Source organism: Streptomyces sp. NPDC048254, from assembly GCF_043201895.1.
Lineage (GTDB): Bacteria > Actinomycetota > Actinomycetes > Streptomycetales > Streptomycetaceae > Streptomyces.
The window spans coordinates 508,979-566,649 of the sequence record NZ_JBICZJ010000001.1 but is presented as its reverse complement, the minus strand read 5'-3'; the positions used below and the strand labels follow the sequence as shown (position 1 = coordinate 566,649).

General features: G+C 71.6%; 49 protein-coding genes (2 of these 49 running past the window's edge). 30 read left to right on the top strand and 19 right to left on the bottom strand.

Annotated elements, in window-relative coordinates; translation table 11 throughout:
* From ACGFZQ_RS02590 to ACGFZQ_RS02580, 3 genes are all read left to right on the top strand, one after another.
* On the top strand, positions 1-579 hold the 3' portion of the coding sequence (locus tag ACGFZQ_RS02590; RefSeq protein ID WP_351735302.1) for a TauD/TfdA family dioxygenase. It extends 315 nt beyond the left edge of the window; only the last 579 of its 894 coding nucleotides appear in the window; the start codon falls outside the window, past its left edge; the stop codon is at positions 577-579.
* Positions 580-692: 113 nt separating this feature from the next.
* Positions 693-2,081, top strand: coding sequence for an amino acid permease (locus tag ACGFZQ_RS02585; protein ID WP_393838830.1), 1,389 nt, complete (start codon positions 693-695; stop codon positions 2,079-2,081).
* A 133-nt stretch (positions 2,082-2,214) separates the two neighbouring features.
* Positions 2,215-2,823, top strand: a complete 609-nt coding sequence (locus ACGFZQ_RS02580) for a superoxide dismutase (RefSeq protein ID WP_393838829.1) — start codon at positions 2,215-2,217, stop codon at positions 2,821-2,823.
* A gap of 120 nt (positions 2,824-2,943) precedes the next feature.
* On the opposite strand, the gene ACGFZQ_RS02575 is transcribed toward ACGFZQ_RS02580, so the two are convergent.
* Positions 2,944-3,606 (bottom strand): DsbA family protein, encoded by a 663-nt coding sequence (locus ACGFZQ_RS02575; RefSeq protein WP_351735298.1) that lies wholly within the window; start codon positions 3,604-3,606, stop codon positions 2,944-2,946.
* Positions 3,607-3,742: 136 nt separating this feature from the next.
* Between ACGFZQ_RS02575 and pepN (ACGFZQ_RS02570) the strand changes: the two genes are divergently transcribed.
* Positions 3,743-6,319 carry an aminopeptidase N gene (gene pepN, locus ACGFZQ_RS02570; protein ID WP_393838828.1) on the top strand — a complete coding sequence of 859 codons (2,577 nt, stop codon included), beginning with the start codon at positions 3,743-3,745 and terminating at the stop codon, positions 6,317-6,319.
* A gap of 207 nt (positions 6,320-6,526) precedes the next feature.
* A complete protein-coding gene (locus ACGFZQ_RS02565; protein ID WP_393838827.1) occupies positions 6,527-7,585 on the top strand; it encodes a hypothetical protein in 1,059 nt (352 codons plus the stop codon).
* Positions 7,586-7,662: 77 nt separating this feature from the next.
* On the opposite strand, the gene ACGFZQ_RS02560 is transcribed toward ACGFZQ_RS02565, so the two are convergent.
* The 7 genes from ACGFZQ_RS02560 to ACGFZQ_RS02530 form a co-directional block, all read right to left on the bottom strand.
* Complete coding sequence (locus tag ACGFZQ_RS02560; protein ID WP_393838826.1) at positions 7,663-8,340, bottom strand: hypothetical protein; 678 nt, start codon at positions 8,338-8,340, stop codon at positions 7,663-7,665.
* Between the two features lie 59 nt (positions 8,341-8,399).
* Positions 8,400-9,557 carry a glycosyltransferase gene (locus ACGFZQ_RS02555; protein ID WP_393838825.1) on the bottom strand — a complete coding sequence of 386 codons (1,158 nt, stop codon included), beginning with the start codon at positions 9,555-9,557 and terminating at the stop codon, positions 8,400-8,402.
* Between the two features lie 356 nt (positions 9,558-9,913).
* Positions 9,914-11,062, bottom strand: coding sequence for an RNA polymerase sigma factor (locus ACGFZQ_RS02550; RefSeq protein ID WP_393839225.1), 1,149 nt, complete (start codon positions 11,060-11,062; stop codon positions 9,914-9,916).
* Between the two features lie 8 nt (positions 11,063-11,070).
* On the bottom strand, positions 11,071-11,478 hold the full coding sequence (locus tag ACGFZQ_RS02545; RefSeq protein ID WP_393838824.1) for a YciI family protein: 408 nt from the start codon (positions 11,476-11,478) through the stop codon (positions 11,071-11,073).
* Positions 11,479-11,595: 117 nt separating this feature from the next.
* Positions 11,596-12,726 (bottom strand): serine hydrolase domain-containing protein, encoded by a 1,131-nt coding sequence (locus ACGFZQ_RS02540; protein WP_393838823.1) that lies wholly within the window; start codon positions 12,724-12,726, stop codon positions 11,596-11,598.
* A gap of 88 nt (positions 12,727-12,814) precedes the next feature.
* Positions 12,815-14,593 carry a TIGR03767 family metallophosphoesterase gene (locus ACGFZQ_RS02535; RefSeq protein ID WP_393838822.1) on the bottom strand — a complete coding sequence of 593 codons (1,779 nt, stop codon included), beginning with the start codon at positions 14,591-14,593 and terminating at the stop codon, positions 12,815-12,817.
* Between the two features lie 282 nt (positions 14,594-14,875).
* Positions 14,876-15,322: an NUDIX hydrolase gene (locus ACGFZQ_RS02530; protein ID WP_351735424.1), complete on the bottom strand. Its 447-nt coding sequence runs from the start codon at positions 15,320-15,322 to the stop codon at positions 14,876-14,878.
* 239 nt (positions 15,323-15,561) lie between these two features.
* On the opposite strand from ACGFZQ_RS02530, the gene ACGFZQ_RS02525 reads away from it, so the two are divergent.
* Positions 15,562-18,864: a S8 family serine peptidase gene (locus ACGFZQ_RS02525; RefSeq protein WP_393838821.1), complete on the top strand. Its 3,303-nt coding sequence runs from the start codon at positions 15,562-15,564 to the stop codon at positions 18,862-18,864.
* An 85-nt stretch (positions 18,865-18,949) separates the two neighbouring features.
* Here the strand turns inward: ACGFZQ_RS02525 and ACGFZQ_RS02520 are convergent, their stop codons facing one another.
* The 5 genes from ACGFZQ_RS02520 to ACGFZQ_RS02500 form a co-directional block, all read right to left on the bottom strand.
* Entirely contained in the window at positions 18,950-19,576 is a 627-nt protein-coding gene (locus ACGFZQ_RS02520) for a hypothetical protein (protein ID WP_393838820.1), read from the bottom strand.
* Between the two features lie 71 nt (positions 19,577-19,647).
* Entirely contained in the window at positions 19,648-20,166 is a 519-nt protein-coding gene (locus ACGFZQ_RS02515; RefSeq protein ID WP_393838819.1) for a matrixin family metalloprotease, read from the bottom strand.
* 139 nt (positions 20,167-20,305) lie between these two features.
* On the bottom strand, positions 20,306-20,848 hold the full coding sequence (locus tag ACGFZQ_RS02510) for a hypothetical protein (protein ID WP_393838818.1): 543 nt from the start codon (positions 20,846-20,848) through the stop codon (positions 20,306-20,308).
* Between the two features lie 153 nt (positions 20,849-21,001).
* On the bottom strand, positions 21,002-21,862 hold the full coding sequence (locus ACGFZQ_RS02505; RefSeq protein WP_393838817.1) for a hypothetical protein: 861 nt from the start codon (positions 21,860-21,862) through the stop codon (positions 21,002-21,004).
* A 1-nt stretch (position 21,863) separates the two neighbouring features.
* Positions 21,864-22,391: an RNA polymerase sigma factor gene (locus tag ACGFZQ_RS02500; RefSeq protein ID WP_393838816.1), complete on the bottom strand. Its 528-nt coding sequence runs from the start codon at positions 22,389-22,391 to the stop codon at positions 21,864-21,866.
* Between the two features lie 297 nt (positions 22,392-22,688).
* On the opposite strand from ACGFZQ_RS02500, the gene ACGFZQ_RS02495 reads away from it, so the two are divergent.
* The 3 genes from ACGFZQ_RS02495 (at position 22,689) to pepN (ACGFZQ_RS02485) (ending at position 27,327) form a co-directional block, all read left to right on the top strand.
* Complete coding sequence (locus ACGFZQ_RS02495) at positions 22,689-23,705, top strand: aspartate-semialdehyde dehydrogenase (protein WP_393838815.1); 1,017 nt, start codon at positions 22,689-22,691, stop codon at positions 23,703-23,705.
* Between the two features lie 159 nt (positions 23,706-23,864).
* Positions 23,865-24,653: a glucose 1-dehydrogenase gene (locus ACGFZQ_RS02490; RefSeq protein WP_393838814.1), complete on the top strand. Its 789-nt coding sequence runs from the start codon at positions 23,865-23,867 to the stop codon at positions 24,651-24,653.
* Between the two features lie 100 nt (positions 24,654-24,753).
* The gene (gene pepN, locus ACGFZQ_RS02485) at positions 24,754-27,327 is read left to right on the top strand and encodes an aminopeptidase N (RefSeq protein ID WP_393838813.1); all 2,574 of its coding nucleotides are present in this window, start codon (positions 24,754-24,756) and stop codon (positions 27,325-27,327) included.
* 80 nt (positions 27,328-27,407) lie between these two features.
* On the opposite strand, the gene ACGFZQ_RS02480 is transcribed toward pepN (ACGFZQ_RS02485), so the two are convergent.
* A complete protein-coding gene (locus ACGFZQ_RS02480; RefSeq protein WP_393838812.1) occupies positions 27,408-28,670 on the bottom strand; it encodes a M14 family zinc carboxypeptidase in 1,263 nt (420 codons plus the stop codon).
* 316 nt (positions 28,671-28,986) lie between these two features.
* On the opposite strand from ACGFZQ_RS02480, the gene ACGFZQ_RS02475 reads away from it, so the two are divergent.
* Entirely contained in the window at positions 28,987-29,439 is a 453-nt protein-coding gene (locus ACGFZQ_RS02475; protein ID WP_393838811.1) for a DUF5707 domain-containing protein, read from the top strand.
* Positions 29,440-29,465: 26 nt separating this feature from the next.
* Here the strand turns inward: ACGFZQ_RS02475 and ACGFZQ_RS02470 are convergent, their stop codons facing one another.
* Entirely contained in the window at positions 29,466-30,908 is a 1,443-nt protein-coding gene (locus ACGFZQ_RS02470; protein ID WP_393838810.1) for an FAD-dependent monooxygenase, read from the bottom strand.
* A 128-nt stretch (positions 30,909-31,036) separates the two neighbouring features.
* On the opposite strand from ACGFZQ_RS02470, the gene ACGFZQ_RS02465 reads away from it, so the two are divergent.
* Positions 31,037-31,636: a TetR family transcriptional regulator gene (locus ACGFZQ_RS02465; RefSeq protein WP_393838809.1), complete on the top strand. Its 600-nt coding sequence runs from the start codon at positions 31,037-31,039 to the stop codon at positions 31,634-31,636.
* A gap of 89 nt (positions 31,637-31,725) precedes the next feature.
* On the opposite strand, the gene ACGFZQ_RS02460 is transcribed toward ACGFZQ_RS02465, so the two are convergent.
* A complete protein-coding gene (locus ACGFZQ_RS02460; protein WP_351690994.1) occupies positions 31,726-31,992 on the bottom strand; it encodes a hypothetical protein in 267 nt (88 codons plus the stop codon).
* Positions 31,993-32,438: 446 nt separating this feature from the next.
* On the opposite strand from ACGFZQ_RS02460, the gene ACGFZQ_RS02455 reads away from it, so the two are divergent.
* Positions 32,439-32,852: a hypothetical protein gene (locus ACGFZQ_RS02455; RefSeq protein WP_393838808.1), complete on the top strand. Its 414-nt coding sequence runs from the start codon at positions 32,439-32,441 to the stop codon at positions 32,850-32,852.
* A 69-nt stretch (positions 32,853-32,921) separates the two neighbouring features.
* Here ACGFZQ_RS02455 and malQ read toward each other — a convergent pair whose 3' ends face one another.
* Complete coding sequence (malQ, locus tag ACGFZQ_RS02450; RefSeq protein ID WP_393838807.1) at positions 32,922-35,012, bottom strand: 4-alpha-glucanotransferase; 2,091 nt, start codon at positions 35,010-35,012, stop codon at positions 32,922-32,924.
* Positions 35,013-35,222: a hypothetical protein gene (locus ACGFZQ_RS02445; RefSeq protein WP_393838806.1), complete on the bottom strand. Its 210-nt coding sequence runs from the start codon at positions 35,220-35,222 to the stop codon at positions 35,013-35,015. It abuts the gene before it with no gap.
* 219 nt (positions 35,223-35,441) lie between these two features.
* Here ACGFZQ_RS02445 and ACGFZQ_RS02440 point away from each other — a divergent pair, with 219 nt between their 5' ends.
* Genes ACGFZQ_RS02440 through ACGFZQ_RS02430 form a run of 3 tightly spaced genes read left to right on the top strand, consistent with a single transcriptional unit; the run spans position 35,442 to position 38,040 of the window.
* Positions 35,442-35,975 carry a PadR family transcriptional regulator gene (locus tag ACGFZQ_RS02440; protein ID WP_351735256.1) on the top strand — a complete coding sequence of 178 codons (534 nt, stop codon included), beginning with the start codon at positions 35,442-35,444 and terminating at the stop codon, positions 35,973-35,975.
* Positions 35,972-36,670: an ABC transporter ATP-binding protein gene (locus tag ACGFZQ_RS02435; RefSeq protein WP_393838805.1), complete on the top strand. Its 699-nt coding sequence runs from the start codon at positions 35,972-35,974 to the stop codon at positions 36,668-36,670. The genes ACGFZQ_RS02440 and ACGFZQ_RS02435 overlap by 4 nt, the downstream gene beginning before the upstream one ends.
* Positions 36,667-38,040 carry an FtsX-like permease family protein gene (locus tag ACGFZQ_RS02430; protein WP_393838804.1) on the top strand — a complete coding sequence of 458 codons (1,374 nt, stop codon included), beginning with the start codon at positions 36,667-36,669 and terminating at the stop codon, positions 38,038-38,040. The genes ACGFZQ_RS02435 and ACGFZQ_RS02430 overlap by 4 nt, the downstream gene beginning before the upstream one ends.
* A gap of 91 nt (positions 38,041-38,131) precedes the next feature.
* Here the strand turns inward: ACGFZQ_RS02430 and ACGFZQ_RS02425 are convergent, their stop codons facing one another.
* A complete protein-coding gene (locus ACGFZQ_RS02425) occupies positions 38,132-38,668 on the bottom strand; it encodes an HNH endonuclease (RefSeq protein WP_393838803.1) in 537 nt (178 codons plus the stop codon).
* A 349-nt stretch (positions 38,669-39,017) separates the two neighbouring features.
* On the opposite strand from ACGFZQ_RS02425, the gene ACGFZQ_RS02420 reads away from it, so the two are divergent.
* From ACGFZQ_RS02420 to ACGFZQ_RS02350, 15 genes are all read left to right on the top strand, one after another.
* Positions 39,018-40,121 carry a mechanosensitive ion channel family protein gene (locus ACGFZQ_RS02420; protein ID WP_393838802.1) on the top strand — a complete coding sequence of 368 codons (1,104 nt, stop codon included), beginning with the start codon at positions 39,018-39,020 and terminating at the stop codon, positions 40,119-40,121.
* Positions 40,122-40,254: 133 nt separating this feature from the next.
* Positions 40,255-40,875, top strand: coding sequence for a Uma2 family endonuclease (locus ACGFZQ_RS02415; protein ID WP_393838801.1), 621 nt, complete (start codon positions 40,255-40,257; stop codon positions 40,873-40,875).
* 186 nt (positions 40,876-41,061) lie between these two features.
* Positions 41,062-41,895, top strand: coding sequence for a hypothetical protein (locus ACGFZQ_RS02410; RefSeq protein ID WP_393838800.1), 834 nt, complete (start codon positions 41,062-41,064; stop codon positions 41,893-41,895).
* Between the two features lie 237 nt (positions 41,896-42,132).
* On the top strand, positions 42,133-43,344 hold the full coding sequence (locus ACGFZQ_RS02405; RefSeq protein ID WP_351735244.1) for an ROK family transcriptional regulator: 1,212 nt from the start codon (positions 42,133-42,135) through the stop codon (positions 43,342-43,344).
* Between the two features lie 105 nt (positions 43,345-43,449).
* Entirely contained in the window at positions 43,450-44,793 is a 1,344-nt protein-coding gene (locus ACGFZQ_RS02400; RefSeq protein ID WP_393838799.1) for an ABC transporter substrate-binding protein, read from the top strand.
* Between the two features lie 2 nt (positions 44,794-44,795).
* A complete protein-coding gene (locus tag ACGFZQ_RS02395) occupies positions 44,796-45,737 on the top strand; it encodes a sugar ABC transporter permease (RefSeq protein WP_351735240.1) in 942 nt (313 codons plus the stop codon).
* A 2-nt stretch (positions 45,738-45,739) separates the two neighbouring features.
* On the top strand, positions 45,740-46,636 hold the full coding sequence (locus tag ACGFZQ_RS02390; protein ID WP_393838798.1) for a carbohydrate ABC transporter permease: 897 nt from the start codon (positions 45,740-45,742) through the stop codon (positions 46,634-46,636).
* A 6-nt stretch (positions 46,637-46,642) separates the two neighbouring features.
* A complete protein-coding gene (locus tag ACGFZQ_RS02385) occupies positions 46,643-47,911 on the top strand; it encodes a 6-phospho-beta-glucosidase (RefSeq protein WP_393838797.1) in 1,269 nt (422 codons plus the stop codon).
* Positions 47,902-48,873: an N-acetylglucosamine kinase gene (locus tag ACGFZQ_RS02380; protein WP_393838796.1), complete on the top strand. Its 972-nt coding sequence runs from the start codon at positions 47,902-47,904 to the stop codon at positions 48,871-48,873. The genes ACGFZQ_RS02385 and ACGFZQ_RS02380 overlap by 10 nt, the downstream gene beginning before the upstream one ends.
* 300 nt (positions 48,874-49,173) lie before the next feature.
* Entirely contained in the window at positions 49,174-50,586 is a 1,413-nt protein-coding gene (locus ACGFZQ_RS02375; protein ID WP_393838795.1) for a hypothetical protein, read from the top strand.
* A gap of 14 nt (positions 50,587-50,600) precedes the next feature.
* Positions 50,601-51,638: a glutamate ABC transporter substrate-binding protein gene (locus ACGFZQ_RS02370; RefSeq protein ID WP_393838794.1), complete on the top strand. Its 1,038-nt coding sequence runs from the start codon at positions 50,601-50,603 to the stop codon at positions 51,636-51,638.
* 46 nt (positions 51,639-51,684) lie between these two features.
* Positions 51,685-53,013, top strand: coding sequence for a hypothetical protein (locus ACGFZQ_RS02365; protein ID WP_351735230.1), 1,329 nt, complete (start codon positions 51,685-51,687; stop codon positions 53,011-53,013).
* Between the two features lie 2 nt (positions 53,014-53,015).
* Complete coding sequence (locus ACGFZQ_RS02360) at positions 53,016-55,583, top strand: tetratricopeptide repeat protein (protein WP_393838793.1); 2,568 nt, start codon at positions 53,016-53,018, stop codon at positions 55,581-55,583.
* 3 nt (positions 55,584-55,586) lie between these two features.
* Positions 55,587-56,960, top strand: a complete 1,374-nt coding sequence (locus tag ACGFZQ_RS02355; protein ID WP_393838792.1) for a PP2C family serine/threonine-protein phosphatase — start codon at positions 55,587-55,589, stop codon at positions 56,958-56,960.
* A gap of 157 nt (positions 56,961-57,117) precedes the next feature.
* Positions 57,118-57,671, top strand: the 5' portion of a protein-coding gene (locus ACGFZQ_RS02350) for a VWA domain-containing protein (protein ID WP_393838791.1). 823 nt of this gene lie beyond the right edge of the window; the window shows 554 of its 1,377 coding nt (coding positions 1-554); it begins with the start codon at positions 57,118-57,120; its stop codon lies off the right edge, out of view.

Here is a 57,671-nt window from a genome sequence, read left to right as displayed (position 1 = left end):
CCGCAGGCCACCACCCTGCGCTCGGTCACCGTCCCGCCGTACGGAGGCGAGACCCTGATCGCCAGTTCGGCCGCCGCCTACCGCCAGCTGCCGGAACCGCTGCGCCAGCTGGCGGACACCCTGTGGGCGGAGCACACCAACGACTACGACTACGCCGTGCCCGACGAGGAGATCGACGAGGAGCAGGCCGCCCAGCGCGCCCAGTTCACCTCGATCACGTACCGCACGGTCCACCCGGTGGTCCGCGTCCACCCGCTGACCGGCGAACGCGGCCTGTTCATCGGCGGGTTCGCCCAGCGGATCGTGGGCCTCTCGCCGTCCGAGTCCCGCAAGATCCTCGACCTGCTCCAGGCGTACGTCACCCGGCCGGAGAACATCCTGCGCCACCGCTGGTCGCCGAACCAGCTGGTGATCTTCGACAACCGGATCACCCAGCACTACGCCATCGACAACTACGACGGCCTGCCCCGCCGGCTGCACCGGGTGACCCTCGCCGGTGACGTCCCGGTGGGCACCGAGGGCAAGGAGAGCTACTCGATCGCGGGCGACGCCTCGCACTACACCTCCGTGGCCGCGTGACCGCGGCGCGTTAGGGGTGTGTCCGGATAATGGGCGGCCTCCCCCTCTGAGCGGGGAGGCCGCCCAGACTGTGGGCGTTTTTGCCCATCTCACGCATTGGACGAGCCGCGCCCATGCCGCACCGCACCACCCAGGTCGAGAAGCCGCCCGCGCAGGGCGCCGACGCCTCGCTCTCCCACGGCCTCAAGCAGCGCCACCTGTCGATGATCGCCCTGGGGGGTGTCATCGGCGCGGGTCTGTTCGTGGGCTCCGGCGCGGCGATCGCCGCCGCCGGCCCGTCGGTCGTCGTCGCCTACGCCCTCTCCGGCCTGCTCGTGATGCTGGTGATGCGGATGCTGGGCGAGATGTCGGCCGCCCACCCGTCGTCGGGCTCCTTCTCGGCGCACGCCGAGCGGGCGATCGGGCCGTGGGCGGGCTTCACGGCAGGCTGGTCCTTCTGGGTCCTCCTCTGCACGGCCGTGGGCCTGGAGGGCATCGGCGCCGCGAAGATCGTGACCGGCTGGCTGCCCGGCACTCCGGAGTGGGCGTGGGTGGCCCTCTTCATGGTCGTCTTCTGTGTCACGAACCTGGCCGCGGTGCGCAACTTCGGCGAGTTCGAGTTCTGGTTCGCGGCGCTGAAGGTCGGCGCGATCAGCCTGTTCCTGGTCCTCGGCGTCCTGGCGATCGCCGGCGTGCTCCCGGGCACGGACTCCCCGGGCACCACCCACCTCACCGACTTCCTGCCGAACGGCGGCGAGGGCCTGATCGTCGGGCTGCTCGCCTCGGTCTTCGCGTACGGCGGCCTGGAGACGGTCACCATCGCGGCGGCCGAGTCGGAGGACCCGGTGCGGGGCGTGGCGAGCGCGGTGCGCACCGCCATGTGGCGCATCGCCCTGTTCTACATCGGCTCGATGGCGGTCATCGTCACCCTGGTCCCCTGGGACTCCAAGGAGGTCGTCGAGAAGGGCCCGTACGTCGCCGCCCTCGACCACCTGGGCATCCCCGGCGCCGGCCAGGTGATGAACGTGGTCGTCCTGGCCGCCCTGCTCTCCGCGATGAACGCCAACATCTACGGCTCCTCGCGCATCGCCTACTCCCTGGTGGAACGCGGCCAGGGCCCCAGGGCGCTGGCCAGGGTCTCGGCAGGCGTGCCGCGCCTCGCGGTCCTCACCTCCTGCGTCTTCGGTTTCGTCTGTGTCGTGCTCAGCCACTGGCGTCCGGACGACGTCTTCCCCTGGCTCCTCAACATGATCGGCGCGGTGATCCTGGTCGTCTGGATCTTCATCGCCGTCTCCCAGCTGCTGCTCCGCCGCCGCCTGGAGCGGGAGACCCCGCAGGGGCCGGTCGTCCGCATGTGGGCTTTCCCGTATCTGACGTGGCTGGCGCTGGCCGGCATGGCCGCGGTCTTCGTCCTGATGGCCCGTGAGGCGGACACCCGGGCGCAGCTGTACTACACGGGCGGGATGACCGCCGTGCTCGCGGCGGCCGGGTACCTCCGGCAGCGGCGGCGCGCCGGCGACTGACCCCGCCCGCTGTCGGCGAGGCCCTCACGTGACGACACGTGGGGGCCTTGTTTCCTGCCCGCGCCAGGCTTCTTGTTGCTAACGTGTAGTTGCAAGCCTTTTGCAATAAGAGGTCCGGAGGGGACTCACGCCCATGCCCGTCTACACGCTCCCTGAACTGCCCTACGACTACTCCGCGCTCGCGCCCGTGATCAGTCCCGAGATCATCGAGCTGCACCACGACAAGCACCACGCGGCCTACGTCAAGGGCGCCAACGACACGCTGGAGCAGCTCGCGGAGGCACGGGACAAGGACAGCTGGGGCTCGGTCACCGGCCTGGAGAAGAACCTCGCCTTCCACCTGTCCGGCCACATCCTGCACAGCATCTACTGGCGGAACATGACCGGTCCGAAGGACGGCGGCGGCGAGCCGCTGGCCGCCGACGGCGTGGGCGACCTGGCCGACGCGATCACCGAGTCCTTCGGCTCCTTCGCCGGCTTCAAGGCCCAGCTCACCAAGGCCGCCGCGACCACCCAGGGCTCCGGCTGGGGCGTCCTCGCCCACGAGGCACTGAGCGGCCGCCTGGTCGTCGAGCAGGTCTACGACCACCAGGGCAACGTCGGCCAGGGCTCCACCCCGATCCTGGTCTTCGACGCCTGGGAGCACGCCTTCTACCTCCAGTACAAGAACCAGAAGGTCGACTTCATCGAGGCCATGTGGGCCGTCGTCGACTGGCAGCTTTCGGAGCGTCCTGCCTCGTGATCGTCTTCTCACCGTTCACCGGGGCAGGCGGAAGAAGGGAGAGCCCCCCGCGAGGACATGACTCGCGGGGGGCTCTCCGGTAAGGGCTCGCGGCCGAGACGGTCGCGGGCACTGTGCGGCCTACAGGTTGCTGAAGTCGGGGCCCTTGGTGCGGGTCCGCTTGATCTCGTAGAAGCCGGGGACGGAGGCCACCGCGAGGGTGCCGTCCCACAGGCGGGCCGCCTCCTCGCCCTTGGGTGCGGGGGTGACGACCGGGCCGAAGAAGGCGATCTGCTCGCCGTCCGCGCCGGGCACCGCGATGACCGGGGTGCCGACGTCCTGGCCGACCTTGTCGATGCCCTCCTTGTGGGAGGCACGCAGCTCGGCGTCGAACTCGAAGTCCTCCTGCTCGGCGTAGTCGATCAGGTCGGCCGGCAGACCGACGTCCGCGAGGGCGCCCGCGACGGCCTCCAGGGTCGGGCCCTCGCCGTTGTTGTGGATACGGGTGCCGAGCGCGGTGTACAGCGGGCCGAGGACGTCGGCACCGTGCTTCTGCCAGGCCGCGGTGACCACGCGGATCGGCTTCCACGCCTTGGTCTCCAGCAGCTCGCGGTACTCCTCGGGCAGCTCGTCCAGCCTGGGCTCGTTGAGCACGGCCAGGCTCATGATGTGCCAGCGGACCTCGATGTCCCGGACCTTCTCCACCTCCAGCACCCACCGGGAGGTCATCCAGGCCCAGGGGCAGAGCGGGTCGAACCAGAAGTCGACAGGGGTCTTGCCGGAACTCGTCACGGTCTCGGACATGGCTCTCCTCGGAATACGGTCCTTTGCCAGCCGCAACACCGGCACCGGTCACCCCATTCCCGGATCCCCCCGGTCAGGGGCGCGTGGGAGGATCGGTGCTGTCCGGCGTGCCGACAACGATGAGGGAGTGCCGCCCGTGCCCGGTGAGAATCTGTCCCGCGACGAGGCTCGGGAGCGGGCCGCCCTGCTGTCGGTGGACGGCTACGACGTGTCGCTGGACGTGCGGTCGGCCGTCGGCGACGGCCAGGGCGAGCCGCGCACCTTCCGCTCGGTGACCACGATCCGCTTCCGCTGCAACGAGCCGGGCGCGTCGAGCTTCGCCGACCTGATCGCGCCGAGCGTGACCGCGGTGACCCTGAACGGCAAGGACCTCGACCCGGGCCAGGTCTTCGACGGCACCCGGATCGCGCTGGACGACCTGGCCGCGGAGAACGAGCTGGTGGTGGACGCCCGGTGCGCCTACTCCCGTACCGGCGAGGGCCTGCACCGCTTCGTCGACCCCGAGGACGGCGAGGTCTACCTCTACACGCAGTACGAGCCGGCCGACGCCCGCCGGGTCTTCGCGAACTTCGAGCAGCCGGACCTCAAGGCACCGTTCCGCTTCGAGGTGCGGGCGCCCGAGGAGTGGACGGCGTGGAGCAACGGGGCGGGCGAACTCGCCGACGGGGTCTGGCGGTTCGCGGAGACGAAGCCGATCTCGACGTACATCACGTGCGTGGTGGCCGGCCCCTACCACTACGTGACGGACACGTACTCCCGCACCCTCCCCGACGGGACGACGCTGGAGATCCCGCTCGGCGCGATGTGCCGCAAGGGCCTGGCGCCCTACTTCGACGCGGACGACGTCTTCCTGATCACCAGGCAGGGCCTGGACTTCTTCCACGAACACTTCGACTACCCGTACCCGTTCGGGAAGTACGACCAGGCGTTCGTGCCCGAATACAACCTCGGCGCGATGGAGAACCCGGGTCTGGTGACGTTCCGGGAGGAGTACATCTTCCGGGGCAAGGTGACGCAGGCGTCGTACGAGGCGCGGGCCAACGTCATCCTGCACGAGATGGCGCACATGTGGTTCGGTGACCTGGTCACCATGGTGTGGTGGGACGACCTGTGGCTGAAGGAGTCCTTCGCGGACTTCATGGGCACCTTCGCGAACGTCAACGCGACCCGTTTCAGCAACGCCTGGACCACCTTCGCCAACCGCCGCAAGGCCTGGGCCTACCGCGCCGACCAGCTGCCGTCGACGCACCCGGTCACCGCCGACATCCGCGACCTCCAGGACGCCAAGCTCAACTTCGACGGCATCACCTACGCCAAGGGCGCCTCCGTCCTCAAGCAGCTGGTGGCGTACGTCGGCCAGGACGCGTTCCTGGAGGGCGCCCGCCGCTACTTCAAGCGCAACGCGTACGGCAACACCCGCCTCGGTGACCTGCTGTCGGTCCTGGCGGAGACCAGCGGCCGGCACATGGGCGCCTGGGCCGGGAAGTGGCTGCAGACGGCGGGGGTGAACTCGCTGACCCCGCAGGTGCTGCTCGACGGCGAGGGCCGGGTGGCCGAACTGGCCGTTTTGCAGGAGGCGCCCGAGTCGCTCCCCGAGCTACGCCCGCACCGGGTCGCGATCGGCCTGTACCGCCTGTCGGACGGCCGTCTGGAGCGGTACGCGCGCGTGGAGGCGGACGTCGACGGCCCGCGCACGGTGATCGCCGACCTGGCGGGCGCCGAGGCCCCGGAGCTGGTCCTGGTCAACGACGACGACCTCACCTACTGCAAGATCCGCTTCGACGACACCTCGCTCGCGACGCTCCGGGACCACCTGGGCGCCCTGACCGACCCGCTGGCCCGCGCCCTGTGCTGGTCGGCGCTGTGGAACCTGACCCGGGACGCGCTGCTGCCGGCCCGGGACTTCGTCGGCCTGGTGCTGCGGTTCGCGAGCCGCGAGTCGGACATCGGGGTGCTGCAGATGCTGCACGCGTGGGCGAACACGGCGCTGGACGGCTATGTGGCGCCCGAGTGGCGGGAGACGGCCGGGCGGCGGCTCGCCGAGGGCGCCCTGCGGGAGCTGCGGCAGGCCGAGCCGGGCAGCGAGCACCAGCTGGCCTGGGCGCGGTTCTTCGCGTGGACGGCGGCGGACGAGGCCGACTTCCGGCTGCTCCAGGAGCTGCTCTCGGGCACGGCCACGATCGACGGCCTGGACGTCGACCAGGAGCTGCGCTGGGCGTTCCTCGAACCCCTCGCCGCGCACGGCGCGGCCGACGAGTCCGCGCTGGCGGCCGAACTGGTCCGCGACGACACCGCGTCCGGCAAGCGCCACCAGGTGCGCTGTCTGGCCGCCCGGCCCTCGGCGGCGGTGAAGGCGCAGGCCTGGGCGCAGGTCGTGGAGTCGGAGGCGCTGTCCAACGCGCTGGTGGAGGCGACGATCGCGGGCTTCGCCCAGCCGTCCCGGCGGGACCTGCTGGCGCCCTACGCGGAGAAGTACTTCGAGGTCATCGCACGGGTCTGGGAGGACCGCTCGATCCAGATCGGCATGGACGTGGTCCGGGGCCTGTACCCCTCGCTGCAGGACCGCCCGGAGACACTGGAGGCGACGGACGCCTGGCTGGCGGCCCACGCCGACGCGCCGCCGGCCCTGCGCCGGCTGGTCCTGGAGGCCCGCGACGACCTGGCCCGGACGCTGCGCGCACAGGAGTACGACGCGAGAGCCGCCGGCGCCTGACCTTTGGCCTTGGGTTTCCCGCCGGGTGACCGTTACGGAATTCAGTCAATCATGGCCGTAACCCCTGGTCCGCACCCGATCGGACCAGGGGTTTTCACCTCCTACTCGGCACTCGAACACCTGACCTTTAGTACCGTGTTGTCCGCATTCTTCAACAGGAACGTAACAGCGGTTAACGGGCAGACCGGACGCGGGAATCTCCGGTCCATGACCCACAACACCCCACTCTCCCCCCGCCCCCTCCGTCACCTCTCCGACGTCCACCGCCGGGTGCTGACGACGGCTCAGCTCCGCTCGCACGGCGTCCCGGCCACCGAGATCGCCGAGCAGTGCCGGGCGAGCGGCCCCTGGCAGCAGCTGCTCCCCGGTGTGATCCTGCTCCACCCCGGCCCGCCGACCAGCGAGGAACGCCTGCACGGAGCGCTGCTGTTCGCCGCCCGCGAGCCGGCCCCCGGTGTCCCCACCCAGCCGGGCGCCGACTCCCCGCACCGTGCGGTCTACCCGGAGGCGATGATCACGGGCCTGGCCGCGCTGACCCTCCACGGCTTCTCCGCCACCCCGCCGCTCCTCTCCCTGGACCACGTGGACGTCCTGGTCCCGCGCCTGCGCCGGATCCGCTCCACCTCCTACGTCCGGGTGCTGCGCACCCCGGCCCTGCCGACCCCCGAGCCGGTGACGGGCCTGCCCGTCGCCCCGGTCCCCCGCGCCCTCGCGGACGCGGTGGCGGACCTGACCGACGCGGATGCGGTACGCCGGCTGCTGACGGAGGCGGTGCGCGGCCATCACTGCGAACCGGCCGCGGTGGTACGGGCGTTGAACGAGGCGAAGCTGCTGTCCCGCCCGCATGTGGTCGACGCCGTCGACTCGCTGGTCGCCGAGGGCCGGGCCATCGCCGAGGACCGCCTCTACCGGATGGTCCGCGAGTACGGACTCCCCGACCCGGTGTGGAACGTGGACCTGCGCCTGCCCGGCGGCCCCCACCTGGGCGGCCTGGACGCCTACTGGCCCGAGCAGGCCGTCGCCGTCGAACTGGACACCCGCGCACCGCGGCAGGGCCAGCAGCAGATCCACCAGCAGGACGACGCCCTGTGGTCCGAATACGCCCGCAAGCGCGAGCACCTGGAGCGGCTGGGCATCACCGTCGTCCACCTCACCCCGAAGAAGCTCCGCGACGCCATGGAGCAGCAGGCGGCGGTGGTCCGTACGGCACTGATGGCGGCCGACGACCGGGACCCGGCCGCGTATGTCGTGGTGCTGCCCCGGTAACGAAGGGGGACCGCGGAGGGGAGCGGAGGGGCCGTCGGTTCGGAGGGGGACCGACGGCCCCTCCGCGACGAGGCGGGCTACGCACGGTGGGCGGGAGCCAGCCCCTGTGCGGCGAGGTGGGCGTCGACCTCTCGTACGCCGCCGGACCACCGGCGGTGCTCGCGCGGGTCGTTCGGGTGCTTCGCGTACATCTGCCGCAGAGCCGGGGCCAGTTCACTGGTGGCGGTGGCGTCGTGCAGGCGGCGCCATTCGGTGAAGGCCCGCTCCAGGCAGAGCCGGGTCCGTGCGGTGTCCTTCCGGGGCGGATCGGCATGGAAGCGGGCCGCGCTCAGCCACCGGCGCACGGCGAGGCGGCCGTCGCCGGTGAGGTGCGCGACGTGGGCCCGTACCTCGATCCAGTGCGTCGCTTCGGCCGACCTGGCGCCGTGCGAGCGGACGGCGTGGTTCTCCGACCGCCGGATGGTGTTCTCCGCCTCGGCGAGTCGGCCCAGCCGGGCGTCGCGCCAGATGCCGTCGTAGACGTCGCCGGCCGGAGCCGCCGCCAGGATCGGGTGCTGCAGCAGCGTGTGGAGGCCGGACCTGCCGCGGCCCGGCAGGTCCGCCGCGGACGGCGCACTCCGGGCGTCTCCGATCACCACGACGACCACTCCGAGCATGATCATGACGAGTCCGGGCCAGGCGGCACCGACGGGCAACTGCCCCAGCCAGAGCCAGGCGACCAGCGCCGCCATCGGTGCCTCCCACAGCAGCAGCACGCTGACCGCGGTCGCCGGCGCCCGGCCGGGACTCCGAGAGCCCCGGCGGTCCCGCCCTCCTACTGCCCGCTGACGCCCGGGCGCAGCTCGTCGCGTACGTCGCCGGCGATACGGGCGAGCAGGTCGGCGTACGCGGCGATCATCCGCGTACGGCTGAACTTCTCGCGGCTCGCGAGCAGCGCCGGCGCGAAGGCGTCCCGTTCGGCCACCGCCGCCGACCACGCGAAGGCGATCGCGTCGGGGTCGAAGGGCGTCACAAGACCGTGCCCCTCGACGATCGACGCGCTGTCGCCGACGTCCGTCGTGACCGGTACGGCGCCGCACATCATGCCCTCGATGAGGCAGAGCGGCGCCGCCTCCCCGGAGACGGAGGTGAGGGCGACGACGTCGGAGCCGGCGTAGACGGCCTCCATGTCGTGCCGTACGCCGAGAAGGTGCACGCGGTCGCCGAGGGCGGCCCGGTCGGCGCCGAAGGCGACCTCCATGTCGGCCCACAGGGCCGGGTTGTCCTCGGTCATCCCGGCACCGCACATGACCACGTGGCCACCGCCCTCGCGGGCCAGCCAGGCGCGGGCCGCCCGCAGGAAGAGCGGCACGTTCTTCATGCCGGCGTACCGGGCGGCGAAGACGACGACGGGGGCGGTGGCCGGGATCCCGGCGGACTCGCGGAACGCGAGGCGCACCGCCGCGTCCGGGCGGAAGCGGAGCAGATCGACCCCGTTCGGGATGACGTGCAGCAGCTCACCCGGGATGCCCGCCGCCTCGTACGCGTCCCGTGTCGACTCGGCGCAGCACACGCACGCCACGACCTTGCCCTCCGCGATGGCGGTCTTCAGCTCGTCCAGCGCCGGGCCCTGGTTCTCCGGGTCGGACCGGTGCAGGCAGACGACGACGGGGCGACGGGGCAGCCCGGCCTGGTTGAGGAGGGCGAGCGGCTGTTCCTTCAGGGAGAGGATGACGTCCGCACCGGCCATGGCCCGCGCGGTATCGGCCAGCTCGGGCCCGCTGAAAACCGACGCCGCGACCGTGCCGTCGACGAGGCCCGCGGTGCGGCCGAGGGAGGTGACGTCGATGCCACCGGCGGTGAGCGCGCGGTAGCAGGCGTCGTCCTCCATCCGTTGTGTGGTGGCTTCCCGGTGGACCTCACCGTGCAGACTCAGCACCCGATGCCACTGCTGGCCGCCTTCTACCAGGCCCAGCAGCACATCACTGTGCACGATCCGGGCTCCCCCGGAGAAAAACCCCTCGTAGACCGAGAGGACACGAAGTCCGAGCCGAGCGTCCACACGACCACCTGCCTTGCACCAGTTCGAGCCATCCCCGGGAACCTCGGGTTAGCCGATATGAGGCGGTACGGACGTTTCATTCGGATGAACGGTATGTCTCGTATCGGAGTCCGATTCATTTACACGGCGAGTACCGGGACCCTCACCCTGGGCATCCTCCGAAGACCCTCGTTGTCACCCCTCTGACCTGCGGTTTTACGGGGCCTTGCCGAGGCGGCGGGAGGTGCGGGACCGACCCGGCCGACGGCAAAAAATCGGCAAGCGCGACACCCGAACGTACGACGGTGTCAGCGACGGCCGCCGCGGGCGTTGAGCCGGGCGGCCTGCCGGTTCAGATGGTCGCGTTCGGCGAGGTCGGTCGCCTTCCGGGCCGCCTCGGCGTACAGCCGTGCCGCGGTCACCGGGTCGCCGTCGCGTTCGCGGAGGTAGGCCTCGGCCGCGGTGTGCCGGGGCAGGGCGGGGTCGAGCGCCGCGAGCGCGGCCAGGCCGGCCCGGGGTCCGTCGGCCTCACCCACGGCGACCGCGCGGTTGAGCCGGACCACCGGGCTGTCGGTCAGGCGGGCGAGCTCGTCGTACCACTCGACGATCTGCACCCAGTCGGTCTCCTCGGCGGCGGGCGCGTCCGCGTGCAGGGCGGCGATCGCCGCCTGGGCCTGGAACTCGCCGAGGCGGTCGCGGGCGAGGGCCGCCTGGAGGATCCCGACGCCCTCCGCGATCAGGCGGGTGTCCCAGCGGCTCCGGTCCTGCTCGGCGAGCGGCACCAGGCTGCCGTCGGGCGCGGTGCGGGCGGCGCGCCGGGCGAGGTGGAGCAGCATGAGGGCGAGCAGCCCGGCCACCTCGGGGTGGTCGACCCGGGCCGCGAGCTGCCGGGTGAGCCGGACGGCCTCGGTGGCGAGGTCGACGTCGCCGGAGTAGCCCTCGTTGAAGACGAGGTAGAGGACGCGCAGCACGGTGGCGACGTCGCCGGCCTGGTCGAACCGCACCCCGGAGACGGTGCGCTTGGCCCGGCTGATGCGCTGCGCCATGGTCGCCTCGGGCACCAGGTAGGCCTGGGCGATCTGCCGGGTGGTGAGTCCGCCGACGGCGCGGAGGGTGAGCGCGACCGCGGAGGACGGGGTGAGGGACGGGTGGGCACACAGGAAGTAGAGCTGGAGCGTGTCGTCCAGCGCGGGCACCGGCCCGGGGGCCGGCTCGTCGTCGACGAGGTCCTCGCGCCGGCGGCGGGCGGTGTCCGCCCGGGTCGCGTCGAGGAACCTGCGCCAGGCCACGGTGACCAGCCAGCCCTTCGCATCGCGCGGCGGGTCGGCGGGCCACCCGCGGACCGCCTCGACGAGCGCGTCCTGGACGGCGTCCTCGGCCGCCGCGAAATCGGCTCCGCGGCGGACGAGGATCCCGAGCACGCTCGGTGTGAGGCTCCGCAGCAGAGCCTCGTTCACCTCCGAGGTCATTCCGTGACCGTGGGCGGCACGCCGTAGAACGGGCGCAGCTCCAGCCACTCGTGGATCGGCCTGCCCCCGGCCCCGGGGGCGGCCGACAACTCCCCCGCCAGCTCGACGGCACGCTCGTGGCTGTCGACGTCGATGATCATCCAGCCGGCGATGAGGTCCTTGGTCTCCGCGAACGGTCCGTCGGTGACCGGCGGACGCCCCTCACCGTCGTAGCGGACCCACATCCCCTCGGGGGCGAGTGCCTGCTCGCCGACGTACTCGCCGGTCTTCTCCAGCCGGGCCGCGAAGTCGTTCATGTACCGGATGTGCGCCGTGATCTCCTCGGGCGCCCACTGGTCCATGGGTACGTCGTTGACCGCGGCCGGGGCGCCCCGGTAGTGCTTGAGCAGCAGGTACTTGGCCATGATGGTTCTCCTCAGTGCTCGTGCGACCCATTGTGGCCGCGCTCACCCCTGGGACGGAGCCGGCCGCGCGTTCTCGACATCGCCGCCGGATTTCTTCCGGGCGCCCGCGGAAGTCGCTCAGCCCCCGCAGAACTCCGCGTCGAGGACCGCGCCCGGGTCGCCCGTCCAGTCGCCGTTGAAGTTCACGGCCAGGGCGTGGCGGCCGTCGGCGGTGGTGACCGCCGTGGAGGCGGAGCCGTGGATACCGCCGTCGTGGCCCCAGACGTGGACGCCGCAGGAGAGGGTGTGGTCGATCAGGCCGAGGCCGTAGGCGCTGTCGGGGGCGCCGGGGACGGGGACCGTGGTCTTCATCTCCTTCAGCTGGTGCGGGGCGAGGAGCTTCCCGCGGAGCAGGGCCTCGTAGAAGCGGGTCAGGTCGGCGCCGGTGGAGATCAGCTCGCCGGCGGAGGAGGCCATGGAGGGGTTGAGGGCGGTGACGTCGTAGGTCGGGCCGGCCGGGTCGGTCAGTTTCGAGTAGGCGCGGCTGCTCGGGTGCGGGAGGGTGGTGCGGGTGCCTGGGAGGGACGTGCCGGTGAGGTGGAGGGGCCGGATCACCCGGTCCGTGATCTCCTCGGCGTACGAGCGTCCCGTCACCGCCTTGATCACCAGGCCGGCCAGGATGTAGTTCGTGTTGGAGTAGGCCCAGCTCGTGCCCGGCGCGAAGGCCGGCTTGTGCTTCATCGCGACCGCGACCAGTCCGGTGGGCGTCAGCGTGTCGTAGCGGTGCTGGAAGAAGCCGTCCTTCGTGAAGTACGTGCGGCCGAAGTCGTCGTCCGCCGTGTAGTTGAAGATGCCGCTGGTGTGGTTGAGGAGCTGGCGGACGGTGACGAGGCGGCCGTCGTTGCCGTGGCCGGTCACCACTCCCGGCAGCCACTTGTCCACCTTGTCGTCCAGGGACAGGCGGCCCTCCGCCTCCAGTTGGAGCAGCACGGTGGAGACGAAGGTCTTCGTGATGCTGCCGACCCGGTAGCGGTCGGCGGCGGAGCGCGGGGCGCCGGTCCGGGTGTCGCCCACCCCGGCCGTCGTCGACCAGGTGCCGTGCGGGTCACGGGCCGTGGCCGTCACCCCGGGTACACCTGCCTCGACCGCGGCCCGCACGGCCTTGCGGGTGGCCTGGTGGCCGGCGGCGGGTGCCGCCACCGCCGGTGCCGCCAGTACCGCGGACAGGGCCGCCGCCGTGGCCGCCATCAGTGTCGTACGTAGGAACATGTCTCTCCCCCAGTCGGGTCACCGGTCGGGGGAAGGGACACCGTCGTGATCGGGGAGGTTGCCCGGCTGTGGGCCGAACGGGTGAGTTTCAGCCCTTCTTCAGGACCAGCTCGGTGTTCCGGTCCACGGCGTTGCCGCCCAGGACCTTGCTGGAACCGGGGGCGTTGAAGGCCAGTTCGCGGTAGAGGGCCGCGAGGCCGGTCTGGGAGAGGTCGGAGAAGTCCGTGCGGTGCGGGGCCGCCGACTCGATCAGCGTGGTGAAGAGCGAGACCGTGCCGTCCTTGTTGTCCGCCAGCTCCACGACCCGGGCGAGCTGGGGGTAGTCGACGTGCGAGGCGGTGGTGATCTCCCAGAAGGAGTTGCCGTTCGAGGCCTTGTGCGGGGTGATGAGGTTGCGGTGGATGTGGCCGTTCACCCAGGCCAGCACATGGGCGTGGCGGTTGAGGAGGGTGACCAGCTCGGCGCCCGAGTGGCGGCGGTCGCCCGGGCGGGCCGGGTCGGGGCGGGTGTTGGTCATCGTCTGGCTGGTGTGGTGGCTGAAGACGACCGCGTAGGAGTCCTTGTTCTCCCGCAGGGTCTTCTCCAGCCAGGCCAGTTGGGCCGTTCCGATCGATCCGTCGTAGTGGCCGCCGGCGTCCGTCGTGTCCAGGCTGATGCCGATGACGTCGTCGGAGATACGGAAGGCGTAGTACTGGGTGCCCGCGGCCACGTTGGCGCTCGAGTAGCCGTGGCCGGCCGGGCCGACGCCCTGGTAGGCCGGGTCCAGGTGGGCCTTGAGGTAGTCCGCGGCCGTGTACGGGGCGCGCTTCTCGTCCGCGGTGACCGAGCGCGCCGAACGGGCGTGGGCCTTGAGGAAGTCGCGGTAGCCGCTGCCCTTGGGGTCCTGGGCCGTGCGGATGGAGTCCTGGAGCTTCCTGGCCTCGGCGTCGGTCACCGTCATCAGCTTCTTGCCGGCGACCGCGGCCGCGGCGAGGTAGGGGTCGGCGTGGGAGCCGAAGCAGCCGAGCGGCAGGGCGTCGTGGTTGCCGACGGTGGAGTACCAGGGGAGGTTGAGGCCGGGGCTGTTCACCTCTCGGATCGCGGCGGCGAGGAAGCCGGCGAGGTGCGGGAAGCCGAGCGCCTTGTCGTTGTCGCGGACCGTGGCGGAGGCCTGCCAGTACAGCTTGAGGCCGCTGTTCTGCACGCCCTCGTAGTGCTTGGGGTCACCGCTGTTGGGGGTGATCCGGCCGCCGCTCATCACCTTCATGAACCACTCCAGCTCGGAGTGGGCGTTGTTGTCGGTGTTGTCGCCGGTCGTCATCACGAAGTGCAGCGGGGAGCCGGTGACCGGGGCGCCGCGCAGCGCGTTCACGCGCTCGACGAGGGAGATGGCGCCGGGCACGGTGAGCGCCTCGTGGGGGCGCCAGGCGTGCGGGTCGTGGGCGCGCAGGTATTCGAGGCGCAGCGGGTGCTGGACGTCCATCAGGTGCAGGTCGGTGAACTGCACGAACGCGGCGAGGGCGGTGCGGCGGCCGGCCCGGCCGGACTTGGCGGCGGCCAGGTCGGAGCGGAGCATGCGTGACCAGCCGGCGCCGTCGCCGAGCCGCCGGTACCCGGAACCGGTGCGGGGCGCGGCGACGGAGGCGAGGGTGGTGCCCTTGGTGTACGGCGCGAGGGGGGCCGCGGCGGCCCTGCGGCCCTCGGCGACCGGTTCCTGCTCCTCGGTCGCGACGGGCGCGGCCTGGCTGTCGGTGGGGCGCAGGGCGTATCCGACGCCCGCGGAGAGCGAGACGGCTCCGGCGGCGGCGAGCACGGTACGGCGGTTGATCTCCAGTGCCTCGCGGCCCTTCCGGGCCGCGGAGGTGGCGACTGAGCGTATGCGCGACATGGCGCGGTCTCCCCGAGTACGAACGCGTCCGACAGTGGTCGCGGGCGATCGCATCAGCGAACTTCCCGCTCACTCTGGATCGTTGGCACCGGGGATGGCCTGCGCGTGAACGCGGCGGCAACGCGCAGCGCCGATCACCGTACGTGGATCAGGTGAGGTGGGGACCGGTCATGGAGCGGATTGCGGGCGGCCGGGGGACGGCTACTCCGCGTTCATCTGCCGGGGTAGGGGAGGGTCTCCGGCGCTTACGACCGCTACGACCGCTACGGCTCCTGCGACCCGCTACGACCGCTCTTCGGCGAACCGCCCCGCCGCCGGCCGCTCCCGCCACAGCCGCAGGGCGATATCGATCAGCGGGACGCGCCGGAGGGCCGGTACGGCGTCCAGGTCCTGCCAGGCGGCCATGTCGGTGGAGCCGCCGATCTCGTTGCGCAGTTCGCCGCCGACGATCTCACCGGTGTAGACGATCCGCACGCTGTGGTGGTCGGTGGGGAGGCGCAGCGGGCCCTCGGCGGCGAAGTGGTGCCGGTAGGAGTCGATGCCCAGCAGTCCGGTCACCTCGATGCGGTAGCCGGTCTCCTCCATGAGCTCGCGGCGGACCGTGTCGTACGGGTCCTCGCCGTGCTCCATGCCGCCGCCGGGCAGGACCCATTCGGGTATGCCGTCGTCGTCGGGTGACCGGGCCAGCAGGATCTGTCCGTCGCGGACGCACACGGCGTAGGCCGCCACCCTCAGCTTCTCGCGCACAGGGGCACGGTAGGGCGCCGGGGCGCGCCAGGCCACCGGGTTTCCGCCACAGGACCACGGGTCGACCAAGGAGTGACCGGGGGTTTTCCCCATACGTTCATATCGATTCGGTCAACGTTCTCAAAAGACCGTTTTCTTGGGGAAAGCTGTGCGCCAATGCGCCGGTACTTGACCAAGTTCCGGGCGTCCCATGCTCGTTCCTTTACCTACAAGGGATGCAGATGACCCTCGCCCCCCAGCACGACCCGATACCGGGCCACAGACGTCTGGGCCGGATAGCCGTCGCCGTCGGTGTGGTGGCCGCGCTCTCGGCCGCCGGGCCGATACCCCTGGCCGCCGCCGCGACCTCGTCCCCGGCCGCCGCCACCGCCACCGCGGAGGCCAAGTCGGCCCACGACAAGCTCGGTTCGGACGACGCCGAACTGCTCGCCGAGGCCAAGGCCGACGGCACCAAGAACGTCACCATGATGATCGCGACCGCGCCGGGGCAGACCGAACAGGTCGCCCAGGAGCTGGACGGCGTCAAGGGCGGCTCGGTGGGCCGTACGTACGACAAGCTCGGCTATGTCCGCGCCACCGTCCCGACCGGCCGGGCGGACTCGGCGATCGCCGCCGCCGCGAAGCTGTCCTCGGTGCACGCGATCGACCTGCGCCAGGAGATCCAGCTCGACGACCCGGTGGTGTCGGACACCGCCAAGTCGCCCAAGGCCGCGAAGACCTACCCGGCGCCGGACAAGAACACCCCCGCCGAGAACCCCTACAACCCCTCCTTCGAGACGGGCGCCGTCGACTTCGTCAAGGAGCACCCGAAGGCGGACGGCCGGGGCATCACCATCGGCATCCTGGACTCCGGCGTCGACCTCGGCCATCCCGCACTGCAGAAGACCACCACGGGCGAGCGGAAGATCGTCGACTGGGTGACCTCGACCGACCCGGTCAACGACGGCGACGGCACCTGGCGGCGGATGACCGCCCCGGCCTCGGGCCCGGCGTTCTCCATCACCACGCCCACCCAGGGCACGGAGACGTTCAAGGCGCCCGAGGGCTCGTACCGGTTCAACTACATGTACGAGTCCGCCACCACCGGTGGCGACATGAAGGGCGACCTGAACCGCGACGGCGACACCACCGACGCCTGGGGTGTGCTGTACGACCCGGCCGCCGGCACCGTGCGCGTCGACACCGACGACGACCTGGACTTCACCGACGACGTGCCGATGAAGCCGTACAAGGACGGCTACCAGATCGGCTACTTCGGCACGGACGACCCGGCCACGGACGTCGTCGAGCGCATCCCGTTCGTCGTCGAGATCCGCAAGGACGTCGTCTACAACGCGTCCGGCGCCAAGGCCGACTACGTCAACATCGGCGTCATCGAGTCCGAGCACGGCACCCACGTCGCCGGCATCACCGCCGCCAACGGCCTGTTCGGCGGGAAGATGAACGGCGCGGCTCCCGGCGCGAAGATCGTCTCCTCCCGGGCCTGCACCTGGAGCGGCGGCTGCACCAACGTCGCCCTCACCGAGGGCATGATCGACCTGGTCGCCAACCGGGGCGTCGACATCGTCAACATGTCGATCGGCGGCCTCCCGGCGCTGAACGACGGCAACAACGCCCGTGCGGAGCTGTACACGCGGCTCATCGACACCTACGGCGTGCAGCTGGTCATCTCCGCCGGCAACGAGGGCCCCGGCGTCAACACCATCGGCGACCCCGGACTCGCCGACAAGGTGATCTCGGTCGGCGCGGCCATCTCCAAGGAGACCTGGGCCGCCAACTACGGCTCCCAGGTGACGACCAAGTACCAGCTGCTCCCCTTCTCCTCGCGCGGCCCGCGCGAGGACGGCGGCTTCACGCCGACCCTGGTCGCTCCGGGCGCCGCGATCAACACCACCCAGACCTGGCTGCCGGGCTCCCCGGTCGCCGAGGCGGGCTACTCGCTGCCGGCCGGCTACTCCATGCTCCAGGGCACCTCGATGGCGTCCCCGCAGGCGGCGGGCGCCTCGGCCCTGCTCCTGTCGGCGGCCAAGGAGAAGGGCATCGCCCTGTCCCCCGCCGACCTGCGCACCGCCCTCACCTCGACCGCCGACCACATCAAGGACGTGCAGGCGTACGAGGAGGGCGCGGGCCGCATCAACATCGTGGACGCCTGGGAGTCCATCCGCGACCACGCCACCGCGCACGACTACTCGGTCAAGGCCCCCGTCGACACCGCGATCGACTACGCGCTGAAGACCCCGGGCTACGGCACCGGGCTGTACGACCGTGAAGGCGGTCTCAAGGCCGGGCAGAAGAAGACGTACGACGTCACGATCGTCCGGACCTCCGGTGCGGACAAGGCGATCCGGCACGAGCTGCACTTCGAGAACAACGCCGGGCACACCTTCAAGATCCTCGGCTCGGACGAGGTCGAGCTGCCACTGAACCAGCCGGTGACGGTCAAGGTGCAGGCGAAGCCGAAGAGCGCGGGCGTCAAGTCCGCGATCCTCGAGGTCGACGACCCGAGGACCGAGGGCGTCGACAAGCAGATCCTGACGACGGTCGTGGTCTCCACCCCGGTCGACTACACCTACTCCACCGCGGGTTCGGTGCAGCGCAACAGCTCCACGTCGTACTTCGTGACCGTGCCCGAGGGCGCCACCTCCCTCGAGGTCGCGATGAGCGGGCTCGCCGACAAGAGCCAGACACGGTTCATCGCCATCCACCCGTACGGCGTCGCGGTCGACGAGTCCGGTACCCCGTACTGCTACAACAACTACCTGAACGGCAACGGCTGCAAGCCGGACGTCCGTTCGTACGCCGACCCGCAGGCCGGGGTCTGGGAGATCGAGGTCGAGTCGCGCCGCACCTCCCCGCTGCTCGACAACCCCTACAAGCTGGGCGTCACCGTGCTCGGCGCGGCCTTCGACCCGGAGACCGTGACCGTGCCCGAGGCCAAGGCCGGCGTCCCGGTCGGCGCCTCCTGGAAGGTGACGAACAAGTTCGCCGCGCTCGACGGCAAGCTGGTCGGCGGTCCGCTCGGCTCCTCGAAGACGGCCCGCCCCTCGATCAAGGAGGGCGAGGTCCAGACCACCACGGTGACCGTGCCGGCGGGTGCGCAGTCGCTGGACGTGGCGATCGGCGGCGTCTCCGACACCGCCGCCGACCTCGACCTGGCGGTGTACGACGCGTCCGGCACGCAGGTCGGCCTGTCCGCCGACGGCGACTCGGAGGAGGCGGTGTCCATCGCCAAGCCGGCCGCCGGCACCTACACCGTCGAGGTCACCGGCTACTCGGTGCCGTCGGGCGCCACCGACTACGACTACCGGGACGTGTTCTTCTCCGCCGCGCTCGGCACGGTCACGGTCGACGAGTCGACCCCGGTCAAGCTCGGCACCGGCGCCTCGGCCACGGTGACCGGCCAGGTCACGGCGGTCACGGCGGCCCCCGAGGGACGCGAGTTCTTCGGCCGGGTCCAGCTGGTCAACGCACGCGGCACGGTCGCGGGCACCGGCAGCGTGAAGATCGAGAAGGTCACGCCGTAACGGGGTGACGCGCATGGGAGGGGCGGGTGTCCTGGTGGACACCCGCCCCTCTTCGTGCGCCGAGCCCCGGATCAGTGGCCGAGGGTCACTCGGCCGGGTCCGTGGGCTCCGGGTCGCCGGTCGGCACGTCGGACGGCTGCTCGGTGGGCTCGTCCGTCGGCTCCGGGCCCTCGCCGACGCCGATGTCGGGCGCGACCTGGTCGCGCACCATCTGCTTCCAGTGGTCGGCGACCGTCGACTGACCGTCGCCGTCCATGTCCTCCGCCGTCGGGAACGGCTGTGTGGTGCTGCCGACGGGCTGCGCGCCGTAGACCGGCACCATCGTGAACCAGGAGCGGTCGCTCATGCTGTGGGTGGAGAAGACATAGCTCTCGCCGATCTCCAGGGGCAGGTCGCCCTCCATCAGCGTGAGGCTGTTGGTGTCGGCGTCGTAGCCGCCTGTCTGGTTCACCACCGTGGTGGAACCGGCCTGCAAGGTGCCCTCGTACACCTCGTTCACCTTGACGGCCCACTGGGTCTCCGGCATGCCGTCGATTTCGGTGGTTCCCTTTTTGGTCACCACCGTGCCGTGGAATACGAAGTCGGCGAAACCGACGAGCTTGTCGTCCTCGCTGAAATCCCCGATGGTGCTGGCATGTGCGTACTGCACACTGAATTCAGGCCGGTCATCGGCGGATGCCTGGAAGCCGCCCCAGGCGGCCACAGTGGCCACCGCCAGGCCGACCGCAGTGATAACAGCACTCTTACGCAATCTGGACGTGGAACCGTTGAATACCATTCTGCTTACCCCCAGAGCGCGTGGTAGTCGGCCTTGTCGTGCGACTGCGGCGTGGTGAGTGAGCCGCGGTCGGGCGTGTTGCTGACCATGATCTGGCCGCGGTAGCTGTGTCCGAGGCCGAGGGCGTGGCCCAGCTCGTGGGTCGCCACGCCGCGGCGCTTCGTCGTCCCGTAGTCCTTGAGGTAGCGGACGTTCAGGTAGATGGCGTCCGCGCCGGTGCGGCCCTTCCACAGTCCGTCCCAGGTGACGTCGGAGCGGTTGGAGTCGCGCCACTCCAGGTCGGCGACGGTGTTCCAGGCGTCCGGCGCGATGTTGATCCGGTTGAGAGAGCTGTTGTCCCAGGCGTTGATGGCGTGCTTCCGCGCGTCGTCGTACCGGGTCTCGTCCTCCCACCGGATTTCCCGGCCGTCGACGGAGTCATTCCCCAGGAAATGCGCGGAAGCCGGCGTGGCGGCCGTAAAGAAAAGGGACAGCACCGCGGCCGGGACGAAAAAGGCGGCGATTTTTCTTCGGACAGATTTCATCGTACCCCCGAGCTGGTTGAACTCTTACCGACGCAGGGATCATGACCGAGACGGATCACGTCACGAAAGTAATTATCCAGTCAAGGGTAAGTAAACATCCAGCCAAACGGAATAAACATATCCGAATGTGCAGAACGCTCTAGCCGACGCCTTCGCTTTCGGCGCATTCCAATCGCTCGGACTGCGGAATCGCCTTTTTCACCCAGGCGCGCGCCCACTCCAGCGCGTCGCCCGCTCCCTCCGGCGGGGCGTCCCCGTGGCGGTAGGCGGACGGCGCCTCGCCCTCCCGGGAAGGCACCAGCACCAGCATCCGGGCACCCACCCGGTAGTACCGCTCGGCATCCGGCTCCGGGGTGACGAAGACCAGCCGACGGGTGTCCGAGCCGGCCGGCTTGTAGGCGCGGTCCACGTTCAGGACGACCCGGGTGGCCGACTCGGACCCGGCGGGGCCCGCCTCGGCCACCCGGCCCTCGGCGACCGCCGAGGCACAGGCCACCAGCCCCTCGGCGCTCAGGCTGCCCGCTTCGCCGGCGTCGACGTCCGCGTGCCCCTGCTCGGACAGCGCGTACTCCGTGCCCGCGACTCCGCCGAGCACCAGCACCGCCGCCAGGGCGACCGGCAGCCACCGGCGCCGCCGCGAGGCGCCCTGCTCCGTGGACTCGTTCTTCTGCCGTAACGTCATGGTGTCCCCTTCGCCGTCCGACTTCCCGGTACACCTGCCTGTGCGCAGGATCGGTCCTGAGACGCAGCGGCACCGCAAAAGGTTCGGTGCGTCCGTGCCCTTTCCGGGCCCTTTCCGGGCCCTTTCCGGCCCGGACGCATCACGTCCCCCGGTTCAGGACCCGTCGCCGGAGGGGCAGGCCGTCTTCCGCGCCCCGGGCAGGGCCTCGGTGATCCACGCGCGCTCGGCGGCCACGCGGCTGTCGCCCACGGCCCACAGGCTCGCGGCCCGCTGCCCCCGGTCGACCCCGACGAGCACGTGCTGTCCCTTGCGCGGGGCCGGGTCGGCGCCGTCGTCGAGGAGGACGGTGACCTCGGCCGGGCCGTGGGCGGGCTTGTAGGAGCGGGTCACGGCCAGCACGATCCGGGTCCGGGGGGACTGCGTCCGCGGATCCACCGCGGCCACCGTGCCCTCGGCGACCAGCTCGTAGCAGGCGAGGGCCAGCGCCGGGTCGGACGGCCGCCCGCCCCCGCCGGAGCCCTCGGCCGAGGAGCTGCTCTGGCTCTTCGCGTCGGCGGCACTGGATCCGCTCGCGGAGTCGTCCGCTCCGGAGTGCACCACCACCCAGCCGAGCCCGGCGACCATGCTGAAGGCCGCCGCGCCGGCGAGCGAGCCGAGCGCGATGCGCAGCGCCCGGTGCCGGCCCGGACGCGGAGGACGGGCGGGATGTGCGGGACCGGCGGGACGCGTGGCGTTTCCGGGACGCTTCCCCGGCTGAGTGGTCCGGGCGGACTCGGCGGTCGGGGCGGGTTCCGCCTCCGCCGGCACCGGCTCCTCCCCGGTCAGTGCCCGGGCAAGCCAGGCCAGCTGCTCCTTGAGTACGGCCACGTCGGCCTCGGCCGACCGGTGTTCGGCCAGGAAGGCGGCGTCCCGGTGGGCCTCGTCCGGCAAGGGTTCGCCGGTGACCGCGGCCATGAGCGCGTCCATGCCTGCGTACTCCCTCGCGCCTGCCGCACCCTCGTGCTCGGCGGTCATGTCACACCACCTCGTCCTCGTGCAGGCGGGCGCGCAGGGCGCGGACCGCCGTGTGCAGCCGGCTCTTGACCGTGCCCTCGGGGATGCCGAGTTCCTCGGCTATCCCGCGCACCGGCAGGTCGGCGTAGAAGCGCAGGACGAGGACCTGGCGCTGGGTGTCCGGCAGTTCGTCCAGGCCGCGGGCGACGGCGACGGAGAGCAGGCTGGTGTCCTCGCCGGAGGTGTGGTCGGGGACGCGGAGGGCGGCCAGCCGTTCGCCGATGCGTTCCTGACGGCGCTTGGCGCGGTGCCAGTCCATGGCGAGGTTGGAGGCGACCACCGCCGCCCACGCCGAGACGTCCCGCGGTGCCTCCTGGCCGCTCGCGGCCCGCTCCAGCAGCCGCAGGCGGACCTGCTGTACCCCGTCCAGCAGGTCCGCCTGCGGTACGCCGCCCAGCGCGAGCACCGCCCGCACCCGGCGCTCCTGGTCCGCGTCCAGCGGATCACCGTGCTGGTCCCCCTGGACCCGGCGGGCCTTTCTGCGCAGCACAACCCACCCCCCTCACCGCGTTTCTCCTACGACGCCGCGGCCCCCGGAAACGTTCGGACGGCTTCGGGAAATCTTTCCGAGGCGTACGTCACACCGGCGCGCCACGCAGCACAGCTTGCGGTACGAGGGCCACCGAGAGGTAATTTCTGCAGCTCAGCGCGGGTGCCAGCGGGAGTTCCACGGGCCGGGAGGTCCGTTCGGCGGGCATGGCGGGCAAAGAAGTGGACAGGCTGACCCGGGTCGGCCGCATGATGGAAAGGCCGCAGACACACGTCAACGTATGCAGAGGGAGTCACCGTGAGGGTCGGAATCGTCGGAGCCACCGGTCAGGTCGGCACGGTCATGCGCGGGATCCTCACGGAGCGCGACTTCCCGGTCACCGAGCTGCGGCTGTTCGCCTCGGCCCGCTCCGCCGGGACCGTGCTGGACGGCGTGACGGTGGAGGACGCGGCGACCGCCGACTACACCGGCCTGGACATCGTGCTGTTCTCGGCGGGCGGGGCCACCTCCAGGGCGCTCGCGGAGAAGGTCGCCGCCCAGGGTGCCGTCGTCATCGACAACTCCTCCGCCTGGCGCAAGGACCCCGAGGTCCCGCTGGTCGTCTCCGAGGTCAACCCGCACGCGATCGCCGACCGCCCCAAGGGCATCATCGCCAACCCGAACTGCACCACGATGGCCGCGATGCCGGTCCTGAAGGTGCTGGACGCGGAGGCGGGGCTCGAGGCGCTGGTCGCCACCACCTACCAGGCGGTGTCCGGCTCCGGTCTGGCGGGCGTCGCGGAGCTGCACGGGCAGGTGCAGAAGGTCGCCGCCGACGCGGACAAGCTCACGCACGACGGCGCGGCGGTCGACTTCCCCGAGCCGCAGGTCTACAGGCGGCCCATCGCCTTCAACGTCCTCCCCTTCGCAGGCAACCTCGTCGAGGACGGTCTCAACGAGACCGACGAGGAGCAGAAGCTGCGCCACGAGTCCCGCAAGATCCTGGAACTCCCCGGGCTGAAGGTCTCCGGCACCTGCGTCCGGGTCCCGGTGTTCTCCGGCCACTCCCTCCAGGTCAACGCCCGGTTCGCCCGCCCGATCAGCCCCGAGCGCGCGACCGAGCTGCTCGCGGACGCGCCGGGTGTCGAGCTCTCCGACATCCCGACGCCGTTGCAGGCGGCCGGCCAGGACCCGTCGTACGTCGGCCGGATCCGGCGTGACGAGACGGTCGAGCACGGTCTGGCCCTGTTCATCTCCAACGACAACCTCCGCAAGGGGGCTGCGCTGAACGCCGTGCAGATCGCGGAGCTGGTGGCGGAAGAGCTGTCTTCTTAGACCGCCGGGCGCCTCAGGGGGTGCCGCGTTCTGCCGTCGGGCGGGTGCGGCGCCGTACTGCTGGTCGCGCCCACGCGACGGAGCCGCATATCGGCACCGCCCCGCGCCCCCTACGGGGCGTCGCAGCGAAGCTCATCACCAAGCGGGAGTTGGCACAACATGACCACCACCCAGCCGTCCTGCGGCACCTCACGCGTTCTCGACGGCAAGGTCGTCATGATCACCGGGGCGTCCAGTGGGATCGGGGCGGCCGCGGCGCGGCTGTTCGCCCGGGAGGGTGCGGCTGTCGTGCTGGCGGCGCGGCGTGCGGAGCGGCTGCGGGCGCTCGCCGAGGAGATCTCCGCAGGCGGCGGCCGGGCCCTGGCCGTGCCGGCGGACGTGGCCTCGGCCGCGGACGTCGAGCGGGTCGTCCGTTCGGCCGTCGCCGCCTTCGGCCGCCTGGACTGCGCCTTCAACAACGCCGGGTTCGGCACCGCCGGCACCGAGCTGCACGAGACCGGCCAGGACGTCTACGAGCAGACCATGGACGTCAACGTGCGCGGGGTCTGGAACTGCCTGCGCTTCCAGATCCCCGAGATGCTCGGGGCCGGCGGCGGCACGATCGTCAACACGTCGAGTGTCGCGGGGCAGCGGGCGACCGGGGCGTCGGCGGCGTACGTGGCCGCCAAGCACGCCGTCCTCGGGCTCACCCGGGCCGCCGCGGCCGAGTACGCGCAGCGCGGCATCCGCGTCAACGCACTGGTGGTGGGCAGCACCCGCACCGAGATGATGGACCGGGCCGTGGAGACCATGCCGGAGCTGCGGGAGCGGTTCGAGGGCGAGACGCTTCAGAAGCGGATGGCCGGCCCCGCCGAGGTCGCCGAGGCCGCGCTGTGGCTGTGCAGCGACCGCTCCTCCTTCGTCACCGGCGCGGCGATGCCGGTCGACGGCGGCACGACGGCCGCCTGACACCTCCCCTCCGGGCGATCTCTGGGGTTTTCCCTCGTCGCCGGGGGCCGGGCTGCCGTGGAAGGATGGCGCAACCCACACATAACGAGGAGATGACCGCGTGCCTGGCACAAACCTGACTCGCGAAGAGGCGCAGCAGCGGGCGAAGCTGCTCACCGTTGACTCGTACGAGATCGATCTCGACCTCTCCGGCGCGCAGGAGGGCGGTACCTACCGGTCCGTGACCACGGTGCGCTTCGACGTCGCCGAAGCAGGCGCCGCTTCCTTCATCGACCTGGTGGCCCCGGCGGTCCACGAGATCGCCCTCAACGGCGACCCGCTCGACGCGGCCGAGGTCTTCGAGGACTCCCGGATCGCACTGCCGGGCCTGCTGGCGGGCCGTAACGTCCTGCGGGTCGTGGCCGACTGCGCGTACACCAACACGGGCGAGGGCCTGCACCGGTTCGTCGACCCGGTCGACGAGCAGGCCTACCTCTACACCCAGTTCGAGGTGCCGGACGCCCGCCGGGTCTTCGCCAGCTTCGAGCAGCCGGACCTCAAGGCGACCTTCCAGTTCACGGTGAAGGCACCGAGCGGCTGGACCGTCATCTCCAACTCGCCGACGCCCGAGCCCAAGGACGACGTCTGGATCTTCGAGCCGACGCCGCGCATCTCGTCGTACATCACCGCGCTGATCGTCGGCCCGTACCACTCCGTGCACAGCGTGTACGAGAAGGACGGGCAGAGCGTGCCGCTCGGCATCTACTGCCGGCCCTCGCTCGCCGAGTTCCTCGACTCGGACGCGATCTTCGAGGTGACCCGGCAGGGCTTCGACTGGTTCCAGGAGAAGTTCGACTACGCGTACCCGTTCAAGAAGTACGACCAGCTGTTCGTGCCGGAGTTCAACGCGGGCGCGATGGAGAACGCGGGCGCGGTGACCATCCGCGACCAGTACGTCTTCCGGTCCAAGGTGACCGACGCGGCGTACGAGACGCGGGCCGAGACCATCCTGCACGAGCTGGCCCACATGTGGTTCGGCGACCTGGTCACCATGGAGTGGTGGAACGACCTGTGGCTGAACGAGTCGTTCGCCACCTACACCTCCATCGCCTGCCAGGCGTACGCGCCCGGCTCGCGCTGGCCGCACTCGTGGACGACGTTCGCCAACTCCATGAAGACCTGGGCGTACCGGCAGGACCAGCTGCCCTCCACGCACCCGATCATGGCCGAGATCCGCGACCTGGACGACGTCCTCGTCAACTTCGACGGCATCACCTACGCCAAGGGCGCGTCCGTCCTGAAGCAGCTCGTCGCCTACGTCGGCATGGACGAGTTCTTCAAGGGCGTGCAGGCGTACTTCAAGCGCCACGCGTACGGCAACACGCGCCTGTCCGACCTGCTGGGCGCCCTGGAGGAGACCTCCGGGCGTGACCTGAGCACCTGGTCGAAGAAGTGGCTCCAGACCGCCGGGATCAACATCCTGCGCCCGGAGGTCGAGACGGACGCGAGCGGTGTCATCACCTCCTTCGCGATCCGCCAGGAGGCCCCGGCGCTGCCGGCCGGCGCCAAGGGCGAGCCCACCCTGCGTCCGCACCGGATCGCGATCGGCCTGTACGACCTGGACGAGACCAGCGGCAAGCTGGTCCGCGCCGACCGGATCGAGCTGGACGTGGACGGCGAGCTGACGGCCGTACCGCAGCTGACGGGCCGCCGCCGTCCGGCGGTGTTCCTGCTCAACGACGACGACCTGTCGTACGCGAAGGTCCGCCTGGACGAGGAGTCCCTCGCCTTCGTGACCGGGCACCTCGGTGACTTCGAGTCCTCGCTGCCCCGTGCCCTGTGCTGGGCGTCGGCCTGGGACATGACCCGGGACGCCGAACTCGCCACCCGCGACTACCTGTCCCTGGTGCTGTCCGGCATCGGCAAGGAGTCGGACATCGGTGTCGTGCAGTCGCTCCAGCGGCAGGTGAAGCTGGCGATCGACGTGTACGCCGACCCGACCGCCCGTGAGGCGCTGCTGACCCGCTGGACCGACGCCACCCTGGCCCACCTGCGCGCCGCCGAGCCCGGCAGCGACCACCAGCTGGCCTGGGCGCGGGCGTTCGCGGCGACCGCGCGCACCCCGGAGCAGGTGGACCTGCTGGACGCCCTGCTGGACGGCGCGACGACGATCGAGGGGCTGGTCGTCGACACCGAGCTGCGCTGGGCGTTCGTCGAGCGGCTCGTGGCGGTCGGGCACTTCGACGAGGAGGACATCGCCTCCGAGTACGAGCGGGACAAGACGGCCGCCGGCGAGCGCCACGCGGCCACCGCCCGTGCCGCCCGTCCGACCGAGGAGGCGAAGGCCGAGGCGTGGGCGTCGGTCATCGAGTCCGACAAGCTGCCGAACGCCGTGCAGGAGGCGGTGATCAACGGCTTCGTCCAGACCGACCAGCGTGAGCTGCTGGCGCCGTACACGGACCGGTACTTCGAGATCCTGAAGCCGGTGTGGGACACCCGCTCCCACGAGATCGCCCAGCAGATCGCGATCGGCCTCTACCCGGCCCTCCAGGTCTCCGAGGAGACCGTCACCAAGACGGACACCTGGCTGGCCGCGGCCCAGCCGAACGCGGCCCTGGCCCGGCTCGTCTCGGAGTCCCGCGCGGGCGTCGAGCGCGCCCTGCGGGCCCAGGCGGCGGACGCGGCGGCCGAGTAGCCGACGGTACGACGAAGGGGGCGCCCGGGGCCGATGCTCCGGGCGCCCCTTCCTCATGCGCGCAGTCGTGCGGCGAGCCCTCACCTGCACAGTCGTACGGCGAGGTCCAGCATCGTGCGCACATGCAGTCCGGTCTGCGCGGACACCGGGATCCAGCGCGGCTCGCAGGCCTTGTCGAGCTCCCGGCACCACTCGCGCACCAGGTCCGCGAGCGCGTCGGCGGTCGCGGGCTCGGTGCGGGCCAGCGCCCGGCCCGCCATGGCCGCCACCCGCAGCGGGATACGGCGGGCGGAGACACCGAGGGTCGCGAAGTGGCCGCGGGAGCCCGCGTGTTCCTCCTCGGCCCAGCCGGCGGCCAGCGACGGCGCGACCCGCAGCAGTTCCCCGGCGGCGGTGTACAGGGGCAGCAGATCGTGCGGTACGGCACCGGCCGGGACCCGCTCCAGCAGCGCGGCGAGCTCCCGGGTCCGGGCCAGCAGCAGGTCGCAGGCCCGGCCGACGGCGCGCTCCGGGTCGGGGGCGGGCCGGGAGTCGCTCACGTCGGGGACGGCCCAGGCCGGTGCCTCGACGAGGGCGGTGAGGGTGCCGTGGCACCGCGGGTGGAGCCAGGTGCTCTCGGCGACGAAGCCGCTCGGGTCGCGTTCGCTGCCGCTGCTCGCGGGCGGCAGCCGCAGGACGCCGGGCGGGTCCGGACGCCAGTCCGGGCCGTCGCAGGGGTGGTCGTCGAGCGGGATCCGCAGCCGGGCGGCGATCTCCCGGAACGCGCGGGCGGCGCCGGGGACCTCACGGGTCTGCATGGTGAAGGCGCCGCCGAACTCGATGCCGTGCAGGGTGAACTGGGCCACCGGACGCAGCTCGTCGAGCAGCCGCACCAGCGCGGCGGACTCGGGCAGCGGTTCCCGTCCGATGCCCGGAGCGGGCGGCGACTCGGGCTGGCAGGCGAACTCGGGCCGGTAGAAGTGCCGGTGGCACTCCTCCAGGGACGGGGCGGGCTCCTCGGGCTGCCAGCCGTGCGCGAGGCGGGCGCCGTCCGGGTCGAGACAGAGCAGCAGATGCCAGGTGCAGTCGAGCCGCCGGAGCAGCTCGGGCCGGTGGGCGAGGAGGCGGGCGAGCCGGAGCGCGGAGGCACCCCCCACGGGTTCGTTGGCGTGCGCGCCCGCGACGGTCAGGAGCTGCCGCTCCCCGTGCCCGGCGGACAGCAGCCAGAGCGGCCGGCCGGCCCGGCTCTCCCCGGCCGCCCGCAACCGCAGCACCCCGGGCGCGAAGGCGACCAGCGTGCGGGCCCCCCGCTCCAGTTCGCCGACGCCCGGGTAGAGCGCGCGCCGGGACAGCGATGTCCGCACGCGGGCCCCTCCGGTCAAGCGCCCTGAGAGTTGCTGTCCCCGGTGGTCTCCTTCTTGTCCAACGGGCGGATCTCGATCTTGGTCGCCATTTCAACTCTCCTTGCTCGTAAGGATGTTGAGCGCCCCCCATGGGAACTCCCGGCGCAGCGACTGTCAAGGGTGCCACCCGGGTCCCCTGCTCCCCGTCACCCAGGCGGAGTTGAGTATTCGTGCTCACGCCCGGGGTGCCCGTGGGTTGCGAGCATCGGCGCAACGGCGCGGCACAGAGCGCCGGTTCGTCCAGTCGAGGCACTCAGACAGTCACGGAGAACCCGTCATGTCCCGTCGTATCGCTCTGTCCATCGCCGCCGGTGTCGTCGTCCTCGGCGGCGCCGGGGCCTTCGCCCTCGCCTACGCGGGGGACCAGCCGCCCGCCTTCGCGCACAGCACCGCCCGCTACACCGCGCCCGCCGCCGGCCGGGACGGTTCGCTCGCCTTCTCCACCGAGGTCACCGCGTCCTCCGGGCTGAAGAGCCTGAAGGTGCTGGCGTGGCCGGAGAAGTCCCGGTTCGCGGAGAAGCCGCCGACCGCCAAGGACATGGCCGAGGTGGAGTCGGCGACCTGCGAGCCGGCCACGTCGGACACCGCCCGGTGCGCGTACAAGGCCGTGGTGTCCACCGCCGACGCCGCGTCGACCCCGCACGGCGCCTGGCACATCGCCGTACTCGCCACCGCCGAGGACGGCCGCACCACCCTGGACACCGAGGTCACCGACTTCACCGTCGGCTGAGCCGGTCCGCCGCCGGTGGGATCCGCTCAGCCGACGTGCGCGGCCAGCGCCGACTCGATGTCCGCGCCCCGGGCGCCCTCCGCCGCCCAGGCCGCGTATCCGTCGGGGCGCACCAGCAGTGTCGTACCGCGGTCGCTCGCCCAGCGCGCCACGGCCAGCCGGTCCGCGCGCCCCTCGCCCGCGTCGTACGGACCCGGGGTGACCAGGACGAACCGGCCGCCGCGCAGGGCCTCGTAGAGACGGCCGCCACCGGCCAGGGCGAGGTCGGGGACCCGGGCGCCGGTGAAGGGGTGGGCACCCCTCGGGGCCGGGTACCGGTAGCCGACGCCGGTGATCTGGCCCATGACCCTGCGGCGGACGGGGGCGAGCCGGCCGACGGCCGTGATGAGCGCGGCCCGCACCGGCAGCTGCCAGCCCTTGGCCATCGCGAGCCGGACGATCGCGCCGCTGCTGCGCAGGACCGACCTGCCGACGGGGTGGCGTTCGGCCTGGTAGGTGTCGAGCAGATCGGGGGTGGCGTGGCCGTGCAGGACGGCGGTGAGCTTCCAGCTCAGGTTGGCCGCGTCCTGCAGACCGGTGTTCATTCCCTGGCCGCCGGCCGGGGTGTGCACATGCGCCGCGTCGCCGGCCAGGAAGACCCGGCCCACCCGGTAGGCGGGCGCCTGCCGCTCGTCGCTGTGGAAGCGGGACATCCAGCGGGCCTCGTGCATCCCGAAGTCCCGGCCCAGGGCCAGCCGGGTGACCTCCCTGACCTCGTCGAGGTCGACCGGCTCGTCGTCGGGGACGTCGCGGCCGCGGTGCCAGCAGATGACCCGGTAGTAGCCGTCGCCGAAGGGCGCGAGGAACGCGAACGCGTCGCCGACCGCGGCGGCCGTGATCAGCGTCCCGGGCTTCTCGTCGAGCAGCACGTCGGCGAGGACGACGGACCGGATGGCCGACCGTCCCGGGAACGGCAGCCCGACCGCCTCCCGCACGGCACTGCGCATGCCGTCGGTGCCGACGACGTACGCGGCGCTCAGGTCCTCGGCGCCCTTGACGTGCACGGTGACCCCGTCGGCGTCCTGCGCCAGTCCCGTCACCTCGGACTCGTAGCGGAAGTCGACGCCCGCCTCGACCGCGCGGCGCTCCAGCACCTTCTCCACCTCGTACTGCGGGAGCACCAGCACATGCGGGAAACGGGAGGGGAGGCCGCCGAGGTCGAGGGTGAGCCCGCCGAAGAGGTTGAGCCGGGTGAGCGGCCGGCCGACGGCCTCCAGGTCGTCGGCGACGGCACGGGCGTCGAGCTGCTCCAGGGCACGGGCGTGCAGGACGAAGGCGCGGGAGAGATTGCTGGTCTGGTGGGGCCGCTTCTCCAGGAGGGTAACCGGGACTCCTGCGACGGCGAGGTCACCGGCCAGGAGCAGGCCGGTGGGACCGGAGCCGACGACGATCACGCGGGAGGTTTCGGGGGCGGCGGTCGGGCCGTTCATGGGGGCCTCCTGAATGCCTACACTTGTTGGCCTACAGATGTTGGCCAACGCTCGTTGACTAAACTAAGGCTCGCCGGTCCAATAGTCAACGCTTGTTGGCCCACAGATGTTGGCCTACGCTCGTTGGCATGACCGGCACCCCCAGTAGAAACACAGAGCCCACGAACGGCTCGGCGGCACGCCGCTCCGACGCCAGCCGCTCCGCCATCCTGGCCGCGGCTCGCGAGCGCTTCGCCACCGACGGCTACGAGCGGGCCACCATCCGCGCCATCGCCAGGGACGCGCATATCGACCCGTCCATGGTCATGCGCTACTTCGGCAACAAGGACGGCCTGTTCGCGGCGGCCGTCGCGCTCGATCTGCGGATGCCCGACGTGTCCCACCTGCCGCGCACCGAGGTCGGGCGGGCGCTGGTGGCCCACTTCCTGACCGTCTGGGAGACGAACGAGGAGCTCACCGCGGTGCTGCGGGTCGGCATCACCAACAAGGCGGGGGCCGAGCGGCTGCAGGGCATCTTCCGGGAGCAGGTGGTACCGGTGGCCCAGCGGGTGTGCCCCGACCCCGAGCAGGTGCAGACACGGGCGGGGCTGTGCGCCGCGCAGCTGATGGGGCTCGCCCTCACCCGTTATGTGCTGCGGCTGCCGCCGGTGGTGGCGCTGGCGCCGGAGGAGATCCTGGCGTGGCTCGGGCCGACCCTGCAGCGGTATCTGACCGCGCCGAGCCCCTGAGCGACGCGCCGAGGGCGCCGGTCAGCTCCCGTACGTCCTGTCGTGGCACGTAGGGAGGGCGGCCGGCGCCCTCGGTGGAGAAGCGGAGGTCAGGCCTTCGCCTTGGCCTTCGTCGTGCCCGGCTTGGTGACCCGGATCTTGGACTTGTCCAGCACCATGACCAGGCCCGCGATGACCGCGAACAGCACGAGCGGGATCAGGACGTAGAGAGCCAGCGTCTCGATGACGCTCAGGCCCTTGCCGGGGTCGTCGCCGTCGTCACGCGTGAGCGCGAGGGCAGGGGACGACATGAGCAGCATCATCAGCGTCGTACCGGCAGCCAGGGCGCCGGCGCGCAGGGCGTTCTTCTTGTCCACGTTGCCAAAGTTAGCGGGCCGACTTGAGGGGCGCGCGTCCGGGGTACCTGTACGCGACGCCGCACGCTGCGGTGACCCTCCCGGGAGGAGCTGCCGCCTGGTTCGTCTTTGCCGAGTGCCGGTTGGCGGGCATGTCCTCCGCACGCTGCCAGTTGAGGTCTGGGCACTGAAACACACGGGCCTGAATCCGACGCATCGCCAGTTCAAGGCTACGGCGGAAACCCTCTGGCGCGTTACCCCGGCAGAAGGCAACCCGTACCGCGAGAGCAACGCCCAGACGTCCCCGTAGACGTGCCCATGCGTCACTGCTCGACTCCCGTCCCTCCTCCCCAGACGGAACGGGCCTACGCCTCTGGCTGTGCGAGCAAGGCGCGCAGTCGGGGGCGCACTCGTGCCTGCGCGCGGTTCAATATGCGTGGAGCCTGGCGGGAGAGGACGGCGGCACGATGCGGGAATGGCTGTATCCGATCGACCCGAGGACGGCAGACAGGGATGGGGTGCCGCCCACGCCGGACCGCTACCTGAGACTCGCCGAGGCAGGGCGCACGTCGTTCTGGGGACTCAGAGCAAAGCGTCACATCGAGCCCGGTGACCGCCTCTGGGTGTACTTCAAGCTCCCCCTTGGCCAGGTCTGCGCCATGGCCGAAGTGGAGCGCGAACCGTACGAGATCGACAATGACCCCGACGGGTTCCGGTGGGAGTTCCCCGCCGTGCTGAACCTCGACGCGACGCGTGCCCTGAACCGTGATCCCGTCCTTCTCTCGGCTCTGAGCAATCGGCGGCCCCAAGGGGTCGGCGGAGTCTCCGACACAGACCTGGTGACCTTTCTCGGGCATGCGGGCATGCGCCGAACGGGCTGAGGTCGCGGCTGAGCAGCATCGTCACCGAACGGCCGGCGAACCAAAGGCGCACCGGCCAGGCCGCCGGTCTCACGCCCCCGACGGGCTGGGCAGAGGCACCGCGCGGCCGTCCTCCTCCTGGTCGGGCGGGTTGTCCGACCGGAGTACCTCCAGGAGTGCCCGGACCCTTCCTGATTCCATCAGCTCCTCCAGGGTCACCGGGCGGCCCGTGGCGTCGGCGATCGGGAGGCGCCAGTTCGGGTACTGGTCCCAGGTGCCGGGGAGGTTCTGCGGGCGGCGGTCGCCGACCGTGTCGGGGAGCCAGACGCCGATCATGCGGGCCGGAGTGCGGAGCAGGAAGCGGTGGACGGCCTGGATCTCGGCCTCCTCGTCACCGGCGTCGGACACGGCCAGCAGCCCCAGCCTGGTCAGCAGGGCCAGCCACTCCGCCGTGTCGGCCGCCGCGTCGGCCCGCTCCTCGGCCACCGGGCGGGTCAACAGGCCCAGCCGGTCGCGGAGTTCGGCGTGCTCGCCGGTGAGGCGGGCGGCGGTGGACGGCAGGTCGTGGGTGGTGGCGGTGGCGAGGCAGTCGGCGCGCCAGCGCTCCGGGGGGAGCGGGCGGCCGTCGCCGTCCCAGTCCCGTTCGAACCAGAGCACCGACGTACCGAGCACCCCGTGCCGCTGGAGCGTCTCGCGTACCCCCGGCTCCACGGTGCCCAGGTCCTCCCCGATCACCACCGCTCCCGCCCGGGTCGCCTCCAGGGCCAGCAGGGCCAGCATGGCCTCGGCGTCGTAGCGGACGTAGGTGCCCTCCGTGGGCGGCCGGCCCTCCGGCACCCACCACAGCCGGAACAGGCCCATCACGTGGTCGATGCGCAGGGCGCCGGCGTAGCGGAAGAGGGCGCGCAGCAGCTGGCGGTAGGGGGCGTGGCCGGAGGCGGCGAGGCGGTCGGGGCGCCAGGGTGGCAGGCCCCAGTCCTGGCCACGGGCGTTGAAGGCGTCGGGCGGGGCGCCGACGGACATCCCGGCGGCGAAGAACGCTCGCTGCGCCCAGGCGTCCGCGCCCGCGGGGTGCACGCCGACGGCGAGGTCGTGCACGATCCCGACCGGCATCCCGGCGTCGCGGGCGGTGTGCTGGGCGGCGGTGAGCTGGGTGTCGGTGAGCCAGGCGAGCCGGGAGTGGAAGGCGACCCGGTCGCGCAGTCCGGCGCGGGCCCGGGCGGTCTCCGGTGAGCGGGGGCCGCGCAGGGCCTCGGGCCACCGGTGCCAGTCGGAGCCGTGCCGCTCGGCGAGCGCGTACCAGGTGGCGTGGTCCTCCAGGGCCTGCCCCTGTTCGGCGCGGAAGGCGTCGTAGGCGGCCTGCCGGGCGGGGGCGAGCGGTACGGCGGCGAGCGCCTCCAGCGCCTCCCGCTTCAGCTCCCAGACCGCGTCCCGGTCGATGTGGGCGTCCTGGTCGAGGACGGCGGCGCGCAGGTGTCCGGCGCGTTCGGCGAGCGCGGGGTCCGGGACGTACTCGGGGACGGACTCCAGCCGCAGATGCACCGGGTCGGGGAAACGGCGGGAGGAGGGGCGGTACGGGGAGGGGTCGGTCGGGGGGCCGGGCACGGCCGCGTGCAACGGGTTGACCTGGATGAATCCGGCCCCGGCGGTGCGTCCGGCCCAGTCGGCCAGTTCGGCGAGGTCACCGAGGTCGCCCATGCCCCAGGAGCGGCGGGACAGGAGCGAGTACAGCTGGACGAGGAGTCCGTACGAGCGGCCGGCGGGGGTGGGCAGCCGGTCGGGGGCGACGATCAGGTGGGCGCGGGCGGTACGGCCGTCGGGCGCGGCGGCGGTCAGCAGGTGGACGCCCGTCGGCAGGCCCCGTACGCCGTCCCGGGTCTCCCCGTCCTCCGTCCTTACCTCCAGCCGGGTGCCGGCGGGCAGGTCGAGGGCGGGGTCGCCGGAGCCGGCCCAGTGGACGAGCGTCGGCGGCAGCAGCCGTTCGGCGAGGTCCCGCTCCCGGTCGGCGAGGGCGGTGCGGACGGCCTCCGGGCCGCTCGCGTCGACGCCCAGGGCGGCCAGCGCGGCGATCACGGCGCCGGCGGAGGCCGCGACCGTACGGTCCGGGGACGGGCTGTAGGAGGTGGCGACGCCGTGCAGCTCGGCCAGCCGGCACAGTCCCCGGTCCAGGGCTTCGCTCATCTACAACCCCGGCTCACTGGTCAGCGGGGCCGCGTCCGCGAGCGGCGGTTCGCTGGTGAGGGGCTCGGCGTCGGGCAGCGGCGGCTCACTGGTCAGCGGCGCCTCCGCGCAGACGGCCTCGGCGCTGAACACACACAGACGGGACTCCTCCTCGGTCTCCACCGGGGGTTTGAACTGGGCCGGGCTCGGATGGTGAACCGTTGCGGCCACGGTGGCCTCCTCGTCATGACGTCGGGTACGGCGGCGGTTGCCGGGTGAGAGGAGCCCTACCCCATCGTCGCGAGGGCACGCGTGACGGCCGGGTCCCGGCCCGCGAGCCGACCGCGTCCGGGTGATCGAGGGACGCGATGAACCCCGCCCAGGCCTTCGGGACGGATTTTCAGTGATCACTATTCACTCAGTACATGTATCCAGTGCATACTGGTCCCCATGAGCACCCGGCACATCCTTCTGGGGCTGCTGGAGGCAGGGCCGAGTCATGGCTACGACCTCAAGCGGCGCCACGACGAACGCTTTCCGCAGGCCCGTCCGCTGGCCTACGGGCAGGTGTACACGACCCTGCAACGCCTGGTCCGTGACGGTCTCGCCGAGCTCGAAGGGACGGACGCCGACGGGGGGCCGGAGCGGACGCTGTACCGGTCGACGGACGACGGGGCACGTGAACTGGCCCGCTGGGCCGGGGAGATCGCGCCGCCCGCGCCCTTCGTGGCGAACGAGATCTTCGCCAAGGTCGTCGTCTCGATCCTGGCCGGTGGCGATCCGGCCGCCTATCTGAGCGCCCAGCGCGCCGCGCACATGGAGCGGATGCGGGAGCTCACGGCCGTGAAGACGGCCCGGGGCGCCGATCTGGCGACCGTACTCTCGGCGGACTACGCCCTCAACCACCTCGATGCCGACCTCCGCTGGATGAACACCACGGCGGCCCGGCTGACCACTCTGACCGCGGAGGTCGACGCAGCATGAGCAACAAGGGGGACTCCTCGGTGCCGCTTCTGGCGGCCCGGGACCTCGTCAAGGCGCACGGCAGGACAGAGGCACTGCGCGGCGCCTCCGTCGAGCTGCGCGCCGGCGAGGTCCTCGCCGTGACGGGGGCCAGCGGCAGCGGCAAGTCCACGCTGCTGCACTGTCTGGCGGGGATCGTGCGACCGGACGCGGGCTCGGTGGCCTACGACGGGCTGCGGCTGGACCAGCTGCCGGAGAAGCGGCTGAGCGAGCTGCGGCGCTCCGACTTCGGCGTGGTCTTCCAGTTCGGGCAGCTGATCCCGGAACTGACCGCCCTCGACAACGTGGCGCTGCCGCTGATGCTGGCCGGAGCGGCCCGCACCGAGGCCCGGGCGCGGGCCGGCGAGTGGCTGGAGCGGTTCGGGGTGCGCGGACAGGAGGAGCTGCGGCCGGGCGAGATGAGCGGCGGCCAGGCGCAGCGGACCGCCCTGGCACGAGCGCTGGTGACCGGCCCGAAGGTGGTCTTCGCGGACGAGCCGACGGGGGCGCTGGACTCGCTGGCGAGCGAGCAGGTGATGACGTCGCTGGTGCACACGGCCCGCGAGTCGGGCACGGCCGTGCTGCTGATCACTCACGACGCCCAGGTCGCGGCGTACGCGGACCGCGAGGTGCGGCTGAGCGACGGGACCGTGGCGCCGGTGGCGGTGGCGGCGTGAGGGCCGATCTGCGACTGGCGCTGCTGCTCACCCGGGGGTCGGACCGGCGGGAGTGGTGGCGGGTCACGCTGACGGCGATCGGGGCGGCGCTGGCGACCGGCATCGGGCTGGTGATCGCGGTCCTCGTCCCGATGGACGCGCAGTACAGCGTGTCGGTCGGTGCCGGGCTGCTCGACCAGCCCGGAACCCGCAACGGAGTGATCACCGCGCTGATGCTGCTCTTCATCCCGGTGCTGGGGTTCCTCGCGCAGTGCGCGCGGGTCGGCGCGGTGCACCGGGACCGGCGGCTGGCCGCGCTGCGGCTGGCGGGGGCCACGCCCGCGCAGGTGCGGCGGATCGCGGCGCTGGAGTCGGGGCTGGCCTGCCTGGCCGGTTCGGCCGTGGCCACCGTGTTCTCCGTGCTGACCCTGCTGCGTCTGTGGGACCGTCCCGATCCCCTGGCCTGGGTCGACATCACCGTGGTGGCCGTGCTGGTGCCGGTGCTGGGCGCGGCCGTGAGCGCCCTGGCGCTGCGCCGGGTGGTGGCCTCGCCGCTGGGCCGGCTCCGACGGGTGCGGCCGGCCAGGGCTCCGGGGCGGGCGTTCCAGGTGGCGACCGGACTGCTGGCCGTGCTGGCGGTGCTGGTCGCGCTGACCGCGTTCGCCGGCGCTCCCTTCTCGTTCCCGCTCGTCGAGTTCGCCCTCGGTCCGGTCACGGTCTTCGCGGTGTGTCTGCTGGTCGGTGCCTCGGCGGTGTGGCTGGCGGGCTGGTCGTCCCGGCGGCTGGGCGCGGCGCTCGCCGCCCGCACCGGGAGTCCCGCGGTGCTGATCGCGGCGGAACGGCTGCGCGACGACCCGTGGGCGGCGGCCCGCACGCACGCGGCCGTCCTGCTGGTGACGGTCGTGGGCACGGGGTTCGTGGGAGTGCGGCAGGTGCTGCTCGCGGATCTGCACGCCATGGACCGGGCGGGCCGGCTCGGCACGGACCTCACGTACTACACGACGGGTCTGGACCTCACTGCTGCCGCGATCCTCGTCGGCCTGGCGATCGTCCTGTCCGCTCTCGCCGTCGGCACCGCCGAGTCGCTGGCCACCCGGCGCCGGGGCCTGGCCGCGCAGGCCGCCGCCGGAGTGCCTCGCGGGGTGCTGGGCCGGGCGCTGCTCCTGGAGACCGCGCTGCCGCTGGCCCCGGCGGTCCTGGTGGCGGGCACGGGCGGCATGGCGATCGGCGTCTGGTACGCCTCCGCCGTCACGGGGTACACCTTGCCGGCCGTGCCGTACACGGCCCTGCTGGTTCCGCTCGCGGTCTACGGCGCGTGTCTGCTGGCGGCGGCCACCGCGCTCCCGCTGTTGCACCGCTCGGTACATCCGGCGGAGCTGCGCTACGCATGACGCCGGACGAGTGTCCGGCCTCCGGGGGCACGGGGGACCCCCGGAGGCCGGAGCACACGGGGGGCGCCCGGGTATGCGAAGGCCCGGATCGTCAGGCGGAGATGCCGTCGATCCGGGCCATGGCGTCTTCCGCGCCGTACGGCTGCAAGTAGGGCAGCCAGCGCGGGTCCCTATGGCCGGTCCCGATGATGCGCCAGGCCAGGCCGGTGGGTGGGGCTGGTTTGTGCCGCAGCCGCCAGCCGATCTCGAAGAGATGGCGGTCGGCCTTGACGTGGTTGCAGCGACGGCACGACGCGACCACGTTGTCCCAGACGTGCTGACCCCCGCGACTGCGCGGGATGACGTGGTCGACGCTGGTTGCGACGCCACCGCAGTACATGCACCGGCCCCCGTCGCGCGCGAAGAGCGCCCTTCGGGTGAGCGGAACGGGCCCTCGGTAGGGAACCCGGACGAATCGCTTGAGCCGGACCACGCTGGGTGCGGGGACTGTGACGGTTGCGCTGTGCATATAGGCGCCGGATTCCTCCAAGGCGACTGCCTTGTTCTCCAGGACGAGGACGAGCGCGCGGCGGAGCGGTACGACGCCGAGCGGCTCGTACGACGCGTTGAGGACCAGGACATGCGGCACGGGGGCCTCCTTGGGCGTCGGCGGCGCGTGGCTCGCGCCGGGACGATCTGTGGTCAGTCTCCCCTCTTGCCTGGTGGACGCGCCACCATGTCCGCGTAACGGCCTGGGAGTGTTTTCGACCACACCGCATTCATCCCCCGGATACCCCCCTTTTCAAGCGAGCCTGTTCAACCGGGAGGCGCGCGAAGTGAGCACGGTCTCTCCTTCTCGTATCGGTCGGGCGCACACGCAATGCCCCGTTAGTGTGGTGATCCTGCCCGTCCGGTGACCTTTTCGTGACCTTGAACGCCGTACGTGACCTTGAACGCCGTGCCGGAGGGCAGTACCGCACCGCCTGGAGGTACCCGCCGTGTCCTTGCCCGCCGTCCTACTGGCCGCCGGTGCGTCGCCGTCGCCGACCCCCTCGGGGTCGGCCACCCCGGCGGTGCCCACGCTCCAGGACGCCCAGGAGAGCGCCACGAACGCCGCGAGCTGGGTCGAGCAGAACTGGTCGACCTGGCTGGCGATAGGCCTGAAGGTGCTGCTGATCCTGGTGATCGCGGTGGTCCTCAGAAGGGTCGTGCTGCGGGCGATAACCAAGCTCATCGACCGGATGAACCGGACGGTCGAGTCGGCGGAGGGCACCACCCTCGGCGGGCTGCTGGTCAACGCCGAGCGGCGGCGGCAGCGCTCGCAGGCGATCGGGTCCGTGCTGCGGTCGGTGGCGAGCTTCGTGATCCTGGGCACGGCCGCGCTGACGGTGCTGTCCGCGTTCCAGATCAACCTGGCGCCGCTGCTGGCGTCGGCCGGTGTGGCCGGTGTGGCGATCGGTTTCGGCGCCCGCAACCTGGTCACGGACTTCCTGTCCGGCGTCTTCATGATCCTGGAGGACCAGTACGGCGTCGGTGACTCGATCGACGCGGGGGTCGCCTCCGGCGAGGTGGTCGAGGTCGGCCTGCGGGTGACCAAGCTGCGCGGCGACAACGGCGAGATCTGGTACGTCCGCAACGGCGAGATCAAGCGCATCGGCAACCTCTCGCAGGGCTGGGCCACGGCCGGCGTCGACGTCACCGTCCGGACCAGCGAGGACCTGGACCGGATGCGGGCCACCCTGGACGGCGTCGCCGAGAAGATGGCCAAGGAGGAGCCCTGGAACGAGCTGCTGTGGGGCCCGATCCAGATCCTCGGCCTGGACTCCGTCCTCATCGACTCGATGGTGGTCCGCCTCTCCGCCAAGACCATGCCGGGCAAGGCACTGACCGTGGAGCGCGAGCTGCGCTGGCGGATCAAGCGGGCCTTCGACGAGGCGGACATCAGCATGGTCGGCGGCGCCCCCATCGCACTCTCGGAGGACGAGGCTCCGGACCCGACGGCGGCCGTGGCGGCACCGTCGGCGTTCGCCAACGCGGACTCCCCGCAGGTGGCGGCCACGACACCGATCGCTGCGCAGCGGCCGCCGACGGCGGGGAAGTAGCGGAACGGTTCAGCACACTCGTTCGAGTGAACGATGGGGCATTCCGGCGTCTCACGACGTGCGGGGTGCCCCATCGTTCTGCCGGGGCGCCCGGCGCGGGCTTAGCCTGGCAGCAGCGTGAGGAGAACCAGGGATGAGCGCCGAACCGATCATGGAGACGGTCATGACGGAGCAGGACCCCATCGATCTGTTGATCGCGATCGAGGAGGCGTCGGTAGCGCCGATTCGACCCGAGTACGTCGAGGGGACGGTCATCGTGCCGCCGCAACCGAACAACCAGCACAATTCCGGCGCCTTCAAGCTCGCCGTCCAGTTCTTCACGGCGGGGCTCGACTTGGCCGGCATGGGCAACGGCTATCGGGGCGCGCACCAGGACGGCAGCACCATGGCCCTCGTGATCCCGGACTTCTACGTGCTGCGACGCGCCCCGACGGAACTCGACGAGGCCTACCGCAAAGCCCACAAAGGCTGGTACCCCATCGACATGATCGCCCTGGTCGGCGAGGTCACGTCAACCAATCACGCGGTCGACACCGGCGCCAAGCTGGCCACGTATGCCGCAGTCGGCATCCCGGTCTACGTCCTCGTCGACCGCCACACAAAGACCGCCCACTGCTACACCGACCCCGTCCTCCCCGGCGACGATCCCACCGAGGCCTACTACAAGACCGACGAGAAGGTGAGTCTCGGCGACCCGCTCCCCCTCCCGGCGCCCTACCCCACCCTCGACACGGGTCCCTTCCGCGGCGACTGAGCGGCCGCCCTCGGCTCGGCGGCCCGACCTCGGTACCCAGCCCGCGAAGCCCCGGCCGGATTCAGATGTTCTTCACAGGTCCCCCGCATCCTCCCCGCGTCACACGGTGATCTAGGGTCACTCCACCACGGGTCCTTGTTCTGGAGCGCGAAGTCGCCCGGGGACCCGTTGCGAATGTGGGGATACATGAGAAAGCTCGCCATAGGCGCCGCCCTGTCCGGCGCCCTGGCCCTGGCCGGTCTCGCGGCGCCCGCCGCCTCCGCGGCCCCGAGCACGCCCGACCTGAAGTTCACCGGCATCAAGGTGAACAACGGCAAGGCGATCGTGGTCGGCACCACCAAGTCGGTGAGCGTGCCGGTGACGTACACCCTGACCCGGCCCGTGGACGTGAACGTGGACGGCGACTCGTCGTTCGCCGGCGTGATCCTCTACCGCGGCACCCTGAAGTCGGTGGGCAACATCGTCGGTCCCGACGACCTGCCCACCTGCACGACGACGGCGACGACGGACACGACCGTCACCGCGAGCTGCTCCGAGAAGATCGTCATCGACCCGGAGGACAGCCTGTTCGAGGCCGCCGACGCCACCACCTGGAAGGCCGGCGGCTTCTACAGCTACGTCGACGGCACCGTCTCGGACGACTTCCTCAGCTCCAGCTCGGGCACCGCGATCTGGGGCAACCTCGGCACGGCGCAGGTGCAGCGCGCCGCCAAGCTGACCGCCGACGCCTCCCCGGAGCCGGTGGCCAAGGGCAAGACGATCACCGTCAAGGGCAAGCTGACCCGGGCGGACTGGGACACGGCCGCGTACAAGGGCTACCAGGGGCAGAAGGCCGTCCTGCAGTTCCGCGCCGAGGGCGCCAAGACGTACACGAACGTCAAGGGCATCACCTCCGGCACCGGCGGCGCCCTGTCCACCACGGTGAAGGCGTCGAAGAGCGGCTACTACCGCTACGTCTTCGCCGGTACGACGACCACCGCGGCGGCGACGGCCACGGGTGACTTCATCAAGGTCAACTAGCACCTGCGGTCGCTTCCCCACAGGGCCCGTCCGGTCTTCCGGACGGGCCCTTCGTGTGTCCGAGCCCAGGTAACGAGTGGGTTGCCGCGCCTGCGGGCTCTTGACGCTCTCCTTCCGGCGCCCTACGTTTTCCAGCCAACAGGAAACTTTCCTAACAGTGATCAACGGGTGACCGGGTGGACCGATCACCCAGATCGCTGGGAAACTGAGCGGCTGGAAAGGCAGGTGTCGAACCGCATGGCAGGAACCGCCGGTACGCCGGGCACCCCGCGCGTACTCCGCGCCATGAACGACCGCGCCGCACTGGACCTGCTGCTGGAGCACGGCCCGCTGTCGCGGACCCGGATCGGCAAGCTCACCGGCCTCTCCAAGCCGACCGCCTCCCAGCTGCTGGCCCGCCTGGAGGCGGCCGGGCTGGTGCTGGCGACCGGCACCAGCGAGGGCCGGCCGGGCCCCAACGCCCAGCTGTACGCGGTGAATCCGGCCGCCGCCTACGCCGCCGGCCTCGACGTCAACCCGGCCCGGATCCTGGCCGCCGTCGCCGACGTCACCGGCCGTACCGTCGGCGAGTACGAACTGCCCACCCCGGGGCGGCGGTCGGCCCAGTCCGTCGTACGGCAGGTCACCGACGCCCTCGACGGTGCCGTGAAGGCGGCCGGGCTGGCCCGGGACGACGTCCGCCGGCTGGTCATCGGCACACCCGGCGCCTTCGACCCCAACACCGGCCGGCTGCGCTACGCCTCGCACCTGCCCGGCTGGCACTCCCCCGCGCTGCTCGACGACCTCGCCGCCGCGCTGCCGATGCCGGTCGAGTACGAGAACGACGTCAACCTCGTCGCCATCGCCGAACAGCGGCTCGGCGCGGCCCGCGGCCACGGCGACTTCGTGCTGCTGTGGAACGAGGAGGGCCTCGGCGCCGCCCTGGTCCTCGGCGGCCGGCTGCACCGCGGCTGGACCGGCGGCGCCGGCGAGGTCGGCTTCCTGCCGGTGCCGGGCACCCCGCTGGTCCGCCAGGTCATCAAGGCCAACAGCGGCGGTTACCAGGAACTCGCCGGTGCGCAGTCACTGTCCAGGCTGGCCGGCGCGCTCGGCATCGGGGACCTGCCGACCGGGTCGCACTCCGAGGTGGCCGCCGCGCTCGTCGCCCGCGCCGCCGACCACGGCAGCGGCCCGCACCACGAACTCCTGCGGACCTACGCGACCCGGGTCGCCACCGGTCTCGCCTCCCTCGTCTCCGTCCTCGACCCCGAACTCGTCGTCCTCAGCGGCACCGTCCTGACCTCCGGCGGCGAGGTGCTGCGCGCCCTGGTCCAGGCCGAGCTGGAGGAGCTGGCGGCCGCCCGGCCGCGGCTCGTCGTCGGCGACGTCCAGGAACACCCCGTGTTGCGCGGCGCGCTGGAGAGCGCGCTCGCGACCGCCCGCGACGAGGTCTTCGACACCTCGCGCTGACCCGCCACCAGCCCCCGCACCGCCCCCTCTCGCCCCCCGCACCGGCCCCCTTCAGCCCCCCGCACCGGCCCCTTCCCACACCGCCCGCCCTTGGGAGACCCTGCCATGCCCATACCCTGCGCTGCCCGAAAGACGGCTTTTGCCCTGACCGCCCTGACCGGTTCGCTCGCCCTTCTCACCGCCTGTACCGGCCAGTCCTCCTCCGGCGCCACCGACGACGCCTCCGGGAACACCACCATCAACTTCTGGCACGCCTGGAGCGCGCCGAGCGAGGTCAAGGCCGTCAACACGCTGATCGCCGGCTTCGAGAAGGCGCACCCCAACATCCACGTCAACGTCGTCGGCAACATGACCGACGACAAGATGAACCAGGCACTGCGCACCGGCGGCGACAAGGCCCCGGACGTCATCTCGTCCTTCACCACCAACAGCGTGGGCAAGTTCTGCGACTCGGGTGCGCTGGTCGACCTCAACCCCTTCTTCAAGAAGTCGGGCGTCGACCCTCAGACGACGTTCCCGAAGGCGATGAACGAGTACACCCAGTTCGACGGCAACCGCTGCTCGGTGCCGCTGCTCGGGGACGCGTACGGGCTCTACTACAACAAGACGGCGTTCAAGAAGGCCGGCATCACCAGCCCGCCGAAGACCTGGTCCGAATTCGAGGCCGACGCCAAGAAACTGACGATCACCCAGGGCGACAGCTACAAGCAGCTCGGTTTCATGCCGGACTACCACGGCTGGGAGACCACGACCGAGCACTACCTCGGCCAGTTCTCGCCGACGTACTTCGACAGCAAGGGCAAGTCGAACGTCGCCAAGGACCCGGCCTTCGAGAAGTCCTTCACGCTCCAGAAGGACCTCGTCGACACGCTCGGCGGCTACAAGAAGCTGGAGACGTTCCGGGCCACGCTCGGCGACGAGTGGGGCCCCAAGCACCCCTTCCAGACCGGCCAGGTCGCCATGCAGCTCGACGGTGAGTGGCGGCTCGGCATGGCCCTGGACGCCAAGCCGAAGTTCGACATAGGCGTCGCCCCGATGCCGGTCCCCGACGACCAGGCCGCCCAGTACGGCAAGGGCTACATCACCGGCACCATCGCCGGTATCGCCGCCACCAGCAAGAAGCAGAACGCGGCCTGGGAGTTCGTGAAGTACATCAGCACCGACACGGACGCGGTGGTGAACTTCTCCAACGCCATCCACAACGTGCCGTCCACGCTGGCCGCCCTGAAGTCGCCGAAACTGAAGTACGACCCGCGGTTCAAGACGTTCCTGGACATCGCCGCGAACCCGGACTCCACGACGGCACCGGCCTCCGTCAACGGCGGTGTGTACCTGGTGACGATCCAGCAGCTCGGCTACGACTACGAGAGCGGCAAGGTCACCGACCTGAAGGCGGGCCTGAAGCAGGCCGCCGCGCAGATCGACACGGACATCGCGCAGGCGAAGTAGCGATGAGCACGATCACACTGGCGTCGAAGCGCCGCCGGTCGGCGCTTCGGACGGCCGCCTTCATGTCGCCCTGGCTGATCGGCTTCGCGGTCTTCTTCGCGTATCCGCTGATCTCGACGGTCTACTTCTCGTTCATGCACTACGACGGTTTCAAACCGCCGACGTGGAGCGGCACGAAGAACTGGACCTACGTCTTCGAGCACTATCCCTACTTCTGGCCCGCGATGCGCAACACCCTGTGGCTCGTGGTCGTGATGGTCTCGCTCCGGGTCGTCTTCGGCCTCGGCGTCGGCATGCTCATCACGAAGATCAAGACGGGTACGGGTGTCTTCCGCACCCTCTTCTATCTGCCCTACCTGGCCCCGCCGGTCGCGGCCACCATGGCCTTCGCCTTCCTCCTCAACCCCGGTACGGGCCCGGTCAACTCGATCCTGGAGAAGATCGGCATCCCGGCCCCGGGCTGGTTCAACGACCCCACCTGGTCCAAGCCGGCGCTGACCCTGCTGGCGCTGTGGGGCATCGGCGACCTGATGGTCATCTTCATGGCCGCGCTGCTCGACGTGCCGACGGAGCAGTACGAGGCGGCGGAGCTGGACGGCGCGTCGGCGTGGCAGCGCTTCCGGTTCGTGACGCTGCCGAACATCTCGCCGATCGTGATGTTCGCGGTCGTCACGGGCGTCATCCAGACGATGCAGTACTACACCCAGCCGCTCATCGCCGGGAAGGTCGCCTCGGGTGTCATCCAGGGCGCGGGTACGCAGTTCGAGCCCGGTTATCCGGAGAAGTCGACCCTCACCCTGCCCCAGCTCGTCTACAACCTCGGTTTCCAGCGCTTCGACTACGGCTCCGCGTGTGTCGTCGCCCTCGTCCTCTTCGTCCTGTCCATGGTGTTCACCGCGTTCCTGATGCGGCGCCGGGGCGGTCTCATCCAGGCAGGTGACTGAACATGGCCCAGGTACTGGACCGGCCGGTGGACGTGATCCCGCAGCCGATGACGGCGGCCGAACGCACCGCCCGCCGCAAGGCGTTGCTGAACTGGGTGGCGGTCCACTCCCTCGGTGTCGCCGCCGCCCTCTTCTTCACCCTCCCCTTCGTGTTCGTCTTCCTGACCTCGCTGATGAGCGACAGCCAGGCGCTCAGCCGAGACCTGATCCCGCACACCTGGGAGTGGGGCAACTACCGCAAGGTCTTCGACACCCCCGGCTTCCTGACCTGGTGGAGGAACACGCTGTTCTACGCCGGTCTGGGCACCGTCCTGACCGTCGTCTCCTCGCTGCCGGTGGCGTACGCGCTCGCGAAGTTCCGCTTCCGGGGCCGCAATCTCTCGCTGATGCTGGTGATCTCGATGATGATGCTGCCACCGCAGGTGGTCATCATCCCGATGTACCTGTTCTGGGCGAAGCAGCTGGGCCTGTCCGGCACCCTGTGGCCGCTGATCGTGCCGATGGCGTTCGGCGACGCGTTCTCCATCTTCCTGCTGCGGCAGTTCCTGATGACGATCCCGAACGAGTACCTGGACGCGGCGAAGGTGGACGGCTGCGGGGATCTGCGGACCCTGCTGCGGGTGGTGGTCCCGATGGCGAAACCGGGCATCGCCGCCGTCGCGCTCTTCCAGTTCTTCTACGCCTGGAACGACTACTTCGGCCCCCAGATCTACGCCTCGGAGAACCCGGGCGCCTGGACGCTGTCCTACGGCCTGGAGTCGTTCAAGGGCATGCACCACACCGACTGGAACCTCACCATGGCCGCGACCGTACTGGTCATGGCCCCCGTGATCCTCGTGTTCTTCTTCGCCCAGAAGGCGTTCGTCGAGGGCGTCACGCTCACCGGAGTGAAGGGTTAACCAAGTATGAAACTCACTGTGGTCGGCGGAGGCTCGACCTACACCCCCGAACTCATCGACGGCTTCGCGCGGCTCAGGGACACCCTGCCCATCGAGGAACTGGTCCTGGTGGACCCGGCCGCCGAACGCCTGGAACTGGTGGGCGGACTGGCCCGCCGTATCTTCGCCAAGCAGGGCCACAACGGCCGTATCGTCACCACCTCCGACCTGGACGCCGGTGTCGAGGGCGCCGACGCGGTGCTGCTCCAGCTGCGCGTCGGCGGCCAGGCGGCCCGGCAGCAGGACGAGACGTGGCCGCTGGAGTGCGGCTGCATCGGCCAGGAGACGACCGGCGCCGGCGGGCTCGCCAAGGCCCTGCGGACCGTCCCCGTCGTGCTGGACATCGCCGAACGTGTCCGCCGGGCCAACCCGGACGCCTGGATCATCGACTTCACCAACCCGGTGGGGATCGTCACCCGCGCCCTGCTCCAGGCCGGGCACCGGGCGGTCGGGCTGTGCAACGTGGCGATCGGCTTCCAGCGGAAGTTCGCGCACCTGCTCGGTGTCACGCCGTCCGAGGTCCACCTGGACCACCTCGGCCTCAACCACCTCACCTGGGAGACGGCGGTCCGCCTCGGCGGCCCCGAGGGCGAGAACGTGCTGCCCAAGCTGCTCGGGGAACACGGCGACACCATCGCCGCGGACCTGAAGCTGCCGACGGCCCTCCTCGACCGCCTGGGCGGCGTGATCCCCTCCTACTACCTGCGCTACTACTACGCGCACGACGCGGTCGTACGGGAGCTGCGCACCAAGCCGTCCCGGGCCTCCGAAGTGGCCGCGATGGAGAAGCGGTTGCTGGAGATGTACGGCGACCCGGCGCTCGACGAGAAGCCCGAGTTGCTCGCCAAGCGGGGCGGCGCGTACTACTCGGAGGCGGCGGTGGACCTGGCGGCGGCGCTGCTGGGCGGCGCCGGCAACCCCTACCAGGTGGTGAACACCTACAACGGCGGCACGCTCCCCTTCCTCCCCGACGACGCGGTGATCGAGGTCCAGGCGGCGGTCGGCGCGGGCGGGCCCGTGCCGCTGTCCGTCCCGGACGTCGACCCGCTCTTCGCCGGCCTGGTGGCGAACGTGACGGCGTATGAGGAACTGGCCCTGGAGGCGGCGCTGCGCGGCGGCCGCGACCGTGTCTACAAGGCCCTCCTCTCGCACCCCCTCGTCGGCCAGTACGAGTACGCCGAAGCCCTCACCGACCGACTGATCGCGCACAACCGGGAGCACCTCGCGTGGGCCTGACCGCAACCGTCCTCGCCATCGACGCGGGCAACAGCAAGACCGACGTCGCGGTGGTGGCGGCGGACGGCGAGGTCCTCGCCACGGCCCGCGGCGGCGGCTTCCGGCCGCCGGTGGTGGGCGTGGAGCAGGCCGTGGACGAGGTGGCGGCGGCGGTCGCCGAGGCGTACACCGCCGCCGGCGTCACCTCGGTCGCCCATGTCTCCGCGTGCCTCGCCAACGCCGACTTCCCGTTCGAGGAGGAGCAGTTGGCCGCCGCGCTGGCCATGCGCGCGTGGGGGGCGGCGGTGGCGGTCCGCAACGACACCTTCGCGATCTTCCGGGCCGGTGTCACCGAGCCGCGCGGGGTCGCCGTCGTGTGCGGCGCCGGCATCAACTGCGTCGGCATGCGCCCCGACGGCCGTACCGCCCGCTTCCCCGCCCTCGGCCGCGTCTCCGGTGACTGGGGCGGCGGCTGGGGGCTGGCGGAGGAGGCCCTGTGGCACGCGGCACGCGCGGAGGACGGCCGCGGGGAGCACACGGCCCTGGCCCGCACGCTCCCGGCGCACTTCGGGTACGGCAGCATGCTCGCGCTGATCGAGGCCCTGCACCGGGAGAAGGTCGAGCCCGCCCGTCGGCACGAGTTGACGCCGGTGCTGTTCGCCACGGCGGCCGACGGCGACCCGGTGGCCCAGGCGGTCGTGGACCGGCTGGCGCAGGAGGTGGTGGCCATGGCCGTGGTCGCGCTGACCCGCCTGGAGCTGCTGGACGAGGAGACGCCGGTGCTGCTGGGGGGCGGGGTGCTGGCGGGCGGTCACCCGCAACTGGACGACGGTGTACGGGAACTGCTGGCGGCGCGTGCGCCCAAGGCGGTACCGAGGGTGGTGACGGCGCGTCCGGTACTGGGGGCGGCGCTGCTGGGGCTGGATGCGGTGGGGGCGGGATCGGACGTGCAGGGGAGGGTGCGGGCGTATTTCGAGGGGTGACGGTGGGCTGGGGCGGGGCGTGGGGTCGCTCACCGGCGCTTGCAGGGTGCCGCCCGCGCCCCTTCAGGGGCGCGGGGCTGTATTTGATGTTCGGCTGCCGCCGCGTGGGCGCGACCAGCCCCCGCCGGCCCGCGCCCCGAACACCACTGATTCACCCCTCCGGAACCGAACCGATTCCCCCGGCGTATTCATGGGCAGGGGTTCCGCTGCGATCGGATCAAGATCCAGCGACTGCCGGTGCCGAATGTCAGTCCGGGCAGCGATACTGGGCGGCGACCGGATGACCATGGGGGAGGTCAAGTGACACACCCGCCGACGAAGAGCGCGGCACCGCCAGGCGCGGATACCGTCCTGCCCGCACAGCGGGCCGGCTCCCCCGCGCCCGCGGCAACGCCCCCGCGGCGCAGCGCGTTCGCGGAGGGCGTCGAGCAGGTGCGCGCCGCCGTCACCACCGAGCCCGGCCGGCTCCGGCTCATCGGCGCGGTCCTGGCCGCCCTGATCGTCGCCTTCGGTGCCGTCACCGCCTGGCAGATGACCGACCGCGCGGCCGCCGCCGACGACGTGCTGCACCGCAGCCAGCCGCTCAGCTCCAGCGCGGCCGAGATCTACCGCTCCCTGGCGGACGCCAACACCGCGGCCTCCAGCGGGTTCCTGGCGGGCGGTCAGGAGACGGCCGCCTCCCGCGAGACCTACGAGAAGGACATCCGGACGGCCGCCGCCGGACTGGTCACCGCCGCCGCCAACTCCGAACCCGGCTCGCCCGCCGAGGTGGCCGTGGCGAAGCTGAACAAGCTGCTCCCGGAGTACAAGGGGCTCGTCGAGCGGGCCAGGGTCTACAACCGGCAGGGCTACCCGGTCGGCGGCGCCTACCTGCGGTACGCGAACGACAAGATGCAGGACGAGATGCTCCCGGCGGCCCAGGCTCTCTACGAGAAGGAGAACGCGCGGCTGGCGTCCGACTACTCGGACGCGACCCCGTACCCGTGGGCGGCCATAGTCCTCGGCCTCCTCGCACTCGCCGCGCTCGGCTGGGCCCAGCTGCGCCACTACCGCCGTACCAACCGCGTGCTGAACCACGGCCTGGTCGCGGCCTCGGCCGCCACCGTCGTCACCCTGCTGTGGCTGGTCGTCGGCCACACCGTCGCCCGTGTCGGCCTGAACGGCTCCTACGACCACGGCGTCCGCTCGCTGAACGTGCTGCACAACGCCCAGATCGCCTCCCTGAAGGCGCGCGGGAACGAGAACCTGAGCCTGGTGGCGCGCGGCGCCGAGACCATCACGGTCGACAAGAAGTCGTACGACACGTACTACTACCACTTCGACACGGACATGGCCGCCCTCGGCAAGGGCCTCGCCCAGGCCGCGGAACTCGCGGACGATTCGGCCGGCAGCAAGCCTGTCGTGGCGGCCGAGGGGAACATGGAGGTGTGGAAGAAGCGGCACACCGCCGCCCGTGACGCGGACGAGAACGGCGACTACCAGGCGGCGCTGGACAAGGTGATCGGCACGGACGGCGCGACCGCCGAGTGTTTCGTCAGCGTCGACAACAACCTGAAGACCGCGTTGGTGCACGAGGATCACGAGTTCGAGGAACGGGCCGCCGACGGGCTGGACGCGATGTCGGGGCTGCCGATCGGCGCTGCCATGCTGGGGGTCGCAGCCGCGGCGGGCGCGCTGTTCGGCATCGGACGCAGGCTTTCGGAGTACCGGTGAGAGGGGGCGTGGCCATGTTCGTGCGGAGGATGAGGGCCTCCCTGCGCGGCTGGGGCGGGGTGGGCGCGATGGCCGTCGGCTGCGTTCTGGCGCTGGCGTTCGTCCTGCTGCTGCCCCTCACCCAGTCACGTGGCGAGGACGGCGGCGAGGCCGGGCTCGGCGGCCAGGGCGTGGCGACCGGCAGCCAGGCGAAGGCCGACGACTGCAAGAACTCCGAGGCACAGAACGAGACCTGGGAGCCGTCGGGCGCGGACGGTGCGACGATCGACGCCATCAAGGCGCGGCCCGGCAAACGGAAGTTGATCGTCGGCATCGACCAGAACAGCTACCGCTGGGGCTACCGCAACCCGAACAACTCGGACGCGGACCTGGAGGGCTTCGACATCGACCTGGTGCACAGGATCGCCCAGGACATCCTCGGCGACCCCGACGCCGTGACGTTCAAGGCGATTCCGACCAGCCAGCGGACAGTGGCGCTCCAGAAGGGCACCGTCGACATGGTGGTGCGCACGATGACCATCAACTGCGACCGGCTGAAGGAGGTCGCGTTCTCCGCGCCGTACTTCAAGACCGGTCAGCAGGTGCTGGCGCCCAAGTCGTCGCCGGTCAAGGGGTACGACGCGACGCTCGCCAACAAGAGGGTGTGCACGGCCGACGGTTCGACGGCGGACGACAGGGTGACCGCCGACAAGGGGTCCGGCAAGCTGCCCTCCTCGGTCGAGATCACCCGCGTCCCCAACCAGCTCGACTGTCTGGTGCGGCTGCAGCTCGGCGAGGTCGACGCGGTGATCACCGACGGTGCGCTGGCCGCCAGCCAGGCTGCCCAGGACCCGACCGTCGCGCTGAAGGGCCCCACGTTCACCACCGAGTACTACGGCGTGGCGATGAACAAGAAGGCGAAGGACCTGGTGCGCCGGGTCAACCAGATCCTGGTGGACTACCGGGCCGACGGCTGGCAGGCCTCGTACAACACCTGGCTGTCGGCGACACTTGGTCGGGACTCGACGGCGTCGAAACCGCCCTCGCCGCAGCAGTACCTGCTCAAGAGCTGACCCGCATCCGCCGGCCCAGCCCCGACAAGCAAGCGAGAGGTGATCGATGGGCGTCACGGACCCCGCCGGGCCGGTGATGGACCGGGACGAGGTGGACCGTGCGCTGGCGCGGCTCGGCGCTGAGCACGAGGCGATCGAGACCTCGCTGCTCGCCCTGCAGGACCACGCGGGCCGCAGGCTCCTCGAAGGCGCCGAGCTGACCGGGACCACCCGGGAGCGGTGGACGACCGCCGACGCGTCGATCACCCTGCTGTGGGCGTACTTCGACGCCTACACGGACGCGTTGCGCAGCGCCCGGGAGATCAGGGCGCGGCGCCGCTGGTCCAGCCGGGAGGACCTGGTGGAGCTGACCGAGCTGCTGCGCGGCGACTCGGTGACGGTGGCGGGCAGCGCCACGGCGACGGCGAACGCGCCGACGCTGCTGTCGGCGGCCGGCCGGCTCAGCGAGCGCTTCTCCCTGGTGACCCTAGTAGACCGGATGAACGAGCTGTACGCGACCTCGCTGGACATGGTCGTCACCGCCGACGCGGTGTGGTCGGCGCTGCCCGCGCGGATCGATTTACTCGCCGCTGAACTGCAGCGCACCCGCAACCTGGCGCACTCCGTCGGGGTGCGTCCGGGCGAGCACCCGGCGGGCGACGACCTGGAGCGGATCACCCGCATACTGACGAAGCTGCGCGAGGACGTCGTCTCGGACCCGCTGGGCTTCTGGGTTCCGGCGCAGGGGAGTTCGGCGCCGGGCGGCGGCCGGCCGGACACCACGGTGTACGACCGGGAGGCGCAGGCGCTGGAGGAGGTGCGGCGGGAGATCGACGCCGTGCTGACGGTACGGCAGGACGCGGAGGCCCGGCTGATCAGGCTGCGGGACGTGCTGTCCCGTGCGGACCGCACCCTCGCCGAGGCGCGCACCGCGCGCGGCGAGGTGCTGGCGAAGATCGCGGCGACCGAGGTGCCGGTGGTCAGCGGCCCGCCGACCGCGCTCCAGGAGCAGCTGGCGGCGGCCGCCGAGTACCGCAGAACGGCCCAGTGGCACCGGCTGTCGCCGCTCCTGGAGTCCCTGGAGCAGAAGGCGGAGGACGAACTGCTGCGCGCGCGTGAGTCGTTGACGGCGGTCACCGCGCCGCTGGCGGTACGCGCGGAGCTGCGCGGCCGGCTGGACGCGTACAAGGCGAAGGTGGCCCGGCACGGGCTGGCGGAGGATCCGTTCCTGATCGAGCGGTACGACGCGGCCCGGCGGATGTTGTGGAGCGCGCCCTGCGACCTGCGGGTCGCGGAGCAGGCAGTGCTGCGCTATCAGCGGGCGGCGGCCGAGGCGCTGGCCGCGCCGCGGGTGCCGCAGCAGAGCGGGCCCGAGGATCGTAGGGGAGAGCAGTAGCCATGAGTCAGGCGGGACAGGCGTGCCAGCGGCCGGGCTGCGAGGGGATGTACGAGGACGTCGGCGGCGGTGAGCTGTACTGCGACACCTGCGGTCTGGCCCCGGTCGTCTCGGCGAGCGGCATGGTCGGCTCGCCGCCCACCGGGATCACGGCCGGCGGCCGGTCCTCCGCGAGCAGCGGGAGTTCGCGCTCCAGCAGCCGCAGCTCGCGTACGTCGTCGCAGTCCTCGAAGTCGCGGCGCTCGGTCTCCGGACGGCTCTCACGGTCCCTGTCGGGCAAGTCGACGGGCCGTTCGGTGTCGGTGCGCAGTTCCGGTTCGTCGGCGAGCGGGTCGGCGCGCAGCCGGCTGGGCGCGGGGCTGGTCACGGTCCCGCAGGTGCCGAAGCCGGACCCGCGCGAGATGGTCCTCGAGAATCCCGAGGTGCCCGAGCGGAAGCGGTTCTGCTCGCGCTCGGACTGCGGGGCGCCGGTGGGCCGGGGGCGGGGTGACCGGCCGGGCCGGACGGAGGGGTTCTGCACCAAGTGCGGCAACCCGTACTCGTTCGTGCCGAAGCTGAAGGGCGGGGACGTCGTGCACGGCCAGTACGAGGTCGTGGGCTGTATCGCACACGGTGGCCTGGGCTGGATCTACCTGGCCGTGGACCGGGCGGTGTCCGACCGCTGGGTGGTGCTCAAGGGCCTGCTCGACACCGGTGACCAGGACGCGATGGCCGCCGCGATCTCCGAGCGGCGGTTCCTCGCGGAGATCGAGCACGCCAACATCGTGCGGATCTACAACTTCGTGGAGCATCTGGACCAGCGCACCGGCTCCCTCGACGGCTACATCGTCATGGAGTACGTCGGCGGCAAGTCCCTCAAGGAGATCGCCAACGACCGGCGTACCCCGGAGGGCCGCCGGGACCCGCTGCCGGTGGAGCAGGCCTGCGCCTACGGCATCGAGGCGCTCGAAGCCCTCGGCCATCTGCACAGCCGCAACCTGCTGTACTGCGACTTCAAGGTCGACAACGCCATCCAGACCGAGGACCAGCTCAAGCTGATCGACATGGGCGCGGTGCGCCGCATGGACGACGACGAGTCGGCGATCTACGGCACGGTCGGCTACCAGGCCCCGGAGGTCGCCGAGGTCGGCCCGTCGGTCGCCTCCGACCTCTACACGGTCGGCCGCACCCTCGCGGTCCTCACCTTCGACTTCCAGGGGTACACGACCGTCTTCGTGGACTCGCTGCCCGACCCGGACAACATCGAGGTGTTCCGGCAGTACGAGTCGTTCTACCGGCTGCTGGTCCGGGCCACCGATCCCGACCCGGCCCGCCGGTTCGCCTCCGCGCAGGAGATGGCCGAGCAGCTGACGGGCGTGCTGCGCGAGGTCGTGTCGGTGCAGACCGGCAAGGCCCGGCCCGCGCTGTCGACGCTGTTCGGGCCCGAGGTCAAGGTCACGGACACGGAGCTGTTCCCGAAGCTGGCCGGCGACGTGTCCCGGCTCGGCGGGCGGGCGGTGGCCTCCAGAACGCTCGCGCTGGAGCCATCGGGCGTGGAGGCGGCACAGGCCGGCGACGGCCGTCCGGCGGGCGGTCGTGCCGACGGGGCCGACGGAGCCGACGGGGGCGCCCCGGTCTCCCTGGTCCGGCCCGTCGCCACCCCGGCCTCCGCACTCGCCCTGCCGGTCCCGCTGGTCGACCAGAGCGACCCGAACGCCGGGTTCCTGGCGGGCCTGATGATGACCTCGGCGCCGGGCGAGCTGCTCGGGGCGCTGGCCGCCGCGCCCGCGCAGACCGTGGAGACCCGGCTGCGCCAGGTCCGCGCCCGGCTGGAGAGCGGCGACCGGGAACCCGCCCTGGCCGCGCTCGGCGAGCTGGAGGAGGAGCAGCCCGACGACTGGCGGGTGGTCTGGTACCGGGGCGTGGCCGCCCTGGTCACCGGCGACTTCGAGGGCGCCGCGCTGTCCTTCGACGCGATCTACGACGCCTTCCCCGGCGAGACCGCGCCCAAGCTGGCGCTCGGCCTGTGCGCGGAGGTGCTCGGGCAGCTGGACAACGCGGCCGAGTACTACCGGCTGGTGTGGGCGACCGACCCGGGCTTCGTGAGCTCCGCCTTCGGCCTGGCCCGGGTGCAGCTGGCGGCCGGGGAACGGCGCGGTGCGGTGCGTACGCTGGAGTCGGTGCCGGAGGCGTCGATCCACTACACGGCGGCCCGGGTGGCGGCCGTACGGGCGCGGCTGCGGCACCGGACCGCGACGCCCGGCGACACGCCGTTCCTGGACGACCTGACGGCCGCCGCCGGGCAGATCGAGGCGCTGGACACGTACGGTCTGGATCCGGCACGGCGCGAGCAGTTGTCGGCGGAAGTCCTCGGCTGCGCGCTGGACTGGATACTCTCCGGAGGCCAGGACGCCCAGCCCGCCGCCGACGGCGGTGGCCGGGTGCTGCTCGGCAGCGGTCTGGACGAGCGGGGCCTCCGCTTCGGCCTGGAACGCTCGTACCGCACGCTGGCCAGACTGGCGACCGGCGGTGAGGAGAGGATCGACCTGGTGGAACGGGCCAACCGTTACCGCCCCCGGACGTGGGTGTAGTTGATGTCGCAGATGCCTCAGCAGGCCGCACCGGCGAAGTGCCCGAGCTGCGCGGAGCCGCTCGAATCGGGTGACCTGTTCTGTGGTGCGTGCGGGTACGACCTGTCGGCCGTGCCCGCCGAGCCGCAGGACCACCCGACCCTCACCATGGGCGCCTCCGGCGTGGCCTGGCCACCGCCCGAGCCGGACAGCTCCGGCCCGCCGTCGGCCCCGCATCTGCCGACGGATCTGCCCGGCACGGACTCGGGCGGCAAGCCGCTGCCGGGTTCACCGCCGCACGGCTCGCCGGTGTCGCCGGCCTCCGGGGTGCGTTTCGACCGGCCGCCGGAGCCCGACGACTACGCGCTCCAGGCGCCGGACCCGCGGGTGGCCGCCTCCGCCACGGAGACCGCCGAGAACACCGAGAACGCCGGGACCGCCGAGAACTCCGAGAACTCCGAGTCCGCCGAGACCACCGAGCTGCCGAAGGTCTGCGTGGCCTGCCGGGCGGGCCGGGTCGACGGCGACGGCTACTGCGAGAACTGCGGGCACGCCCAGCCGCGCGAGCGCGACCACATGGAGCAGGAGGTGGGCCCGGTGGCCGCCGTCAGCGACCGCGGGCTGCGCCACCACCGCAACGAGGACGCGTTCACCGTCGGCCGTACCGCGCTGCCCGACGGCACCCCGGCGATGCTCGCGGTCGTCTGCGACGGCGTCTCCTCGGCGACCCGCCCCGACGAGGCCTCCCTGGCCGCCTCCCGGGCCGCGAGCGAGGCGCTGCTGGCCGCGCTGCCGCAGGGCACGCATCCGCAAGCGGCGATGCACGAGGCGATCGTCGTCGCCTCCCAGGCCGTCAACGCGCTCGCCGAGGAGCCTCCGGCGGCCCGCGAGCACAGCCCGCACCAGAACGCCCCGGCGTGCACGATCGTCGCCTCGATCGTCACCGCGGGCCTGCTGGTGGTCGGCTGGGTCGGCGACAGCCGCGCCTACTGGGTGCCGGTGGACCGCGGCGCACCGTCGGCCCGGCTCACCGAGGACGACTCCTGGGCGGCACAGATGGTGGCCGCGGGGCTGATGAGCGAGGCCGAGGCGTACGCCGACGAGCGCGCGCACGCGATCACCGGCTGGCTCGGCGCCGACGCCTACGAACTGGAGCCGCACACCGCTTCCTTCAAGCCGGACCGGCCTGGTGTGGTGGTGGTGTGCACGGACGGCCTGTGGAACTACGCGGAGTCGGCCGAGGAGATGTCCGAGGTCGTCCCCGCCGACGCCGCCGTACGGCCGCTGCACGCGGCCCGGGTCCTGGTCGGCCACGCCCTGGACGGCGGGGGCCACGACAACGTAACAGTGGCGCTGCTCCCGTTCCCGGCGCCGCCGCAGGGGGCAGGATCCGCCTGAGCCCCGCAAAACGGCCGTAAACGGGGAATCAGGAACGGGGCACGGGCAGCACAGGGAAGCGCAGGGAAGCGCAGGGAAGCACTGGCGGACCGGAGGGGACCGGTCCGCACACCGTCAGCACCCACCACGCGTGGGGTGGAGGGGGACCAGAGCAGTCATGGCCAATTTCTCGAAGTCGAACGTGCCGCAGTTCTCGGTGGACGTGTACCAGAACGAGTACCTGCCGGACGGCGGCCGCGAGGTCAACGCGATCGTCACGGTGACCTCGACCGGCGGTGGCACCGTCGGGAGCGTGGCCGGGCCGTCGTACGCACCCGGGCAGGGGCCGGCCGCCGGGGTGGCGATCATGGTCGACTGCTCGGGCTCGATGGACTACCCGCCGACCAAGATGCGCAACGCCCGGGACGCCACGGCGGCCGCGATCGACACCCTGCGCGACGGCACCCACTTCGCGGTGATCGGCGGCACGCACGTCGCCAAGGAGGTCTATCCGGGCGGCGGCCGGCTCGCGGTGGCCGACCGCACCTCCCGGGAGCAGGCCAAGCAGGCGCTGCGCAGGCTGAGCGCGGGCGGCGGTACGGCGATCGGGACCTGGCTGCGCCTCGCGGACCGGCTGCTGTCCTCGGCGGACGTCGCGATCCGGCACGGCATCCTGCTGACCGACGGCCGCAACGAGCACGAGTCGCCGGAGGACCTCAAGGCCGCGCTGGA

Excerpts from the sequence above, each read along its gene's own strand:
- ACGFZQ_RS02585 (WP_393838830.1), top strand. The coding sequence starts at position 693 with ATGCCGCACCGCACCACCCAGGTCGAGAAGCCGCCCGCGCAGGGCGCC.
- ACGFZQ_RS02580 (WP_393838829.1), top strand. The coding sequence starts at position 2,215 with ATGCCCGTCTACACGCTCCCTGAACTGCCCTACGACTACTCCGCGCTC.
- ACGFZQ_RS02575 (WP_351735298.1), bottom strand. The coding sequence starts at position 3,606 with ATGTCCGAGACCGTGACGAGTTCCGGCAAGACCCCTGTCGACTTCTGG.
- ACGFZQ_RS02565 (WP_393838827.1), top strand. The coding sequence starts at position 6,527 with ATGACCCACAACACCCCACTCTCCCCCCGCCCCCTCCGTCACCTCTCC.
- ACGFZQ_RS02545 (WP_393838824.1), bottom strand. The coding sequence starts at position 11,478 with ATGGCCAAGTACCTGCTGCTCAAGCACTACCGGGGCGCCCCGGCCGCG.
- ACGFZQ_RS02540 (WP_393838823.1), bottom strand. The coding sequence starts at position 12,726 with ATGTTCCTACGTACGACACTGATGGCGGCCACGGCGGCGGCCCTGTCC.
- ACGFZQ_RS02535 (WP_393838822.1), bottom strand. The coding sequence starts at position 14,593 with ATGTCGCGCATACGCTCAGTCGCCACCTCCGCGGCCCGGAAGGGCCGC.
- ACGFZQ_RS02525 (WP_393838821.1), top strand. The coding sequence starts at position 15,562 with ATGACCCTCGCCCCCCAGCACGACCCGATACCGGGCCACAGACGTCTG.
- ACGFZQ_RS02515 (WP_393838819.1), bottom strand. The coding sequence starts at position 20,166 with ATGAAATCTGTCCGAAGAAAAATCGCCGCCTTTTTCGTCCCGGCCGCG.
- ACGFZQ_RS02510 (WP_393838818.1), bottom strand. The coding sequence starts at position 20,848 with ATGACGTTACGGCAGAAGAACGAGTCCACGGAGCAGGGCGCCTCGCGG.
- ACGFZQ_RS02505 (WP_393838817.1), bottom strand. The coding sequence starts at position 21,862 with ATGACCGCCGAGCACGAGGGTGCGGCAGGCGCGAGGGAGTACGCAGGC.
- ACGFZQ_RS02490 (WP_393838814.1), top strand. The coding sequence starts at position 23,865 with ATGACCACCACCCAGCCGTCCTGCGGCACCTCACGCGTTCTCGACGGC.
- ACGFZQ_RS02475 (WP_393838811.1), top strand. The coding sequence starts at position 28,987 with ATGTCCCGTCGTATCGCTCTGTCCATCGCCGCCGGTGTCGTCGTCCTC.
- ACGFZQ_RS02470 (WP_393838810.1), bottom strand. The coding sequence starts at position 30,908 with ATGAACGGCCCGACCGCCGCCCCCGAAACCTCCCGCGTGATCGTCGTC.
- ACGFZQ_RS02465 (WP_393838809.1), top strand. The coding sequence starts at position 31,037 with ATGACCGGCACCCCCAGTAGAAACACAGAGCCCACGAACGGCTCGGCG.
- ACGFZQ_RS02455 (WP_393838808.1), top strand. The coding sequence starts at position 32,439 with ATGCGGGAATGGCTGTATCCGATCGACCCGAGGACGGCAGACAGGGAT.
- malQ (WP_393838807.1), bottom strand. The coding sequence starts at position 35,012 with ATGAGCGAAGCCCTGGACCGGGGACTGTGCCGGCTGGCCGAGCTGCAC.
- ACGFZQ_RS02440 (WP_351735256.1), top strand. The coding sequence starts at position 35,442 with ATGAGCACCCGGCACATCCTTCTGGGGCTGCTGGAGGCAGGGCCGAGT.
- ACGFZQ_RS02435 (WP_393838805.1), top strand. The coding sequence starts at position 35,972 with ATGAGCAACAAGGGGGACTCCTCGGTGCCGCTTCTGGCGGCCCGGGAC.
- ACGFZQ_RS02415 (WP_393838801.1), top strand. The coding sequence starts at position 40,255 with ATGAGCGCCGAACCGATCATGGAGACGGTCATGACGGAGCAGGACCCC.
- ACGFZQ_RS02410 (WP_393838800.1), top strand. The coding sequence starts at position 41,062 with ATGAGAAAGCTCGCCATAGGCGCCGCCCTGTCCGGCGCCCTGGCCCTG.
- ACGFZQ_RS02405 (WP_351735244.1), top strand. The coding sequence starts at position 42,133 with ATGGCAGGAACCGCCGGTACGCCGGGCACCCCGCGCGTACTCCGCGCC.
- ACGFZQ_RS02400 (WP_393838799.1), top strand. The coding sequence starts at position 43,450 with ATGCCCATACCCTGCGCTGCCCGAAAGACGGCTTTTGCCCTGACCGCC.
- ACGFZQ_RS02395 (WP_351735240.1), top strand. The coding sequence starts at position 44,796 with ATGAGCACGATCACACTGGCGTCGAAGCGCCGCCGGTCGGCGCTTCGG.
- ACGFZQ_RS02390 (WP_393838798.1), top strand. The coding sequence starts at position 45,740 with ATGGCCCAGGTACTGGACCGGCCGGTGGACGTGATCCCGCAGCCGATG.
- ACGFZQ_RS02385 (WP_393838797.1), top strand. The coding sequence starts at position 46,643 with ATGAAACTCACTGTGGTCGGCGGAGGCTCGACCTACACCCCCGAACTC.
- ACGFZQ_RS02370 (WP_393838794.1), top strand. The coding sequence starts at position 50,601 with ATGTTCGTGCGGAGGATGAGGGCCTCCCTGCGCGGCTGGGGCGGGGTG.
- ACGFZQ_RS02365 (WP_351735230.1), top strand. The coding sequence starts at position 51,685 with ATGGGCGTCACGGACCCCGCCGGGCCGGTGATGGACCGGGACGAGGTG.
- ACGFZQ_RS02360 (WP_393838793.1), top strand. The coding sequence starts at position 53,016 with ATGAGTCAGGCGGGACAGGCGTGCCAGCGGCCGGGCTGCGAGGGGATG.
- ACGFZQ_RS02355 (WP_393838792.1), top strand. The coding sequence starts at position 55,587 with ATGTCGCAGATGCCTCAGCAGGCCGCACCGGCGAAGTGCCCGAGCTGC.